Here is a 56381-nt window from a genome sequence, read left to right as displayed (position 1 = left end):
TCGCCGACAGAGGAGCGGTACAGGTTCAGCGACGCGCGCAGCGACAGCGCCGTCGTCGGCTCGAACAGGCTGGGGAACAGCTCGCCCGCGCGGCCCTTGACCTCCAGCTCCAGGCCTTGCGTGGTGGCCTTGCTGAGGTTGACCTGCGTGATGACCCAGCGGTCCGTCGGCGCCCAGGGCACCGTCATCAGGCGCGGCTTGTCGGTGCGGATCAGGTTGGTGATGCGGCGGTGGAACACGCCCACCGACACCAGCCCGCCGGCGGGCAGGTAGCTCTCGTAGGCGATGTCCAGGCCGGTTGCCAGCTCGGGCTTGAGCCCCGGGTTGCCGCTGCGGTCAGGCGTGGTCTCGGTGTTGCCCTTGTCGAGCGGGTCGTTGAGGTTGATGGACGGGCGGTTGATGAGCTGCTGGATGTCCGGCGCCTTGTAGCTGCGCGTGAGGCTGGCGCGCACGAGGTCGCGGCCCTTGGGGTCGGGCTTGAAGTTCAGGTGCAGCAGCGGCGTCGTGACCTTGCTGGTGCTCTGGAAGTCGCTGCTGCCGGCGACGTCGCGGCTGCCTTCGCTCGCCATCTTGATCTGTTCATGGCGTACGCCGAAGTAGGCCGACCACTGCTTGTTGATCTCCCACTCGTCCTGCGCGTAGAAGGCCGTGCGCGTGATGGTGGCGTTGAAGGGCTGGCCCTCGACGCCGGGCAGCAGCAGCGCGCCGTTCTCGGTGGTGGTGCGCTTCTCGTCGCGCACGCGGCGGTCGATCTCGCTGCCCACCGTGATCGTGTGCGCCTCGCCGGCGTACTGGCTGTACTTGCCGCCCAGCGTGGTGGTGCGGTTCTTGTTGTCGCCGGTCGTGATGCGCTCGATAGGCTGCGGTGCGGAGCCGTTGCGGCCGTTGAAGGCGAAGCGGAAGTCGGCACCGCCCGAGCCCGTGCCGGCGCGCAGCTCGATGCGGCGGTCTTCGCTGAAGCGGTTGTTGTATTGCAGGTTGATGCGGTTGGCCGAGAACGTGCCGCGGTTGTTGGTCGTCTCGTCGATGGTGCGCGGCGTGTAGCCCGTGTCGCTGTCGGGCAGCCGCGTGACGGTGTTGGCGCCCTCGTTGCGGAAGCGGTTCTGTACGAAGAAGCCCTGCACGGACAGCGTCTCGTCGTCGCCCAGCTTCCAGTTCAGGCGTGGCGACACGTTGAAGCCGCGGCCGTGGCCCCGGTCCCAGCCTTCGTTGGTGACATGCTGGCGCAGCTCGCCCGGCTTGGCGGGCGTGGCGTTGGTCAGCCGCTCGCCTTCCAGCTCGCTCCTGACGTTCCACTGGTACATCGAGATCGGCAGCACGAAGCCCACGCCGCCGACGATGCGGTCGCCGTAGGTGAAGCCGGCGTTGATGACGGGCTTCTCGCTCGCGTAGGCCAGGCCCAGGCGCAGGTCCTTCTGCACGACGCGCGGCGCGTCCTTCAGGATGATGTTCAGCGTGCCGGCGATGGCCTGCGCACTCTGGTCGGCCGTCGGCGCCTTCGTCACTTCCAAACGCTCGACCTGGGCGGGATTCAGGTTGTCGAGGCTGAAGCCCGGGGGCGCCGGCTCGCCGTTGACGAGGATCTGCGTGTACGCGCCTCCCAGGCCGCGCATGCGCAGCTGGCCGCCAGACACGTTGATGCCGGGCAGGCGCTTGAGCACGTCGGACAGCTGCGTGTCGCCGTACTTGTCCAGCTCGTCGCGGCCGTACAGCTGCTTGGCCACGGGCTCGCGGCGGCGCAGGTCGGTGTCGGTCTGCGTGCGCGTCACGGACACGCGCTCAAGCTGGTTGTTGCTGGGCGTGGGCGAGTTGTTGGAGGCGCGGTCGACCTCCTGCTGGGCCAGAACCAGGGCGGGACTGAGCAGGAGCAGCAGGGCGAGGGCTGGGGTTTTCAAGAAGGACTCCGAGGGTGCAGGGCGGCGCGCACCATAGCCGTGGCGGCGACGGGCCGCAGGTGGTCTGCGACCAGTTGCGGTTTGAGGGGGGCCGGGCGCCAACGCGCGGCGCGGGCCGCATGTTGACAGCAGCCCTTGCCGGTGACGAAGGTCAGCGTTTGAGTTTGGCGAAGGCCGCGGCCATCGCATTGCCCCCGGCCGGCTGGGCGTCGCGCGGGCCGGCGCCGGCGCGTTCGTTGCGGGCCGCGGGGCGGAAGGCGTTGTCCTGCTTGGGGCCACGGGGCGCCTGGGCATCGAGCTTCATCGTCAGCGAGATGCGCTGGCGGGCCAGGTCCACTTCCAGCACCTTGACCTTGACGATGTCGCCGGTCTTCACGACTTCGCGCGCGTCGTTGACGAATTTGTTGCTCAACTGGCTGACGTGGATGAGCCCGTCCTGGTGCACGCCCAGGTCGACGAAGGCGCCGAACTGCGCGACGTTGCTGACCGTGCCTTCGAGCAGCATGCCCGGCTGCAGGTCCTTCACGTCTTCGACGCCGTCGTTGAAGCGGGCGACCTTGAAGTCCGGGCGCGGGTCGCGGCCGGGCTTCTCCAGCTCGGCCAGCACGTCCTTGACCGTGATGAGGCCGAACTTCTCGTCGGCCAGCAGTTCGGGCTTGAGCGTGCGCAGCACCTCGCTGCGGCCGACGATCTCGTCGGCCGAGCGCTTCAGCAGCGCCAGGGCTTTTTCGACCAGCGGGTAGGTCTCGGGGTGCACGCCGCTGAGGTCCAGCGGGTTGTCACCGCCGCGGATGCGCAGGAAGCCGGCGGCCTGCTCAAAGGTCTTGGGGCCCAGGCCCGTCACGTCCAGCAGCTGCTGGCGGTTGCGGAAAGATCCGTTGGCATCGCGCCAGCGCACGATGCTGCTGGCGACCGACGCCGACAGGCCCGACACGCGCGCCAGCAGCGCCTGCGACGCGGTGTTCAGGTCCACGCCGACCTTGTTCACGCAGTCTTCGACGACCGCGTCCAGCGCGCGCGCCATCTCGCTCTGGTTGACGTCGTGCTGGTACTGGCCGACGCCGATGCTCTTGGGGTCGATCTTGACCAGCTCGGCCAGCGGGTCCTGCAGCCGGCGGGCGATGGATACGGCGCCGCGCAGGCTCACGTCCAGGTCGGGCAGTTCCTTGGACGCGAACTCGCTGGCCGAGTAGACCGACGCGCCGGCCTCGCTGACGACGACCCGCTCGATCTTGACGTTGGCGTCCAGCGCCTGCAGCTTCTTGATGAGCTCGCCGGCCAGTTTGTCGGTCTCGCGGCTCGCGGTGCCGTTGCCGATGGCGATCAGGTTGACGCCGTGCGTCGCGCACAGCTTGGCCAGCGTGTGCAGGCTGCCGTCCCAGTCGCGGCGGGGCTCGTGCGGGTAGACGGTGGCGGTGTCCAGCACGCGGCCGGTGTCGGAGACGACGGCCACCTTCACGCCGGTACGGATGCCGGGGTCCAGCCCCATGACGACGCGCTTGCCGGCGGGGGCGGCCAGCAGCAGGTCGCGCAGGTTCTCGGCGAACACCTTGATGGCGGTGGCCTCGGCCGCTTCACGCAGCCGGGCGAACAGGTCGCGCTCCAGGCTCAGGCTGAGCTTGACCTTCCACGTCCAGCCGATGGTCTTGCGGATCAGCGCGTCGCTGGCGCGGTTGGCATGGCGCCAGCCCAGGTGCGATGCGATGCGGCCTTCCGCCAGGCCGGGCTGGCCGGCGACGGGATCTTCGTCCAGCACCAGCTTGGCGTCCAGCAGCTCCTGCGTGCGGCCGCGGAAGACGGCGAGGGCGCGGTGCGACGGCACGGTGCGGATGGGCTCGGCGTAGTCGAAGTAGTCGCGGAACTTGGCGTTGTCGGGCAGCTCGCCGTTCTTGCCGTCCATCAGCTTGGACTGGAACAGGCCTTCCTCCCACAGCCACTCGCGCAGCTTGCCCACCAGCACGGCGTCCTCGGCCCAGCGCTCGCTGAGCAGGTCGCGCACGCCGTCCAGCACGGCGAAGGTGTCGGCAAAGCCGGCCTCGGCGTTCAGGAACTTGGCGGCCTCGGCCTGCGGGTCGAGCGTGGGGTCGGCGAACAGCGCGTCGGCCAGCGGCTCCAGGCCAGCCTCTCGGGCGATCAGGCCCTTGGTGCGGCGCTTGACCTTGTAGGGCAGGTAGAGGTCTTCCAGCTCCTGTTTGGTGGGCGCGGCATGGATGGCGGCTTCCAGCTCGGGCGTCAGCTTGCCCTGCTCGGCGATGCTCTTCAGCACGGCCTCGCGGCGGTCGGCCAGCTCGCGCAGGTAGGCCAGGCGGGCGTCCAGCTCGCGCAGTTGGATGTCGTCCAGCCCGTCGGTGGCTTCCTTGCGGTAGCGGGCGATGAAGGGCACGGTGGCGCCTCCGTCCAGCAGGTCGACGGCGGCCTGCACCTGGGCGGGCCGAACTTTCAGTTCGGCGGCAATCTGGATAACGATGGTGTCCACAAACACAAAGGGCGCCTCTTGCTTGGCGCCCTGGGTAATACGCGAGACCTGCATTCTGCCAAAGCGGCGCTGCGGGCCCGAGCCGCCTCAGGGCGCGGCAGTTCGCTGGCGCCAGCGCTCATGGACGGCCTTGGCCACGCCGTTGGACTGGATGGCCTTCATGCCGTCGTTGAACGCAGCCAGCATGGCCGGCGACTGCGGGTGCAGCCGGGAGAACGCGGTGTATATGCCGAAGGCGTCCAGCTGGCCGACCACCTTGAAATGCCCGGCCAGGTCGGGGTGGCGCTTGAAGAGCAGGCGGGTGTTGGCGTCAGGGGCCAGCGTGTAGCGGGCCCGGCCGCGCAGCATCAGCCGGAAGTTGTTCTCGTCGTGGGCCGTCACGATGCGCGCGATGCGAGGGTTGGTGTCGAACTCGGCACCGTACTCATAGCCGCGCGTCACCGCGACCTGCTGGCCCTCGAGGTCTCGCACCTGCAGCGGCGTGCGCGGTACGGGGGCATCGGCGCGGGCCCAGATCAGGAACCGTTCGTCGAACATCGGCCGCGCCGGCCACAGGTAGTCGTTCTCGATCAGCGCCGTGCGCGTGGTGTTGAAGCATGCCAGCAGCGTGCCGGCGCGCGTGAGCGCCATGCAGCGCACGTAGGGCATGGGCTCGAAGCGGGCCTGTACGCCGGCCGCGGCGAAGGCCGCCGTCACGAGGTCCACCGTGAGGCCCTGGGCGCGCCCGTCCACTTCCGCCGAGTAGGGCGGCCAGTCGTCCTCGGCGCCAATGACCACCTGCTGCGGCTGTGCCATGGCGACGCGCCCGGGCAGGAGCAGGCCGGGGAGCAGCAGGACGCGACGTCGGTGCATGAAGAGGGGCAGGGGGCAGGCTTGGGGAAGCCGGCGCAGTCTAGAGCCGCCGGCCGGGCCGGCAGGGCCGGGCTTGCCGGGGTTTCCGCGGGTTACTGCGGGTTTGCCACAGTGGGGCGGGTTCCTACAGTGACCCGCACAACACACCGGCACCAGACCGACAACCCCCTTCACGGAGACAACGATGAGAGTTCTGAGCTCGACCCGGTTCCTGACGACCCTGCTGGCGGCTGCGGCCCTCGCCGGAGCGGCGTTTGCCGCCAATTACTCGCTGTGGATCAACGGCCGCACCGGCGGCGGCGTGGCCGGCAATTACGCCGACTTCACCTACTGGGGGCCGGCCGGCACGGCCGCCGGTGTCAACAAGAAGGCCGTCAACTGGGACGGCTACAACCATGTGTCGGACACCAACGCCCTGATCCGCAACGCGCTGGATTGCTACTGCACCGGGCCCAACTGGTGCTATGTAGCCGCGCACAGCGCCGGCAACCTGCAGATCGGCTACGCGCTGTCGCTGTACGGCGGCACGGCGCGCTACAAGAAGAACGCGACGCCCGGCACCGACGGCAGCTGCGCCAACAGCGACGGCACGACGCAGACGGGCTGGAACATCAAGTGGGTGAACGTGGCCGCCGGCGCGGCGGGTGGCAGCGAACTGGCCAACGCGGGTGACTGGGCGCTGTCCGAGCCGCTGGTGTCGGACCTGAAGACGGCCACGGCGCGCGCCATGTACGACCACAACAACACCCGCGGCAAGATGTTCTACCTGTGGGCCGGCGCCAAGGGCACCGCCTACTCGTTCATCCTGCCGGGCCAGGACGACGAGGCCGTGGCCTACCACTCGGCCGGTGGCATCTCCGGCAGCGGCGGCGGCAGCTACTGCAACCCCAGCGACTGGCTGTGCAACGACCTGACGCTGGGCACCGCGCCGGCCGAGGGCGGCAAGGCCAAGTGGACCAACCACTCGGTCGTCTTCCGTGACACGGCGGAGGCCTACAACCACTACACCAACGGCAACTGGCAGGGCACGGTGGGCCTGGTGCGGGCCGACATGGTGAACAACGCCAAGTGAAGCCTGCCGCCTGGCTGGTCGGCGCGGCGCTGGCCGTCGTCGTCGCCTGGTGGGCCTGGCCGGGCCAGGCGGCGGCGCCGGCTTCCATCGCCGAGGCCGCCCGGCCGCACCTGGCGCTGCCGGCGGGCGCGTCCGCCGCCGCGTCGCGCCCGGCGGGCTCGCCGTTCACCGACGCCGCGCTGCGCGACCGGCTGGCCCAGCGCGAGCTGTTGCTGCAGCGGCTGGAGCGCGCCCGCGTGTCGCTGGACACCTACCGCCAGCAGACGCGCTACCCACACGAGTCGCGACCGCTGGCCGAGCACCCGGACCAGGTCCACCCCTTCGACCCGGTGCGCGAAAGCCTGCCGCTGCGCTTCCCCGGCACCAAGGCGGCGGTGCCGGGCGTGCGCATCGTGACGACGCAGGACCGCGTGTTCATGAGCGGCGATGAGGCCGTGCGGGTCAGCGTGGCGGCGCAGGACGACGCGGGCCGCGTGCTGCCGCTGCTGGTCACGCGGGCCGTGGCCTTCGACCTGCCCGACCCGCGCCAGGCTGCCGGCCGGCCGCAGCTGGCGCTGGATTTCACCGGCAGCGACGGCATCTACAGTGCGAGCTTCCAGCCGTCGCGCACCGCCTTCGCGGACTTCGCCGGCACGCTGCGGCTGCAGGTCACGCTGAGCCAGGACGGGCGCCAGGGCGTCGTCAACTTCGATGTCGTCTACCAGCCGCTGGTGCCGGCCGAGTGGGGCGGCATCACCGAGCGGGTGGCGGACGGCTCGCTGGACTTCAACGTCGCGCTGACCGTGAAGCAGCCGGGCCGGTACATCGTCACCGGCCGCGTGGACGACGCGCGCGGCCAGCCGTTCGCGCTGTTGTCGTTCAACGAGGAGCTGGGGGCCGGCGAGCAGACGGCGCGGCTGCGGGTGTTCGGCAAGCTGCTGCGCGACGCGGCACCGGCCATGCCGCTGCGGCTGCGCGACCTGCAGGGCTTTCTGCTGCTGCCGGACCGCTTCCCCGACCGCGCGATGCTGGCGCGGCGCGAGGGCGTCGTCTTCACCGGCGCGCGTCATGCGCTCACGGCCTTCTCCGACGCGGAGTGGAGCAGCGAGGAGCGCAGCCGCTACCTGGCCGAGTTCAACCGCGACGTCAGCGAGCTGGAGGCGCAGCTGGCGGGCACGCCGCCACCGCCCGGGCGCTGAGGGGGCTCAGCGGCGCGAGTTGCCGCGGCGGCGTGCCGCCACGCCCAGCAGTCCCAGGCCGGCGGCCAGCAGCAGCGCGGAGCCCGGCTCAGGTACGGCTGACACGGCGTTGAACGCCTGGGCGGGGCCACCGTTGATGCTGATGCTGTCCACGCCCAGCGTGTGCGAGAAATCGGCCGCCGCACCGTTCTGTGCGCCGGTGAACAGGAACACGTTCATGAAATAGAAATAGCGCCCGCAGACGGCTGAGATGGGCGCGGGCTCCGTGCCGTTGCACTGGATTTGCGTGCCGCTGGCGGTGACGCCCAGCGTGGTGTCCACGTCCACGGCGGTGTGCAGCGCGTCGGCCTGCGCGCCGAAGACGTCCAGGTGCGTCTGCGTGCTGGGGCTCAGCACGCTCAGCTGGCGCAGCAGCGTCTCACCCTCGGCGTTCACGTCCAGGCCGGCGTTGGCGAAGAGGGCCGCCTGGCTGGCGTTCGAGAAGTTGGCCTCGGAGCCGTGGGCCAGCACGGCCACGCCGGCTGTCGTCGCGTCGGCGCCCAGCGCCACGTTGCCCGTGGTGGACAGCGAGCCCTTGAGGCCCAGGTTGAAGCGTACGGCGGCGTCCTGGTCCAGCACGGCCCAGTACGACAGCGCCGCGTAGCCGACCGCGGCCATGCCGGTGGCGTCCGGCGTCAGCGGCGCGCGTGCGCTGGCCGCGGCGCCCAGCTGCGTAGCCGAGGCCACGCCCAGCGCACTGGCGCTCTTGCCGCCCACCGTCTGGCCCGACTCGGCCCGGCTCGGCGTGGCTGCCGAGGTGGGGAAGGTCAGGAAGCTGCCGTCCTGCGTCGGCGTGCCGTCGATGAGCGTGCCGGCGCTGACCTGCTTGACCGACACGTACCACTGGTTGAGCAGCAGGCCGTAGAACGAGGCAGGGTCCGGCGTGCCCAGCGGGGTGGGCGGCAGCGTGGTCTGGGCGGCGGCCGGCAGGCTGGCGGCGATCAGGCTCAGGACGAGCAGCGTGGGACGGGGCAGGCGCATGGGCGGGGTGGGCGTGAAAGACGCGCGAGTCTAGAAAGCGCGCCGTCGCGCCAGCGCCGCGGCCGGCCCCTAAGGCTGGGGGCGCCGGCCCACCGAGTTGCAACCGTCTGTGAACGGCGCCGCTCAGCGCGGCCCGGCCAGCCAGCCCACGAGGCCCTGGGCCGCCGCGCGGCCGCTGGCCAGGCTGGCCGTCAGCAGGTAGCCGCCGGTGGGGGCTTCCCAGTCCAGCATCTCGCCGGCGACGAACACGCCGGGCAGCGCGCTCAGCATCAGGCCGTCGTTCAGCGCCTCGAAGCGCACGCCGCCGGCGGTGGAGATGGCCTCGGCCACCGGGCGCGGTGCGTGCAGCGTCAGCGGCAGGGACTTCAGCGCCGCGGCCAGCGTGGCGGCGTCCAGCATCTGCTCGCGCGTCAGCAGCTCGTGCAGCAGGCCCAGCTTCAGCGCGCCGAGGTTGAGCCGGCTCTTCAGGTGCGACGACAGCGAGCGGCTGCCGCGCGGGTGCTTCACTTCGGCCAGCACGCGCTCGGGCGTCAGCTGCGGCAGCAGGTCCAGCGCCAGCGTGGCCGTGCCCGTGCGCGCGATCTGCTCGCGCAGCGCGCTGCTGGCGGCATAGACCAGCGAGCCCTCGATGCCGGTGGCGGTGATGACGAACTCGCCGGGGCGGCTTGCAAAGCCGTCGGTCGCGAGCGCCACGGGCTTGACCGGCTGGCCGGCGAACTCGGTCGCGAAGCGCTCGCTCCAGCCTGGCCCGGCCGCGTGTGCCGCGGTGGGGCCGACGTCGAAGCCGCAGTTGGCCGGCTGCAGCGGTGCGACGTCCACGCCGCGGGCGGCCAGCCAGGGCGCCCAGGCGCCGTCGGAGCCGAGCTGCGGCCAGGAGGCGCCGCCCAGCGCCAGCAGCGTGGCGCGCGGCGTGACGAGGCGTTCGCCGTCCGGCGTGGCAAAGCGCAGCGACCCGTCATCGGCCCAGCCGGTCCAGCGGTGGCGCATCGCGAACTTCACGCCGGCCGCGCGCAGCCGCTGTAGCCAGGCGCGCAGCAGCGGCGCGGCCTTGAGGTCGGTGGGGAATACGCGGCCGGAGGTGCCGACGAAGGTCTGCACGCCCAGGCCGGCGGCCCAGGTGCGCAGCGCGTCGGCGTCGAAGCCGCGCAGCAGCGGCGCGATCTGCGCCGCGCGTGTGCCGAAGCGGCCGACGAACGGCTCGAACGGCTCGGAGTGCGTGAGGTTGAGGCCGCCCTTGCCGGCCAGCAGGAACTTGCGGCCGACGCTGGGTTTGGCGTCAAAGACGGTGACGGTGTGGCCGGCGGCGGCCAGCACCTCGGCGGCCATCAGGCCGGCGGGGCCGCCGCCGATGATGGCGATGGAATCGGGGGAGCTCATGCCCCCGATTGTCCCCGCCTCACTCGGCGCGCAGCTTGGCCCGCAGCGCGGCGCCGATCTCGGGCCGGTCGGCGAAGGGATCGGTGGGGTTGCGCAGCTGCATCACGTCTTCCAGCCGCGTCTGCACGCCGGCCAGCGCCTGCGGGTGGCTGAAGATGTAGAACTTGCCGTGGTCGATGGCGTCGAACACCATCGCCGCCACGTCGGCCGCGGTCAGCTTGCCCGAGGACACGGCCTTGTCGGTCTGCGCCTGGGAGATGAGCTGGCTCTTGGTGGGCTTGGCACTGGCGAACTCGGCCGGCCGGTTGCGGTGGCTCTGGCTGATGCCGGTGGGCACGAAGAAGGGGCACAGCACCGACGCGTGAACCTGGTCGGTCACCAGCGACAGGTCTTGATAGAGCGTCTCGGACAACGACACCACCGCGTGCTTGGACACGTTGTACACGCCCATGTTGGGCGGGTTCAGCATGCCGGCCATGGAGGCGGTGTTGACGATGTGGCCGCGCCAGGCCGGGTCGGCCTTCGCAGCGGCCAGCATCATGGGGGTGAACAGGCGCACGCCGTGCACGACGCCCATCAGGTTCACGCCCAGCACCCATTCCCAGTCGCTGAGGGCGTTCTCCCAGATCAGCCCGCCGGAGCCGACGCCGGCGTTGTTGAAGACGAAGTGCGGTGCGCCGAAGCGCTCTTCGACAGCCTTGGCCAGCGCTTCCATCTGGTCGGCCTTGGCGACGTCGACGACGCGGGCCAGCACCTCGACGTGGCTGAACTCGGCGGCGGCCTTGTCCAGCGCATCGGCCTGCACGTCGACGAGCACGAGGTTCATGCCGCGCGCAGCGGCGAGGCGGGCGGTTTCCAGGCCGAAGCCGGAGCCGGCGCCGGTGATGACTGCAGTCTTCTTGCTCATGGCTTTCTCATTTCGATGTGGGGAATGCCGTCTTCCATGTAGGGTTCGCCGACGGGCGCAAAGCCGAAGCCGGCGTAGAAGCGTTCCAGGTGGGCCTGCGCGTGCAGCGTGATGGCGTGGCCCGGCCACAGCTGCTCGCAGCGGGCGACGGACTCGGCCATCAGCGCGCGGCCCGTGCCGCCGCCGCGCGCGGCCGGCGACGTGACGACGCGGCCGATGAGCGCGTCGGGCGCCTTCACGCCCGGCGGGATCAGCCGCGTGTAGGCCATCAGCGCGCCGTCCTCGTCGGTGCCCAGCAGGTGCAGCGTCTCGCGGTCCAGGCCGTCGATGTCGAGGAAAACGCAGTTCTGCTCGACGACGAAGACCTGGGAGCGCAGCTGCAGCAGGTCGTAGAGCTGTCCGACGGTCAGCTCGTCGAACTGGACGCAGGTCCAGTTCATCAGACCAGCTTGACGAGCTGCTTGCCGAAGTTCTTGCCCTTGAGCAGGCCCATGAAGGCTTCTGGCGCAGCGGCGATGCCGTCGGCCACCGATTCGCGGTACTTCAGCTTGCCGGTGGCGACCAGGCCGCCCAGTTCCTTCAGCGCCTCGGGCCAGACGTCCATGTGCTCGGACACGATGAAGCCCTCGACCTTCATGCGGTTGACGAGGATGAGCTGCGGCGCGGCCATCGGGATGGGCTGGCCGTCGTAGCCGGAAATCATGCCGCACATCGCGATGCGGCTGAACGCGTTGGCACGCAGCAGCACGGCGTCGAGGATCATGCCGCCGACGTTCTCGAAGTAGCCGTCGATGCCGTTGGGGCACTCGGCCTTCAGCGCGGCGGACAGCGACTTCACGTCGCCGTGCTGCTTGTAGTCGATGCAGGCGTCGAAGCCCAGTTCCTCGACGACGTAGCGGCACTTGTCCGCGCCGCCCGCCAGGCCCACGGCGCGGGCGCCGCGCGCCTTGGCCAGCTGGCCCACCACGGAGCCAACCGCGCCGCTGGCGGCGCTGACGACGACGGTCTCGCCGGCCTTGGGGTTGATGATCTTCACGAGGCCGTACCAGGCGGTCACACCGGGCATGCCGACGGCGCCGAGGTAGGCCGACAGCGGGATGTGCGTCGTGTCCACCTTCTGCAGCACGCCGCGCTGGCTGGCGTCGACGGTCTGGAATTCCTGCCAGCCGCCCATGCCGACGACCTTGTCGCCGACGGCGAAGTGGGCGTTCTTCGATTCGACGACTTCGCCGACCGTGCCGCCGATCATGACCTCATCAATCGCTTGCGACGCCGCGTAGCTCTTGCTGTCGTTCATGCGGCCGCGCATGTACGGGTCCAGGCTCAGGAAGTGGTTGCGCACGCGCACCTGGCCATCGGCCAGCGGGGCGAGGGCGGCCTCGACCAGGCGGAAGTTGTCGGGGGTGACCTCACCCTTGGGGCGGGAGGCGAGGACGATCTGGCGGTTGGTGGTGCTCATGCGGGTCTCCAGGGCCGGGGGCGTCCCGGCCAGCGGAGGGCATTGAAGCATGGGGGCCGCCGCGGGTCACGTCCCGCGGGCGACAGAAAAGCACGGTCGTGCTTTTCAGGCCTGCGTCGGCTTGATCGGGAAGTCCGTGCAGCCGAGCTTCTCGGAGATGTCGCGGCTGGCGTCCTGCAGCATCTTGACGACCTCGGGCGCCTTCTCGACGTCGAAGCGGAAGGTCGGGAAGGACACGCTCATGCCGGCGATGGGCTGGCCCAGCCGGTCGAAGATGGGCACGCCCAGGCAGCGGATGTGGTCGTCGAACTCCTCGCGGTCCTCACCGAAGCCCTGGGCCTTGACGGTGGCGAGTTCGGCCAGGAAGGCCGGGCGTTCGGTGATGGTCTTGTCGCGAAAGCGCGTGAACGTGGCGCCGTCCAGGATGCGGTCGCGGCGGGCCGGGTGCTCCCAGGCCATCAGCACCTTGCCGATGGCTGTGCAGTGCAGCGGCGCGCGGCGGCCGATGCGCGAGTACATGCCCAGCATGTGGCGCGAGTCGACCTTGTGGATGTAGATGATTTCGCTGTCGATGAGGCTGCCCAGGTGGACGGTCTCGCCGGTGGCGTCGGCCAGCATCTGCATGTGGTGCTTGGCCAGGTCGACGAGCTCGGGCGAGGGCAGGGCCTTGGCGCCGATCTCGAACATGCGCATGGCCAGACCGTAGCGCTCGCTGTCGGCCTCCTGGCGCACGTAGCCCAGGCTTTTCATGGTCTGCAGGAAGCGGTAGACCGTGGCCTTGGGCATGGCCAGGCGCACGGACAGGTCGGTGATGCCGATGTCGCTGCGTTCGCCCAGGGCGTTCAGGATCGCGAACACCTTGAGTACCGCAGCCACCGATTCCGGCTGTTTCGAATCGCCAATGTCCTCGTCCATGTTTTGATTCTTTCGGGCGCTTGTTCCAGGAGCAGAGGTGCGGATTCTGACTCAGGCCCGGCGCGGGCCCGCGCCGGCGCGGATTTGCTCAGCCAGTTGATCGGGGCTGGCGGGCCGCAGCGCGTCGGCGTCGTAGGCCTCGTCGGGCCGCCAGCCGACGTCGGCGGCCAGCGTCTCCGTCGGGTGGGCGGCCTGCCAGGCCTGCAGCAGGTCTACAGGCTGGCCGTTGATGCGGCTGTCACGCACGACGATGGCCGTGCCCTTGAGCCGGCGGATCAGCTGCCCCGGCGCAACGCCGGCGGGCAGCTCCCAGCGGTTGTGTTCGGCAAACAGGCGCGACTGCATGCCCGCACCCAGCGTGTAGCCGACGTCCGCGGCCTGGTCGGCGCTGTAGAGGTTGCTGACGACATGCACGCGGCCGAAGCGCACGCGCGGCGTGCGTTCCTTGCAGGCGTGGAAGTGGTTGTGGTGCAGCGTCACGCGCAGCCGGCCGGTGTCCTGCGCGGCCAGGCCGTCGCTGTTGCCGATCAGCATGGTCTTGTCGTGGCTCTGGAAGCGGCACCAGGACACGGTGACGAGGTCGCTGCCGTTGGTGATGTCCAGCAGGCCATCGTGGTGCTGCACGCGCTGGCCCAGGCGGATGGGCTCGGCCTTGTCGGGGTGGCTGCCGTCGTCGAACTGGCAGTGGTCCACCCACACCCGGTCGGCGCCGCGCAGCGACAGGCCGTCGTACTCGGAGTTCCACTCGCCATGCACGTTGTCGCGAGGCTCCCAGCCGGGGAAGTGGTCGTAGGCGTCGGAGAAGCGCAGGTCGCGGATGACGATGTTGCTGACCTTGTCCAGCAGCACCATGCCGTGTTGGAAGCCGGCGCCGGGGGCCGCGCCCAGCAGTGTCGTGTTGGACGGCAGCCGCACGATGGACACGGCGGCCTGGCGCTGCTCGGAGCGCTTGCGGGCGTCTTCCAGCGGGCCCTTGGGGTCGTCGCGGCCCCAGGTGGCGGGGTCGAAGGCGCGGTCGAACGCGTCGAAGCTGAACGCCGGGTCGCGGAAGGCTTCGGCGCCGCCGGGGCAGAGGTCGATGAAGGCGTGCAGCCGGATGATCTTGGGCTTGTCGCCCAGGCGCAGCGCGGCATCCAGGCCGGCGCGGTCGTGCACGTCGACGATGTGCTCGGCCGTGGCGCGCGCGCCGCCTGTCGTGGCGCCGACACCGGCCCAGCCGAGCGGCAACTCGGCGGGCGCGCGGGCGGGGCTGCTGGCGCAGCCGGGCAGCGTGGAGAGGCCCGCGAGACCCGCGAGGGCGAGGACGTGTCGGCGAGGGACGGTCATGGTCGGTTGTTGAATTCGCTGAGGCGGTTGGTGGCGGCGTCGAAGGGCCGGCGGGAAGTGCTGGCCTGCCAGGGGCCTACATGGGCGCCGATCTCGCTGTCGCGCACGACGGCCAGGCCGTTGGGGCTGCTGCCGGCCAACCAGGTGCCGGCCTTCACGCCGGCATCCCAGGCGCGGCCCAGCGCCGTGGCGCCGGGCGCGATGCCGGGTTCGCCGACGATGCGGCTGTGCGTGACGAGGAAGCCCTGGTTCACGCCGGGCGCCGTGCTGGGCGCGAGGATGATGCCGCCGTGGCCGGGCGTGCGGCGGTTGGCGCGGGTGAGGATCGTCGAGTGCTCGATGACCAGCGTCGCGTTGCCGAAGATGAAGTCCACGTCGCCGGCGATGAGGCTGTGGCGGATCAGCTGGCGGGACGGTGCGTCGGGCGCGCGCCGCTTCACGTACAGCGTGTCCTGGTGGCCCAGCAGGCGCACGTTCTCCAGCTGCAGGCGGTCGCCGTTCAGCGTCAGCGCCACGGCCTGCGCGCCGCCGCTTTCGCCGACGCCAGCCGGGTAGGCCTCGCCGCGGCGCACGCCGTCCATCGCGTCGTTGGCGATGGTCAGCGAGATGAGCTGCACGTCATGGCTCTGCACCAGCACGCTGGTGCTGCCGCTGGTGCCGATGGTGGTCTTGCCGAGCTCCGGCCAGCAGGGGTGGGCGGCTTCCTGCTCGCCCTTGGGCTTGCCGGAGAAGCGGTTGTCCACGAGCACGACGGCCGCCGGGTCCAGCGCTGCGCCGACGAGGGCGAGGGGCGCCTTGTCCTTGATGCAGACGGGGCCGCGGTAGGTGCCGGGCTGGACGTGGATGACCCAGCGCTTGGCGCCGGACTGCCCCTCGGCGGGCACCTTGTCGATGGCGGCCTGCACGGACTCGCCGGCCTTGACGACGAAGTCCGGCGCGGCGGCCGACAGGTCGGCCAGCGGCGCCGGCTGCCAGTCGCCGAGGTAGGTGGCCGCTGTATGGGCGGCGGCCTGCTCTGCGGTGAGCTGAGGGCGTGTCTGTGCCTGGCTGAGGCCCGCCAGGGCGATCAGGGCCAGGGCGGGCAGCAGCGGCTTCACAGGTCGGCCAGGTAGACGGCAGGCTCGACGCCGCTGGCGCGTTCCTTGTCGCAGCTGAACAGCACCTGCTTGTTGTCCGGCGTGAAGCTCGGGTGCGGGTGCGTGACCTGGCGGTCGTCCTTGTAGACGTCCCAGCCGCTGTCGTGGCGCGCGATGGGGCGCGTCGTGCCGGCGTTCAGGTCGAACAGGTGCAGATATGGGTCGCCCACCAGCATCTCGTTGCTGGCGTCGCCGCTGCTGGCCTTGCCGCAGCCGTCGCCGACGATGAGCGTGCCGTCGTAGTTGCTCATCAGGTGCGAGCACTGGGGCATCGCCGTCAGCAGCTTGTTCTCAAGCGTGATCGGGTCCAGGCTGTAGATCGAGCGGTCCGGTGAGTCGTGCAGGTAGCTGACGTAGATCATCGCGCTGCCGTCCGGTACCCAGAACTCGTGCGTGCAGCTTTCGCCGTCGAGGTGCTCCTTGCCGCAGCGGCGGTTGGTGCCGTCCTCGTTGATGAACCACATGCGAGCGTCGATGAGGTCGTGCGGGCCTTCGTGGCAGTAGGCCACGGTGTTGTCGTCGAACGGGCGGTACTGCGGGTGGCCCAGCCAGCCGCGCTGCTCCAGGATGACGGTGCGCTTGCCCGTGGCGAGGTCGACGCTGAACAGCCGGCACAGCGGCTGCTTGTGGAACATCTCGTTGAACTTCTGCCAGGTGTTCAGCGGGAACCAGTCGCTTGCTGCGATCTCGATGCCGACGATCTTGGTGCAGGCGCTGTTGCTGACCCAGGTGCCGTAGCCCACCCAGTCGTCGGGCACGACGTAGACGACCTGCTCCTGCAGCGTGGCCAGTTCCAGGCGGATGAACTGGCGCTTGTCACGCACGAAGTAGACGAAGCGGTCGTCAGGGCTCATGAACGCGCCGAAGGTGTTCTCGCCCGCGCCATCGGTCAGCTGGATGGCCGTCTGGCTGGGCAAGTCCAGCAGGTGCAGGTTCCAGTTCGGGCTGGGCTGCGGACCGAACTCACCGCCGAACATCAGCTGCTTGCCGTCGTTCGTGAAGCACTTCTGATAGAAGTAGTTGCGATGGCAGGTGACGTCCGGCGGCGTCAGCCGCGTGACGCGGGCGCCGGTGTCGGGGTCCTCGCGGGTGAGGAATTCAAACTTGCGTTCGGTGGATTTCATGACGGCATCCTCAGTGATGCGTTAGGGCCCGCGGGCCGAGCGCCGGGCCGCCCCAAGCCGGCCCGTCAGGCGATGTGCCTGCGGCTCAATGCCGCAAGCATCGCCGTCCCCTCGGGGGCTTCGGCCGGACACGTTGAGCCCAGTGGGCTCGACGTGCCTGCCGAAGCGTAGCGGCCGTTGGCCGCTACGCGGTCCCGACCAGACTCGCTCGCGTTCAGCGACGCGAGGCTGGGCGAGGGGCAGTATTACCTCGCGAGCCAACCGCCGTCGACAGCGATGGTGTAGCCGTTCACGTAGTCGGAAGCGGGCGAGGTCAGGAACACGACCGGGCCGGCCAGGTCGTCCGGCTTGCCCCAGCGGCCGGCGGGGATGCGCTCGAGGATGGCGCTGTTGCGCTGCTCGTCCGCACGCAGCTGCGCGGTGTTGTTGGTGGCCATGTAGCCCGGGGCGATGGCGTTCACGTTGATGCCGTGCGCCGCCCATTCGTTGGCCATCAAGCGTGTGATGCCCATGACGCCGCTCTTGCTGGCGGTGTAGGAGGGCACGCGGATGCCGCCCTGGAAGCTCAGCATCGACGCGATGTTGACGATCTTGCCGCCCTTGCCCTGGGCGATGAACACCTTGGCGACGGCCTGCGACAGGAAGAACACCGACTTCAGGTTCAGGTCCATCACGTCGTCCCAGTCCGCCTCGGAGAACTTGATGGCGTCCTCGCGGCGGATGATGCCGGCGTTGTTGACGAGGATGTGCACCTCACCATTCAGCGCCTTGGCCTGGGCCACCAGGTCGGGGATGCAGCTGATGTCGCCGAGGTTGGCGCGCAGGTCCAGGAACTTGCGGCCCAGCGCCTCGACGGCGGCCTTGGTCTCGTCGGGCTCGGACACGTTGACGCCGACGACATCGGCACCCGCCTGCGCGAGCGCGACAGCCATGCCCTGGCCCAGGCCCGTGTTGCAGCCGGTGACGATGGCCGTCTTGCCGGCCAGATTGAAGTGTTGAAGAACCATGGTCTTTGTCCGAGGTGCGCGGAGCACCGGTTGCGTCGAATGAAGCTGGCGTGACGTCAGGACCGCCGCCGTGAACTTGTGGCGTATTTGCCGACGGTCCGTCAGATTTGCCGCGAGAGATCGTTAGAGTTGAAACGCGGTTCCAAATTTCGGCTGCCCGAAGCTTAGGTGGCGCGCAAGGTGTTGCGGAATCATGGTTTCTATTTAGTGAACCACTGTTCCGATTTTGCACGCTTCCCCCTATCATCGTCTACAAGCCAGCCAAAAACGCACAAGCATGAGCAACAGCTTTCTGCAAGGTGCGGGCCGGCCGGACCGGTTTTTCCCTCGCCGCGGCGGCTGAAGACAGCCGTTGCGCACACCCGGCGCCCGCACTGCAGCGGAGCCGGCCTGCAGAAATCGTCGGGTGCCCTGCGTGCGCCCGGGTAACCGCCCTACCCAGAACCCCCAGAGCTGCCAGCGCCTGAAGCGCCCAGGCGGCCTCGCACCAGGAGACCCTTCATGCCCGCATTCCGTTCCTACCGCCGCCTGGCCCTCAGCCCGGTGGCCCTGGCCGCCACGCTCGTTGCCGCACCCGCCTGGGCCCAGGAGGCCGCCGCACCCGCCAACCAGCTGGAGACGGTGACCGTCACCGGCATCCGCGCCTCGCTGGAGAGCGCGCTGAACGCCAAGCGCCAGGACAAGGGCATCGTCGATGTCATCAAGGCCGAGGACATGGGCAAGTTCCCGGACACCAACCTGGCCGAGTCGCTGCAGCGCATCCCGGGCGTCGTCATCGACCGCGACGCCGGCGAAGGCCGCAACATCACCGTGCGCGGCCTGGGTGGCGACTTCACCCGCACCCGCATCAACGGCATCGAGGCACTGGCCACCACCGGCGGCACCGACAGCTCCGGCGGCGCCAACCGCACCCGCGCGTTCGACTTCAACGTCTTCGCGGCCGACCTGTTCAACTCGCTGACCGTGCGCAAGAGCAGCTCGGCCGACGTGGACGAAGGCTCGCTGGGCGCCACCATCGACCTGCAGACGGCCCGCCCCTTCGACCTGAAGACCTTCGCCGCCGCCGTGTCGGTGAAGAGCACCTACAACGACCTCTCCGGCAAGGCCACGCCCAAGGCGGCCTTCCTGATCTCCAATACCTTCGCCGACAAGAAGATCGGCGTGCTGCTGTCGGGCGCCTACTCGCAGCGCAAGGTGTACGAAGAGGGCTTCAGCACCGTGCGCTGGGACAACGGCCCGTCGTCCAGCACCTCCACCACGGCGGGTGGCGTCACCACGGTGACCACCGGCTGGTGCCCGCCGCAAGGCTATGTGCTGCCGGCCAACACTGCGCTGCCGGTGGGCTCCACCGCCACCACCTGCGGCCCGGCCGCCCAGGGCGTGGCCCGCCTGCCCAACACGCCGGAGAACCTGGCGGCGTTCAACACCGCCTCGCTGGCCACCAACTTCCACCCGCGCCTGCCGCGCTACGGCCGGCTGACGCACGACCAGTCGCGCCTGGGCCTGACGGGCTCCATCCAGGTCCGCCCCAGCGACACCACGCTGATCACGGCCGACATGCTCTACAGCAAGCTGGACGCGACGCGCCAGGAAGACTTCCTGGAAGCCATCTCCTTCAGCCGTAACCTGTCGCAGGGCGGCAAGCAGCAGACCAGCGTGCTGGCCGCCGAGTACAACGCCGCCGGCCAGATGGTCTACGGCAAGTTCAACGGCGTGGACATCCGCTCGGAGTCGCGCTTCGACAAGCTGACCACCGAGTTCACGCAGCCCACGCTGACCGTCGAGCAGGACATCGGTGATACGCTGAAGGCCACGGTGCGCATCGGCACGGCCAAGTCGCGCTTCAACAACCCCATCCAGACCACGACGACGCTGGACGCGCCCAACGTCGACGGCTACGTGTTCGACGCCCGCGGCGACGACCGCGCGCCGCTGCTGGGCTACGGCACGCTGAACCCGGCCGACCCGAACGGCGCGCTGCAGATCCGCGGCGTGCCGGTGGGCTCCACCAGCATCGCCAACTTCACGCCTAGCGAGGTGCGCATCCGCCCGAACGGCGTGACCAACAAGCAGGACGTCGCGACCTTCGACCTGGCCTGGGACCCGATGGACGGCCTGACCGTCCGCGGCGGCGTCAGCTACAAGCGCTTCAGCTTCACGAGCTACGACTTCCGCCGCACGGTGGAGACGATGAACACGCTGCCCACCGGCGTGCTGCCGACCGGCCTGACGACGACGCTGAGCGGCTTCGGCAAGGGTCAGAACCTGCCGGCCGGCTCCGTCACGTCCTGGGTCATCCCCAACCTGGACGCCATTGCCGCGGCCTATGACATCTACTGCAACTGCCTGAAGAGCGGCGCGGCCGGTGGCCCGGGCGACTACCGCCTGACGTCGATCACCAACGGCAATGCCCGCGGCGGCAACCGCGCCATCACCGAGACCGACACCGGTGCCTGGCTGATGGCCGAGTACGAGACCAAGCTGGGCGGCCTGCCCGTGCGCGGCAACGCCGGCGTGCGCCATGTGAAGACGTCCATCGTCGCCAACGGCTACCTGGCCACCGGCGGCGGCAGCCTCGTCACCGCCTCGCGCCAGTACAACGACTGGCTGCCGTCCGCCAACGTGGCCGTCAACCTGGCCAAGGACTTCATCGTGCGCGCCGCGGCGGCCAAGGTCATGTCGCGCCCGCCGCTGCAGAGCCTGAACCCGGGCGGCACGCTGAGCACCACCGGCACGCTGACCTACACCGGCGGCAACCCGCAGCTGGACCCGTTCCGTGCCACCACGCTGGACGCCAGCGCCGAGTGGTACCACTCGAAGAACGCGTTCATCGGCCTTGGCGTGTTCCAGAAGGACATCAAGAGCTATGTGCTGACCAAGGGCTTCGACGCGCCGTACAAGGACAGCGGCCTCCCGCTGTCGCTGCTGCCCAGCAACTTCACGGGTGACGAAGTCTTCCGCTTCAGCGCGCCGGTCAACACCCAGGGCGGCAAGCTGACGGGCTTCGAGATCAACGTGCAGCAGCCCTTCACCTTCCTGCCGGGCTGGGGCAAGAACTTCGGTCTGCTGGCCAACTACACGCAGGTCAAGTCCAAGATGGAGTACGTGCTGTCGACGACGGCTGTCGGCTCCTCCACGGTCACGGAGGACCTGGTCAACCTGTCGCCGCGCTCCTGGAACCTGTCGGTCTACTACGACGACGGCACCTTCAGCGGCCGCGTGTCCAGCTCGTCGCGTTCGGCCTTCCTGACCGCCGTGCCGGCCGGCAACAACCAGGACGTCGCTGGCAAGAACAAGACCTTCAACGTCGACCTGTCGATGGGCTACAAGATCAACAAGCAGCTGGAAGTCACCTTCGAGGCGACCAACCTGACCAACCAGCCCAACGACCAGTTCATCTCGCGCGCCATGGACAACGTGGTGGTGAACAACTACACCGGCCGCGAGTTCATCATCGGCGGTCGCTACAAGTTCTGAGCAGGCCTGCCATGAAGCACCTCTCACTGCTTGCTGCGGCCGGGGTTCTGATGGTGGCGTCGGCGGCCTCCGCCGCCGTGCTGGTGCCGGGCACGCCCGTCACCGGCACGCTCGACGGCGATGCCGCCGGCTTGCTGGGCTTCGATGAGGCCGCCCAGGCCTATGTCGCCAGCCTGGCGGTGCCGTTGATCGACAGCGACATCGAGTTCGTCTCCGCAGACTACAGCCTCGCGCTGGACCTCGGCAGCGATGGCTCGCTGCGGCTGTGGGACAACTCCGGCACCGGTCTGCTCGGTACCCACGTCATCCAGCTGACCTTCGCCGATGCCACGCTGAAGCTGGCCCTGCCCACGTTCAGCGCGGCCACGCCGCTGCTGTCGGGCTCGATGCAGTTCCAGCTGCTCGGCCCGCAGTCCGTCCGCCTCACGCTGACGGACGCCCGCATCGACCCGACCTACGCCTACGTCGATGCCCAACTGGCTCTGGCCCCCGTGCCCGAGCCCGCGCCTGCGGCCCTGCTGGCCCTGGGGCTGCTCAGTCTCGCCGCGCGACGCCGTACCCGCCGGTAAACAACGCCTTCCTCCTCTTCGGGAGACCGTCATGAAGATGTTCGCTGCGGCGCTGAGCGCGCTGCTGGCTCTGCCGTTGCCCGCGTTTTCGCAGACCGACCCGGCCCGTGAAGCTGCCCCCGCCGACGGCTTCGCCGCGCTGGGGGGCGGCACCACGGGCGGCTCGGCCGCCAGCGCCGGCCAGGTCTACACCGTCACCAACCGCGTGCAGCTGCTGACGGCCCTGGCCAACGGCGGCAGCCTGCCCAAGATCGTCAAGGTCGTCGGCAGCATCGACATGAGCGAGGGCGTGCCCTTCGCCAGCCATGCCGACCAGGAGCAGCGCGCGATGGTGCGCCTGCCGTCCAACACGACGCTGATCGGCGCCGGCCCCGGTGCGGGGCTGGTCAACGGCCGCATCGAGATCATCGGCGTGGCCAACGTCATCGTGCGCAACCTGGCCATCATGGCGCCGTGCGACGTGGCACCCGTCTGGGACCCGACCGACGGTGCCACCGGCGCGTGGAACTCGGCCTACGACGCGATCACGCTGCAGGGCGCGGAGCGCGTGTGGATCGACCACAACACCATCACCGACGCGCCCATCACCGACGACCAGCTGCCCATCGAGAACGGCAAGCTCAAGCAGTGTCACGACGGTGCCATCGACATCACGCGCGGCGCCAACTACGTGACGGTCAGCTACAACGTCATCGACCGCCATGACAAGACCATGCTGATCGGCCATTCCGACAGCTACACGGCCGACATCGGGCGACTGAAGATCACGATTGCCAACAACGTGTTCTCCAACGTCACGCAGCGCAGCCCGCGCGTGCGTTTCGGCCAGGTCCACCTGTTCAACAACTACCACGTCGGTGCCAAAGGCGTATCGCCCTACGGGCACAGCTACACCGTGGGCATCGGTACCGGCGCGCGCGTGATCTCGCACGCCAACGTGCACGCCATCACCGGTGCCGCGCCGGGCTGCGCCAGCGTCGTGCAGACGCTCAACCCCGATGCTGCGAGCAGCTTCGCCGACACCGGCTCCACGCTGAACGGCGCCCCGCTGGGCGCCTGCGCCGCGCCCACTGCGGTGGGCTGGGCGGTGCCCTACGCGTTCACGCCGCGCCCGGTCGCCCTCGTGAAGGCCAACAACCTGGCCCGCGCCGGCGCCGGCAAGCTGACGACCAACGTGACCGGCAGCGGCAGCGTGGGCGTCACGCCCGGCAGCGTGGAGCCGGCGCGCAATGCCACCGGCGTGCACACCGACACGTTGCTCGCCGTCGCGTTCGACGCGGCACCGACGCTGACCGGCAACGGCGCCATCACGGTGCGCCGTGCGAGCGACGGCGCGGTGGTGGACCGCATCGACCTGTCCACCGCGCCGTCGGCCACCGACACGCAGACCGTCATCCCGCGCACCAACCTCGAAGTGGACGCGCTGGCGCTGGGCGCCATGCCCGAGAACGCCGCGCGGGCGCGGTTCGTCTGGTACCGCCCGGTCAGCATCAGCGGCAACCAGGCCGTCATCCGCCTGCACAACAACCGGCTCGCGTTCGACACGGCCTACACCGTCACGGTCGACGCCGCCGCGTTCAACGGCAGCATCAACAACTCGGCCTTCGCCGGCCTGACCTGGAGCTTCACGACGCGCAGCGCCCCGGCCAGCAAGACCAGCGTGACGGTTGACGACGACGGCACGGCGGCGGACTTCCGCACCGTGCAGGGCGCGCTGAACTGGGTCATGACGTGGTGCTCCACCGGCAGCCCGTCGGCGAACGGCTGCAACACCGTCGCCACGCCCAAGACCATCACCGTCCGCAACGGCCTCTACGCCGAGCTGCTGATGCTGCGCAACGTCGCCAACCTCAGCCTCGTCGGCGAGAGCCGTGACGGTGTGCAGGTGGGCCGGCTGAACTTCGAGTCGCTGAACAGCGGCAGCGGCGCCAGCGCCGCGTCGGCCGGTACGGCGCCGAGCACGGGTCGCGTGGCGGGCCACCGCGTGCTGGGCGGTGGCCGCGCGGTGCTGCTGGTCGAGAACGCCGACCTGCTCACGCTGCGCAACTTCACGCTCGTCAACCCGCATGCCCGCGCGTCCATCTACGACAACCAGGCCGAGGCGATCTACTTCAACACCAGCACGACGGCGGCAGCTCACCGCCTGGTGGCGCGCGAGATGAACTTCATCTCCGAGCAGGACACGCTGCAGCTCAAGGGCTATGTGTGGGTCTACAACTCGCTGGTGGCCGGCAACGTGGACTTCATCTGGGGCAACGTGATGGCCGCGCTGTTCGAGGACTGCGAGATCCGCAGCGTGCTCGACGCGTCCAGCAGCTCGCCGGGCTACATCCTGCAGGCGCGCGCGACGGCGGGCGACACCGGCTTCGTGTTCCTGAACAGCCAGCTCACGGCCGGCCCGGGCGTCACGTCGGCCTACCTGGCGCGCAGCGGCGGCACGACGAGCACCGCCTACGTCGACAACATCGCGTTCATCAACACGCGCATCGGCCCGCACATCCTGCCCATCGGTTGGTGCAGCGGCACCGGTACCAGCAAGACCGGCACGGGGCAGGGCGCCTGCAGCTCCAACCCGCCGCCGTGGGCCGGCACGGCCAACGGCGGCGCCACCGACGCCGCCGGCTGGCGCGAGTGGGGCAGCAAGGACCTGGACGGCAACCTGCTGAACACCAGCGCCCGCCTGGGCCTGGCGACGGTGACCGTCGGCGGCTCGCCCGCCACCGTGCAGCTCGCCAAGACGCTGGACAGCACCGCCGGCCTGACCACCCGCGCCGACATCTTTGCCCGCTCCACCATCGCCACCGGTTCACCCGGCGGCTGGGTGCCCGCGCCCTAGTTCCCTTTTGACCCCAGCGGGCGAACAAGCCGGGCGCAGACCCGGTTCGCGCCCTTCGGCCCGGAGGCCGATCCAAAACCCGATTCACGGAGACACGATGACCTCGAACCGCATGCCCGCCACCGCCCGCCTCAGCCTCTGCGCTGCTGCCGTGCTCAGCTTTGTCCACGGCGCCCACGCCCAGACGGCCGAAACCCCCGCCGCCCCGGTCAACACCATCGAGCGCATCTCGGTGACGGGCTCGTCCATCAAGCGCCTGGCCGGCGAGACGGCGCTGCCGGTGTCGGTGAACAAATCGGAGGAGCTGGAGGCCCGCGGCCACACCGAGCTGAAGGACCTGCTGCTGGAGCTGCCGCAATCGCAGTCGCTGGGCACCAACTCCGGCGCGGCCGGCCCGGTGCTGAACCTGCGCGGCCTGGGCCCGATGCGCACGCTGACGCTGCTGAACGGCCGCCGCCTGGCCAACGAGCCGCTGCAGGACCAGTACGTGTCGGCCAACGTCATCCCGCGCATCGCGCTGGACCGCGCCGAGACGCTGCGCGACGGCGCGTCGTCCATCTACGGCTCCGACGCCATCGGCGGCGTGCAGAACTTCATCACCAAGGACAGCTTCCAGGGCGCCAAGATCAAGGTCGAGCTGAACGCGCCCTCCCGCTCCAGCGTGGGCCAGACCAACGCCATCGGCTTCATCGCCGGCATCGGCGACCTGGGTGCCGACGGCTGGAACGTCTACGGCGCCTACGACTTCCAGAGCAAGGGCGCGCTGATGCAGGGCGACCGGCCCGAGCTGTTCGACGGCTCGGCGCTGAACCAGCTGGGCCTGCTGGTGGCACCCTCGGCGAAGAACCAGAGCCCCATCGCCAACTACGGCTTCGCGCCGGCATCGGCGTCCGGCGGTGCGAACAACAACAACTACAACTCCAGTTTCGCCACCGGCTGCGTGGCGCCGTACTCGCTGCCGACGCTGGGCGCGGCCAGCCTGAACACGCCGCCCACCTATGCGCCTGGCTGCTACCGCGACCCGAACTTCTTCACGGCGGTGAGCGACGGCAGCGAGATCACCAACATGTTCGGCAAGGCCACGATGAACCTGGGCCAGGGCCATCGGATCAGTGCCGAACTGCTGCACTCCGCCTTCACGGTCAAGAAGTACCGCGGCATGCAGATCAACAGCTCGTCCAACGAGCCGGTCACGTACTACACGATTCCTTCCACCAGCAAGTTCTACCCCGGCAAGGGCATCACGCCGCTTGTCAACGTCATCGGCAGCAACACGGGTCTGGGCACCAACTCGCCCACCATGTTCATCGACCCGGTGAAGACGCCCGGCGTCGTCAGCCCGCTGAACATGAACAACCGGACGGTGTACTTCCAGTGGGGGCCGGGCGAGCTGGGATCGGCCTACCGCAACGACGAGCAGGTGAATGACCGCCTCGTGCTGGCCGCCGAAGGCTCGGTGTGGAACTGGGACTACCGCGTGGGCCTGAACTACGGCCATTCGCAGCGCAACACCGCGACGGGCGGCGGCTACATCCTGTTCAGCAAGGCGCAGGAGGGCTTCACCAACGGCATCCTGAACCCGTTCGGCCCGCAGGACGCCGCCGGCCTGGAGTACCTGAAGAGCATCGAGCTGCGCGACTACGTCTACCGCAAGAACGAGGCCTTCAACAAGTCCGTCGACGCGACGCTGACGCGCGAGCTGATGCAGCTGGGCGGTGGCCCGCTGACGCTGGCCGTCACCGGCGAGCTGCGCCGTGACGAGGCCAAGGTGCATGCCGCGCCGCTGGACTACGTCGCCAAGCTGCCCAATGGCAACTACAACATCAGCAGCGCCGGCGTCGTCGTCAAGGACGACATCGTCGGCGAGAACCCCACCGGCGTGGCCGCCAGGCTGCACCGCGACATCAAGTCGGCCGTCATCGAGCTGGACGCGCCGCTGACCAAGCAGTGGAGCGTCAACGGCGCCGTGCGCTCCGACACCTACAGCGACCTGAAGACGACGACGGTCAACCCCAAGCTGTCGGTGCGCTTCCAGCCCACGACCGAGGTGATGCTGCGCGCGTCGGCCAACACGGGCTTCCGTGCACCGTCGATCATGGACATCCAGAACCCGACGCCCGAGGTGCGCCAGGTGACCATGGACGACCCGGTGCTGTGCCCCAGCCCGACGCCCCTCATTGCCGGTTCCGGCACTGCGGTATCCGGCGCGGACGCGGTCAAGGTCTGCAACGCCACCACCGACTACTGGACCAAGTCGCCCGACAACAGCCACCTGAAGCCCGAGAAGTCCAAGGGCTGGGCCATTGGCGGCGCGTTCGAGCCGGTGCGCGGCCTGCTGGTGACGGTGGACTACTGGAGCGTCAAGCTCAACGACGTGCTGGGCGCGCTGACGCTGGCCGAGGTGCAGCAGCAGCCGGCCAAGTACGGCGCCAACATCCTGCGCAAGGCCGACGGCACCATCGACCACATCCTGACCAGCCAGGCCAACCGCGGCGACATGGACATGCGCGGCCTGGACGTCGCCGCCACCTACCAGCTGCGCACCAACAGCTGGGGCGTCTTCAACTTCAAGCTGGACGGCACCTACTACGACAAGTACGCCTTCTCGGTGGAGAAGGGCGGCGAGATGCTGCAGGACGTGGGCATCCTGACCACCGACGCGCGCTACACCGGCCCCAACGCCGGCCTGGCCACGACGCAGCAGATCATCTACCGCTGGAAGCACACGGCCGCCGTGAACTGGCGCTTCGGCAACTGGTCCACGCAGCTGTCGCAGCGCTACAGCAGCGGCCTGACCGACCTGACCCCGCGCGCCGGATCGAGCTACACCGACGTGAAGCCCTACAAGCAGTACAACGTCAGCGCTGCGTTCTCGGGCATCAAGAACGTGAAGCTGGTGTTCGGCATCAACAACCTCACCAACGTCTACCCGGTGCTGACGGCCAACGGCAACTACAACGGCTACCTGACCAGCGGTGCGGACATCCTGGGCCGCAGCTACCGCTTCTCGGCCGAGTACACGTTCTTCTAAGCCGGCATCTCCGCTGACACGCGCGCAAGGGCTCACCGGTCTTTGCGCGCCTTTTTCTTTCAAGCCCCATGCTCATCAGAACCCTTGCCCTTTCCGCGCTGGTGCTGGCCTCGGCGCTGAGCGCCGCCGAACCGGTGGCCGCGCCGGCCACCGCCGGCATCGCCACGCGCGGCTGGACGCAGACTCAGGGCGGTCGCGGCGGCCGCCTCATTAAGGTCACGACGCTGGCGCCCTCGGGCCCCGGCAGCCTCAAGGAAGCCATCGAGGCGAGCGGCCCGCGCATCGTCGTCTTCGAGGTGGGCGGCGTCATCGACATGGGCGGCCAGCCGCTCAAGATCACGCAGCCCTTCCTGACGCTGGCCGGCCAGACTGCACCCGACCCCGGCATCCACATCCTCAAGGCCGAGACGACCATTGCCACGCACGATGTCGTCATCCAGCACCTGAACTTCCGCCCCGGTGAGTTCGGCCGGCCCAAGAAGGGCGGCGGCGACCAGGACGGCATCTCCGGCATTGGCGGCGCGCACGACGTCATCGTCGACCACTGCAGCTTCTCGTGGGCAACCGACGAGAACCTGTCGGCCAGCGGCCCGCGCTTCGAGGGCAAGACGCCCGAGGACTGGCGCCGCGCCACGTCGCACCGCATGACCTATAGCCACAACCTCATCTACGAGGGGTTGGGCAACTCGGTGCACGAGAAGGGCGAGCACAGCAAGGGCTCGCTGATCCACGACAACACCAGCGGCGTGCTGATCTACGGCAACGTCTACGCGTCCAACCGCCAGCGCAACGCGCTGTTCAAGGGCGGCGCGCAGGGGGCCATGGTCAACAACTACATCTTCAACCCCGGCGACCGTGGCGTGCACTACAACCTGCTCGCCAACGAGTGGGCCGGCCAGCCCTGGCAGGTAGGCCGGCTGACGCTGGTGGGCAACGCGATGCGCCATGGCCCCAGCACGGTGGCGGGCACAGCCTTCTTCACGATGCTGGGTCAGGGCGACCTGGAACTGCACATGACCGACAACCTCGCGCACGACGCCCAGGGCCGCCCCGTGCCGCTGCTGGGCAACAACGCGCAGACGACGGGCAAGCTCATCGTGCTGCCGCAGGCGGACCTGCCGCCCGGCCTGGCCATCCGCCCCGCCGCCGACCTGGCGCGCGCGCTGCCACCGCTGGTGGGCGCCCGCCCTTGGGCGCGCGACCCGCTGGACGCGAAGCTGCTGGCCGACATGGCAGAGGGCAAGGGCCGGCTGATCGACTCGGAAGTGGAGAACGCGCTGGGCTACCCGCGCCACGCACCGACGAAGCGCGCGTTCAAGGCCGAAGAATGGAATCTCGACGACATGTCTCCCAAGGCCGGCTGGCCAAATCTCGCCAAACCATGAAGCTGATCGCCTTTCTCATCGCCTCGTTGCTCGCCGGCTCGGCTGTCGCGCAAACGCCCGCCGCCTCGGCCCCGAAAGCGGGCGAAACCACCGCCAACGTCGCCACCGGCCCGCGCCTCATCCTCGTCGGCGACTCGACGATGGCGCCGCGCAGCGGCTACGGCAATGCGCTGTGTGCGCGTGTGCAGCAGGTTGCCTGCATCAACCTCGCGCGCGGGGGACGTTCCAGCATGAGCTTCCGCGCCGAAGGGCTTTGGGACACCGTGCTGGCGTTGCTGAACGAGGGCAAGGCCCAGGGCAGCGCGCGTCAGAAGACGCTGGTGCTGATCCAGTTCGGCCACAACGACCAGCCCGGCAAGCCCGGCCGCTCGACGGACCTGGCCACCGAGTTCGGCCCCAACATGGCCGGCTATGTGAGGGACGTTAAGGCCGCCGGCGGCGAGGTCATCCTGCTGACGCCGCTGACGCGCCGCACCTTCAAGGAGGGCGAGCTGCCCAACGACCTGCGCCCCTGGGCCGAGGCCATCCTGAAGGTGGGGGCCGAGCAGGGCGTGCCGGTGCTGGACCTGAACGCCATCAGCCACGCCGCCGTCGCCGCGATGGGCCAGGCCGCGGCCGATACGCTGGCCGAGGCACCGCCGCGCTTCGACCGCACGCACGTCGGCCCGAAGGGCGCGGCGCTGTTCTCGGAGCAGGTGCTGGACGGGCTGGTGAAGATCCGTCCCGATCTCGCGGCGGCGAGAACGCTGACGCCCTGAAGGCGCCTCAGCCCAGCGGCGCCCGCACCCGCGCCGACGGGCCGCGTCATTTTCTCGTCGTCGGCCGGTGGATCAGCGTGCGCTGGAACCACGCCTCGTTCATGCGCGCCAGGAAGTTGGCGTTGATCGGGAAGCCGCAGCCGTCGCCCAGCACAGCCTCCGAGCCGCAGTGCGGGCACATGGCCGTCTGCTGGCCGATGGCGGCGGGATCGTCCATGTTGTCCACGGTCAGCCCGGTCCAGCCGACGATGTCGTCGGGCTTGAACATCGCCACGCAGTTGCAGCAGCCGCAGACGCGGCTGGCGCCGATCTGCGCCCAGTTGTTGGTGGTGTAGCGGTAGGCGGCAAGCAGTTCGTTCATGGCGGCGTTGCGGCTCGATGCGGCTCGGTGCGGGGTAGCCGCAGTGTGGCGCCACGCCGGCGGGCGCGCCACGGCCCGGGCTCCGGTCTTACCCGTTCGCCGGCCGGTTCATCCTCAACCTTGCTGGCCCGCCGCCCCCTGCTGCTGCAGCCAGGCCAGCGCGGCGGCGTGCTGGGCCTGGTCGAACCGGTGGCCGCCCGGCGTGGCCCTGGCCGTGAAGCCGCGCCCGGCTGGCCAGGCGCGCGCCAGCCGCTGCCAGGCCGCCTGGGTGGCGTCCCACGGGAACAGCTTGTCGTCCGGCGACCCGAACAGCAGCAGCGGCCGTGGTGCGATCAGCGCAGCGACATCCGGGTGGTCCAACTCGGCGGCCAGGCCCGGGTGGGCCATGCTGAAGGCGGACTGGCCCACCAGCGTGTGCTCGCCGGGCCGCAGCAAGCCCTCGCGCGTGCACATCCAGTGTGCGGCGACGCAGGCCGACACCTCGCCGCACACGGCGGCCAGCTGCCAGGCGCGGAATGCGCCCATCGAGAAGCCCAGCACGGCCACGCGCTTCGCGTCGACGCCCGGCTGCTCGCGCAGCCAGCGGTGCGCGCGCAGGTCGTCGCTGGCGATGACGCCGGCCCAGCTGTGGCCCAACTGCAGCAGGTGGTTGGCCAGTGCCTGCTGGTCGTCGCGCGCGAAGCCGGGCCGGCCGCGTTCGCCCCAGCCCAGCGCGTCGATGGCGAGCACGGCGAAGCCCGCCTGCGCCAGCAGGTCGCCGACGAAGCGGCCGTCGAAATAGCGCTGCGCCCAGGCGTCGGCCGAGGCGCTGGCGGCCAGCGGGCGCACCATCTTTTCCTTGCCGATGTCGAAGCGCGCGCCGTGGTCGTGCAGCAGCAGCACGGCCGGGTGCGGGCCGGGGCCGTCGGGTTGCAGATGGAGGGCCGGCACCCGGTCGCCCAGCGCGCCGCGCAGCGTCAGCGACCGGGCGGTGTAGCCGCCACGCGCCTGCTCGGCGCGCACCTCGGTGGCGAAGCCGCTGCCGTCGTCGCCGGGCAGCAGCATCAGCCGGCGCGCGGCGGCCAGCGCCGAGCCGCGCCAGCCGGCGTCGGGCCGCCAGGGCAGGCGAGGGCGCCAATGGCGCTGCAGCGCGGCCAGCGTGTCGTCCAGCGCGTCGGCGCGGGCCAGCAGCGGTGCGGCGGCCAGCGCGGCGAGGAGGTGGCGGCGGGTGGGTGTCATGGTTGCGAGGGGCTGCCAAGCGGCCAGCGCTGTGCGAGAGTCGGGCGATGCACCGCCGCCAAGCCTGCCTGCTGCCGCTGGTCCTGTCGGGGCCGGCGCGTGGCGATGAGCGGGCGCCGCTGCGCATCGGCTGGAGCGACTACCCGCCGTTCCAGTACAAGGGTGCCGCCGATCAGCCGCAGGGTCTGGACGTGGAACTGCTGGAGCTGCTGGCGCGTGCGGCGGGCGAGCGGCTGAAGTGGCATCACCGCCCCTGGGCGCGGCAGACGGCAGACGTGGCGCAGGGTGAGCTGGACCTGATGCCGGCCGCCACGCTCACGCCGGAGCGTCGCGTGGTGGGCGACTTCACCCAGCCCTACCGCAACGAGCGTGTCGCCTTGATCGGCCTGGCCGGCGGCGGGCCTGCGCCGCGGCGGTTGGCGGAGCTGAAGGCACGCGCGGTGCGCGTGGGCGTGATCCGCGGTGTGGCGTTCCCCGAGGCCGTGCGCCGCGAGCTGGAGGAGCCAGGAATGGCCGGTCTGTTGCTGCCGCTGCATGCCAACGACCTGACGCTGTCGGCGCTGCGTGCGCGGCGCGTGGACTACGTCATCGACGACCCCGTGACACTGTTGCACCGCGCGGGGCAGGAGCCCGGCGAGGCCGTGGAGGTGGTGCTGGAGCTGGCGGTCAGCCCCGTACACGTGTATGTCAGCCGGCGCACGCTGGAGCGGCGGCCCGACCTGATGGCGCGCCTCAATGCGGGGCTGCAGCGGGCGCGCCAGCAGCCCGACTGGGGCCGCGTGCTGTCTCGTTACCCGGGCTATTAGCCGCCCACCCATTTGGGCAACGCCAGCGACAGTGCCGGGATATAGGTGACGGCCAGCAGCGTGACCAGCAACGCGCCGTAGAACGGTGCGATGGAACGCATGACCTGGCCCACCGACACGCCGCCGATCGCGCAGCCGACGAACTGCGTGCTGCCCACGGGCGGCGTGTTCAGGCCCAGCGCGCAGTTCAGCAGCATGACGATGCCGAATTGCGTGGGGTCCATGCCGGCCTTCATGCAGATGGGCAGGAAGATGGGCGTGCAGATCAGGATGGTGGCCGCCATGTCCAGGAAGGTGCCCAGCACGAACAGCAGCACGTTGACCCACAGGAAGATCAGCCACGCGTTGTTGCCGCTCATCTGCTCCAGCCACTCGCCGGTCTTCTGCGGTACCTCGTACAGCGCCATGAAGTAGCCGAAGGCCGACGAGATGCCGATCAGCAGCAGCACGACACCGGTCGTCTTGCAGGCCTTGGCGCAGGCGGCCAGAAAGCCCTTCCAGCTCAGGCTCTTGTAGGCGATGCCCGTGACGATGAGCGCCCAGCACACGGCGGTGGCGGCGGACTCGGTGGCCGTGAACACACCGCTAAGGATGCCGCCCAGGATGATGACGATGACCAGCAGGCCCGGCAGCGCGGCGACGAAGGCCGAGAACACCGCGCCCCAGCCGGGGAAGGCGCCGTTCGTCGGGTAGCCGCGCTTCACCGCCACGCCGTACGCCGCCACGAGGTTGGCGATGGTCAGCAGCAGCGCCGGCAGCAGCGCCGCGAGGATGAGGTTGAACACGCTCACCGCCGCGATGCCGGCGGTGGCGAGCACGTAGATGATGAGGTTGTGCGAGGTGGGCATCAGCGCGCCGACCAGCGCGGCGTGCGTCGTGACGTTGACGGCGTAGTCTGCGTCGTAGCCCTCGCGCTTCATCAGCGGGATCATCACCGAGCCCATCGCCGACACGTCGGCCAGCGGCGAGCCGGCCACACCGCCGAACAGCGTGCAGCCCAGCACGTTGCTCATGCCCAGGCCGCCCCGCACATGGCCCACCAGCCGGTTGGCGAACGTGACGATGCGCTCGGCAATGCCGCCGTGCAGCATCAGCTCGCCCGCGAAGATGAAGAACGGGATCGCCAGGAAGGAGAACACCTGCATGCCGCCCACCATCTTCTGGAAGACGATGGCCATGGGCAGGTCGGCGGCGAATGCCGTGGCGATGGAGGCGAGGCCGATGGCGAACGCCACCGGCACGCCCAGCAGCAGCAGCAGCACGAAGCTGCCGCACATGATCCAGAGTTCCATGCCTTCCACGTTCAGACTCCGGCTTCTTCAATGGTGTGACCGCGCAGCAGCGCGATCAGGTGTTCGATGCAGAACAGCACGATGAGCGCGCCGGCGATGACCAGCGGCAGAAAGTCCAGCCCCTCGGGCACGCCCAGCATGGGCTTGGGCTCGTCCCACTTCAGCGTCAGCCATTCCCAGCCGGCCATCGCCATCAGCACGGCAAATGCGATGACACAGACGTGGATGAGCGCCTCGGCCACGCGCTGCGCGCCGCGCGGCAGCAGCGCGACGATGGACTCCATGCCCAGGTGGCCCGCGTCGCGCACGCCCACGGCCACGGCCAGCGCCGTGATGTAGAGCACCAACAGCAGCGCCACCGGCTCGGTCCACGTCGGCGAGTCGTTCATCACGTAGCGGCCGATGACCTGCCATTGCACGCAGGCCACCAGCAGCACCAGGCCAAGCACGGCTGCACGCAGCGACCAGCGCGACAGCGCCGCGCAGAACGTCGTGTAGGCCATCACTTGATGTCCTGGATCGCCTTGACGAGCTTCTGCAGGTCGGGCGTGTTGACGAACTTCGCGATCACCGGCTGCACGGCCTGGCGGAAGCCCTCGCGGTCGGGCGTGACGATCTCGGCGCCGGCGGCCTTCACGGTGGCGAGCGCCTTGGCTTCCTGCGCGTCCCACTTCTCGCGCTGCACCAGGACCGACGCCTTGGCGGCCGCGCGCAGCTGCGCCTGCTGCTCGGGCTTGAGCTTGTCCCAGATCTTCTTGCTGATGAACAGCGCGTCCGGGGTCATCGAGTGCTCGGTGCGGCTGTAGAACTTGGCCGCCTCGAAGTGGCGGAAGCCCTCGTAGCTGGGGATGTTGTTCTCGGCCGCGTCGATGAGGTTGGTCTTCAGGCCCGTGTAGACCTCGCCGATGGGCATGGGCGACGGGTTGGCACCCATGGCCGTCATCGCGGCCACCCACAGGTCGGTCTGCTGCACGCGGATCTTCACGCCCTTCATGTCGGCCAGCGTCTTGATGGGCTTGCGCGCGTAGACGGAACGGGCACCTGAGTCGTACAGCGCCAGGCCCACCATCCCCTGGTGCTCGCAGGCCTTCAGGATCTCCTCGCCGGGAGCGCCGTCGTAAGCCTTGCGCATGTGCGCCGTGTCGCGGAACAGGAAGGGCAGGGCCGGCACCAGCGTCTTGGGGCACATGGCCGACAGCGGGCCGAGGTTCACGCGCGTCATCGCCAGCGCGCCGAGCTTGACCTGGTCGATGGTCTCCTTCTCGCTGCCCAGGGCGCCCTTGTTGAAGACCTTCACGGTCAGCGTGCCGCCGCTGCTCTTGGCCAGCACCTGGCCCAGGTGCTTGACGGCGGCGACGGTGGGGTAGTCGTCGCTGTTGTGCACGTCGGCGGACTTCAGCTCCAGCGCGCAGGCGCCGGTGCTCAGCAGCGCGGCGGCCAGCAGGGTGAGGGTGTTCTTCATGTCGTTGTCTCCTTAATCGATCGCGCGATAGCGCAGGTTCGAGAAGCGTGCCTCGCCGCTGCCGGCGGCGTAGATCGCCGGGCGCAGGCTGGCGAAGCCGCCGGCCGTGTTGTGGTGGTAGCCGCTGACGTCCATCTGCACCGGGAATTTCGTCCACGGCTGTGTGCTGTCGGCGCGGCTGAACAGCGTCAGCACATGGCGCGCGCAGCGCAGCTTGAGCTGCATGCGCCGCGCGATGCCGGCTGGCTTGGGCACGGCGCGGATGTCCTGCCCGTAACGGTGCAGCTGGAAGCTCCGCGCGTTGGCGCCCATGCCGGCGTAGAGCCGTGGGCTGTAGAACATCAGCAGGCCCACCTGCACGCCGTCGTCGAAATCCACGTCCAGCTCGACCTCGAAGGCCGGGTCACCCTGGATGAAGCCCAGCGGCGCGCTGTCGCCCGGGCCCTTGCCGGGCGTGGCGCGCAGGTGCAGCCGGCCGTCGGCCACGCGCACCCGGCTCATCTGGCCGCTGCCGCTCAGGAACTGCCAGTGGGCCTTCAGCGCCGTGCCGGCGAAGTCGTCAGACAGCGCCCGGCCGTGCGGCACCGCGCGGCCGACGGCGGGCATCGGTAGCGGCTGGCCGTCGTCCACGTCGACGTGGAACCAGCCGTCTGCGCTGAAGCGCGCGGGCGCCAGCAGCATCTGCCGGCCCAGCGTGTGGAAGCTGTTCTCGTAGCCGTGGTACAGCATCCACCAGTCGCCTTTCGGGCCTTGCACCAGGCTGCCGTGGCCGCGCGACCACCAGCGCTCGCGCGGCGAGGTGGTGCGCATCAGCGGGTTGTGCGGCGCCTGCTCCCACGGGCCGTCCAGCGTGCGGCTGCGCGCGGCGATGACCATGTGGCCGGTCGGCGGCCCGGCGGTGCCGCCCACGGCCAGCAGCATGTGCCACCAGCCGCCGTGGCGCAGCATCTTGGGGCCCTCGGGCGAGAAGCTCTCGACGTCCCAGTCCTCGGGATAGCGCCAGGGGTCGTAGATGTGTTCGATGGCGCCGACCGTCTTCAGCCCGTCGGCGCTCAGCCGCACGCGGTCGCCGCCGCTGAGGTAGAGCCAGCGCTGGCCGTCCTCGCCGGTCACGTGTGTCGGGTCGATGTGCCTGGACAGGCCCAGCGGCTGAGGCCGGGACCAGGGCCCCTCGATGCGGTCGGCCCACATGACGAGGATGTCGTTGGGCTGCGCCTTGACGGGCAGGTAGAGGTAGTAGCGGCCGCCGTGCTTGCACAGGTCGGGCGCCCAGACGCTGCCGACGGCCTCCCGCAGCGCGTTGGCCACCGGCTGCCAGTTGACGAGGTCGCGCGAATGCCAGATCAGCAGCCCCGGCACGGCCTCGAAGCTGGAGTGCGTCAGGTAGTAGTCGTCACCGTCCTTCAGCACCGTGGGGTCAGGGCGGTCGCCGGCCAGCACGGGGTTCAGGTAGCGGCCGTCGCCCTGGTCGGCCTGGCGCTGGCCCTCGATGCCTTTCGGCCACGGCTTGCACGGCGGCAGGTAGGGCTGGCCGGGCGCGTCGCTGCAGTCGGCCGCGGCCCAGGCGGGCGGCGCGGCCAGCAGCGCCAGCAGCTCACGGCGCAGCAGGGTCATTTCGAGACCTGCGTGAACAGCGATTGCCAGCCCGCTTTCGGCGCCATGTCGGCCAGGTTCCAGTCGGCCTCGACGAACGCGCGCTGCGTGGGCTTGCGCGTGGGCAGGCCGCCGGGGTTGTTCTGCGTCTCGTCGTCGATCAGCGTGCCACGGTCTTCGGCGATGTCGCTGAGCTGCTTGAAGTCCAGCGGGTCGCGCGCCCACGGCCGCGAGCCCACGACCAGCGGCAGCAGCCGCTCCAGCTCGCGCGGCGCCAGCCAGCGCAGGCCCGGCGGCAGGTAGGCCTCGCGGGCCGGGATGATCTGCGCAGGGCCGGACGTGTAGCGGCCCGTCATCGGCAGCGGCTGGCCCTGGCGGTCCTGCGCGAGGTTGTCCTGCTCGAACAGCTGCACATCGCCCACGCCGCCCAGCGTGAACAGCGGCAGGTTGCGCTCGGTGTTGGGCCCGGCGCGGTAGACGTTGCCGGCCAGCGTGATCCTGCCGGTCTGGTAGGGGCGGCCCACCCACTCATGCGCGATCAGGTTGTAGTGGATCGCGCGCCAGCCGGGGTTGTAGATGAGGTTGTTGACCATCGCGCCCCACACGCCGCCCTTGAACAGCGCGTTGCGTTCGCGGTTGGACGCGTAGACGTTGCCCAGCAGGAGGATCTGCGTCGCGTTGTCGTGGATCAGCGAGCCCTTGCTGTGCTCGCCCTTCACGTGCACCGCCTCGTTCAGCCCCTCGTAGATGAGGTTGTGGCTGTAGGTGATGGCGTGCGACGTGTGGGCGCGCCAGTCGTCGGGCGTGGCGCCCTCGAAGCGGCGGCCGCCGACCGACAGGTTCTCGTCGGTGGCCCACGAGAAGCTGCAGTGGTCCACGATGATGCGCGCCGCGCCGTCGCCGGTGGAGAAGCCGTCGTGGTCGTTGCCGCTGCGCTTGGCCCGGCCGTAGGCACCGGGGCGGATGCTGAGATGCTGCAGGATCACGTCCTGCGCGAACACCTCCAGCTCGCCCTTGACCAGCGTGATGCCGGGGTCGGGCGCGGTCTGGCCGGCGATGGTGACCTGGCCTTCGCGCAGCTTCAGGCTCTTGCCGCCGAGGTCGATGACGCCGCCCACCTCGAACACGACGATGCGCGGGCCGCGCGCCTCCAGCGCCGCCGCCAGGCTGCCGGGGCCGTCGGCCGCCAGCGTCGTCACGCGGATGATCCTGCCGCCCTGGCCGCCGGTGGTCTTGGCCCAGCCGGCGTGCACATAGGTGGCGGGGTGCAGCGGTGCTGTGTCCTGGGCCTGGGCGTGGCTGAGGCCGCTGACGGCCGCGAAGGCCAGTGTCCAGAGGTGGCGCATCGCGGTCAGCCTTGCATCAGGTCTTGCATCGCGTCGCGCGGGATCAGCGCGCCGGGGTGCTGGATGACGCGCGCCGCCAGCCGGTTGCCGAAGGCCGCGGCCTCCGCGGGTACCACGCCGCGCAGCCGGCGGCTCAGGTAGCCGGCGGCGAAGGAGTCGCCCGCGGCGGTGGTGTCGACGACGCGGGCCACCGTCTCGGTGGGCACCTCCTGCCACTGGCCGTCGCCGCCGACGATGGCGGGCAGCCCGCCGCGCTTGATGGCGATCTCCGGCACCGGCAGCGCCTGCGCCGCGCTGACGGCGCTGGCCAGGTCGGGCAGGCCGTGCAGCGCCTGGTGGTCGTCGGCGGTGATGAGGGCCACGGAGGCCGTCGCAAACGCGCGTCCGTACCAGTAGCGCGCGTCGGCCACCGATTCCCACAGCCGCGGCCGGTAGTTGTTGTCGAAGGCCACCACCTTGCCGGCGGCGCGCATGCGCGCCATCAGCGCCAGCGCCCGCTCGCGGCCGGCCTGCGGCAGGATGGCCAGGCTGATGCCCGACAGGTACAGCGCGTCCAGCGCGTCGGCCTGGTCCTCCAGTGCCGTCGCCGCGGTGTCGAAGAACGCCCGTGCCGCCGCCTGGCCGCGCCAGTAGTGGAAGCGCCGCTCGCCGTTGTCGTCCAGCTCGATCAGGTACAGCCCCGGCACGCGCCCGGGCAGCCGCTGCACCAGGCCCGTCAGCACGCCTTCGTCCTGCCAGCGTTCCAGCATGCCGGCGCTGAGGCTGTCGTCGCCCAGCGCCGTCGCGTAGTGCACCCGCAGCCCCGCGCCGCCGCAGCGGGCCAGGTAGACGGCCGTGTTCAGCGTGTCGCCGCCGAAGGTCTGGCGCAGGTTGCCGAAGGCCTGGCCTTGCAGTTCCAGCATGCATTCGCCCAGGGCGGCAATGGACACGGGCCGCGCCGTGGTCGAAGGGGAGGGGTTCACGGTCTGAAAATGAAACAACGGTTCAATAAGATAGCTTACCCGGTTCATTCTCCGCCCCCTGGTTTACCCCGGCCGCTCAATCGCACGACCGAAACGCCATGGGCCCGCGCGCTCACGGGCTGTTGCCGAGCCGGCTCGACCGAGCCGGCGCCAGCGGGGATGATGGTGGCGACGCCTTGTTGAGGAGAGCCCATGTCCCTGCTGGACCCGCTGGACCCGCACGCGCTGGAAGTGCGCATTTCCGAGCTGCTGGTGGCCACGTCCGACAGCTACGACCCGGCGCTGGACCGGCGCATCACCGACGTGCTGCTGATGCTGCGCAGGCAGCTGCGCATGGACGTGGTGTTCGTGTCCGAGTTCGTTGACGGCGAGCGCGTGTTCCGCTTCATGGAGGGCGGCGGCGCGCTGGGCCTGCAGGCGGGCGACTCCGGGCCGCTGGAGGAAAGCTACTGCCAGCGCGTCGTCGAGGGCCGCATGCCGGAGCTGGTGACCGACGCGCGGCCGCTGGTGGCAAGCGGCGACCTGCCGGACACCGGCATCACCGTCGGCGCCCATCTGAGCACGCCGGTGGTGCTGCCGGACGGCCGCGTCTACGGCACCGTGTGCTGCTTCAGCGCCGCGGCGCAGCCCGACCTGCAGGCCGGCGCGCTGGCCTGCCTGCGCCAGTGCGCGCGGCTGGTGGCGCGCAAGGTGGACGTCGAGCAGCGGCTGGCGTTCCCGTCGATTGAGGCCGCCCAGCCCGACTGGTCGGCCACCGAACCGCTGCCACTGGGCGGCAGGCCTTGAGGAGGGCGCCATGAACGACGGTTTTGGCCACGAGGTGCCACCCCGGCACGCGCAGCAGACGCACCGCCAGGTCGCCCGCTATCTCGTCATCATCGGCTCGGCCGACGGCGCGGTGGCGCGGCTGTTCCTGGCCGACCGCACGCCGGCCGGCGAATTCGATGCCGGCACCGAGGAAATCACGCACATGACCGGCGGCGCGCAGGCCAGTGCCGGCGCCGCGGGCCCCGAGTGGGACCGCGCGCTGGCCGGCCACACGGCCGCGGAGCGCGCCGCGGCGACGGTCTACGCATTGGATATCTAGGGAGGGTCTGCAGAACCCCTGTGGGCCGCACCGTGAAATACCCCACGGAAACGCCGGTGCAGGCGGAGCGCGCTGCCGTGCCGCCTCGATAAACCCGGGAACAACCCCTAGGATTCCGCGCTTTTCGACCGGTGGCGGTTCGCCATCCGGAGGTATCGCCGGCGCGCAGCTCGCCTTGCGCCCGGCCGCAAGCGCTCAACTCCACAGGGGGCTCCATGCCAACCAGCCACCGCCCGGAGCCCGGGGGCGGGCCCGGTGCCAGCGGGCGGCACGCCGTCGCCTTCCGCGAGATCTGGCAGGCCCGGCTGCTGGGCATGGACCAGGCCCGGCGTGCGCTCGCGCGCTGGCGCGCGGTGCAGGCCGACGACACCACCGGCCTGCTGGCGCTGCGGCTGGACCTGATCGGCGTGCGCCTGGCGCCGCAGGGGGAGGAGGCCAGCCGGCGCTACCGCGCGCTGGCCGAGCAGCTGCGTGCGGGGGGCGACCGCGACGGCGCCGTCATCGCCACCAGCCTGGCGCTGGGGACGGCGGCCTATGGCGGCGACGTCCGCCAGGCGGTGGCGGCCTTCGAGCAACTGGTGCCCGACATCGACCGGGTGGCCGACCCGCTGGAGCGCAGCCTCGCGCTGGGGCCGGCGCTGTACCTGTACCAGACGCTGGGCAACCCCGCGGCCTACCTGCGCCATGCCGACCAGATGCTGGTGCTGGCCCGGGCGATGGGCCACAAGGGCATGTGCGAGGCCGCGCTGGCCAACCTGGGCATCGCGATGTACCTGGCCGGCGACGAACTGGCCGCGCTGCAGGTGCTCAAGGGGGTGCTGGACAGCAGCGGTGGCGTGGGCGGCTGGCTACGGTTCAGCGCGGTGGCCTGCCTGGCCGGCATCCACCATGCGCTGGGCGATGTCGACAAGGTGCTGCCGCTGCTGGCGGCCTGGGCCTTCCCGGACGACCTGACGCTGCTGGACCAGGAAGCGGTCAACCAGTTCCACGCCATCGGCGCGGAGGTCTACGCCCGGCTCGGGCAGCTGGACGACGCTCGCCGCTGCCTGGCGCTGCTGGCGCAGGTGCCCGAGCCGCAGCGCAGCTACGAGGTGCGTTGCCAGCTGGCGCTGTCGCAGGCGCTGTACCTGCAGGCGCTGGGCCAGCCCGCGCAGGCCCGGCAGGCGCTGGACGAGGCGGTGCGGCTGGCCGAGTTCTTCTCCGGCAGCCACCGCGTGCTGGGCGCGCACTACTGGCGCTCGTTCGCCCAGCTGGCACGCGACCTGGGCGACTGGCCCGCGGCCTACGGCCACCTGGACCGCTACCGGCAGCTGGAGCAGCAGAAGAAATACCTCGCTTCCGAGGCGCGCCGCATGGTGCAGCAGGACCGGGCCGAGCCGGACCTGGGCCTGCTGGACGAGTTCCGCCGCGACCCGCTGACCGGCCTGGCCAACCGCGAGCAGATGCGCGTGCTGGGCGACGAATGGCTGGCCCGCCAGCTGGCCGAGCCGGTGGTGCTGATGCTGAACCTGCGCCGCTTCAACGCGATCAACGAGGCGCTGGGCCATGAGGTGGGCGACGAGGTGCTGGTGGCCGTGGCGGATCGCCTGCGGGCCGCGACGGCCGTGTTCGGGCTGGCGCTGGTGGCCCGCGTGTATGCCGACCAGTTCGCGCTGACCGTGCCCCGCGATGACGGTGACGACGGCGATGCCGCCATCCGCCGGCTCGCCGCCACGCTGTTCTCGACGCCGTTGAGCGTGCGCGGCCACCTGGTGGACATCAGCGCGGGCTGGGGCGTGGCGATGGCGCCCGGCCACGGCCAGACCATGCAGCAGCTGATGTCCAACGCCGAGATCGCGCTGCACGAGGACCGCCAGAGCTGCGCCGGCTGGACGCTGTTCTCGCCGCAGCTGCGCAAGGCCAGCCCGCGGCAGCTGTCGCTGGTGTCCGAGCTGCGGCGCGCGGCGCAGGACGACGAGTTCGAGCTGCTTCTGCAGCCCAAGTTCTCGCTGGCGGATGACCGCGTCACCGGGGCCGAGGCGTTGATCCGCTGGAACCACCCGGCGCGCGGCACCGTGCCGCCGGTGGAGTTCATCCCGTTCGCCGAGGACATCGGCGCCATCCGCGACATCACGCACTGGGTGCTGCGCCGCGCGATGCAGATCACGCGCGAGCTGGCGCAGGCCGGCCTGTCATGCCAGATCGCGGTCAACGTGTCGGCGCACGACATCGGCACGCCGTGCCTGCGCGAGACGCTGCAGCGGCTGCTGGCCGAGACGGGTGCCCAAGCCACCGACCTGCGCCTGGAGCTGACCGAGAGCGTCGCGATGAACGACCCGGTGCAGGTGGCCGAGCGCATGCGCGACATCAGCGCGCTGGGTTTCCAGTGGTCCATCGACGACTTCGGCACCGGCCAGTCCTCGCTGTCCTACCTGCACCGGCTGCCGCTGCACGAGCTGAAGATCGACCGCAGCTTCGTGCGCAACGCCGCCGCGTCCAAGGCCACCATCACCCTGCTGAAGGCGGCCATCGACCTGGGCGCCAACCTGGGCCTGCGCACGGTGGCCGAGGGCGCCGAGACGCAGGAGGACTGGGACCTGCTGCGCCGGCTCGGCTGCGATGCCGCCCAGGGCTGGCTGCGCGCCCGGCCCATGCCGGTGGACGCCTTCGTCGCCTGGCTGGCGCAGCGCGGCTAGGGCTCGCTCAGCCGGGGCAGGCGGGCAGCCAGGCCGCCAGCTGCGGCAGCCAGTCGTCCACCGCCTGGGCCAGCGCGCGCACGGCGCCGGCCGCATCGGGCGCGGCCGGGCGCTCCAGCGTCCAGGCCTGCTGGCGCGCGGCGCCGCTGGCGGGCCACAGCGTGGCCTGCAGCCGCAGCACGGCGCGGCTGTCGGTGGCGCTGGTGAACTGCTGCTCGAAGGCATCCAGGTGCACCGCCAGCAGCCCGGGCGGGCGGCCGGGGCAGCCGGGCAGCCCGGCCAGCTGCTGGCGCAGCCGCTGCGTCAGCAGCGCCGGCGGCGGCGCGGCCCACAGGCTGTCGCGGTAGCGCTCCAGGCGCTGCGCCTGCTGGAAGTTCAGGCGGTAGGCGATGCCGTCGCCGCTCAGCCACGGCGGCGCCGTCACGTCGGCGATGCGCCAGGCCAGCGCACCGCCGGCCGTTGCCGTGGCGGGCGCGGGGCCGAGGTCGTAGACGGCGCGGGCCGGTGCGGTGGGCGTCAGCGAGCAGGCGCCCAGCAGCAGCGCGGCGAGCAGGGGGAGGGCAGTGGCTCTCATTTGGCGGCACCCGTCTTCAGCCGGTCGGCAAAGCCCGCCTCGCCCGGCCCGGGCGGCTGCGCGCCGCGGCCGAACAGCAGGCTCTGCGGCTGGTCGCCCAGCTCGTGCGCGGCGCGCTCGATGCTGCGGCTGGCGGCCGATACGTCGGCCAGCACGGGGCGGGTGCGCTGCGGCGTGTCGCCCACCAGCGCGAGTTCCAAGTTGCGGCTGGTGGCCTGTACCTGCTGGGCCGCGGCGTCCAGTCGGTCCAGCACGGCGGCGCGGGCGCGCAGGTCCTGCGCCAGCGCGCGGCCGTCGGCGGCCAGCGTCTGGATCTCGCGCAGCGCCGCGGTCGCCTGCTGCGCGGTGCCGTCAGCGTTCTTCAGCAGGCCGGGCAGCTCGCGTGCGGCGGGTTGCAGCGCGGCCATCAGGCGGCTGGTGTCGGCGGCGGTCTGGTCCAGCCGCGCGAGCGTGCGGCCCAGTTGCGCGCGGTTGTCATCGCTGAGCAGCTTGTTGAGCCGCTCGGCCGTCTCGGCAAAGCCGGCCAGCAGCAGCGGGCCGCTCTCGGCCAGGCGGTCCAGCAGCGTGGGCTTGAGCGCCAGCCGCGTCCCGGGCTGGGCACGTTGCAGCGGTGCCTTGGCATCGGCCTCTTCCAGGCTGACGAAGGACAGGCCGGTCACGCCTTGCAGGCCCAGCTGCGCATGCGTCGTGGCGGCCACCGGCGCAGCGGCGTCGACGACGATGCCTACGAGGATCTGCCGCGGGTCCTCGGGGTCGAAACCGATGCTGTCCACCCAGCCCACCTCCACGCCGCGCAGCTTGACGGGCGCCTTCAGGTTCAGGCCCGGCACGCCGCTGCGCGCGACGACGGTGTAGCGCACGCGGGCCGTGCGGTCACCCTGGAACCAGGCGACGCTGGCGGCCAGGGCCAGGCCGAGCAGCAAGAGGAACAGGCCGGCGGCGAGGGCGTGGGCTTTGTTTTCCATGGGTGCAGTCTGCCTCGGTTATTGCGGGCCGAGCGCCGGGCCGCCCCCAAGCCGGCCCGCTTGGGCGATGTGCACGCGGCTCGATGCCGCGTGCATCTCCGTCCCCTCGGGGGACCGACCAGGGACGCGCGCGTCCAGCGCCGCGGGGCTGGGCGAGGGGCTCACAGCGCGTCCTCGCGCAGGACGGCCGGGACGCCGCCTTCTTCGCTGGTGTCGTCCAGGCTGAGCCGGAAGCGCTTCACGTCTTCCTCGGCGCAGCGCTCCAGGTGGCCGAGGAAGAAGTTGCGCACGAACGGGTGCGGCAGGCGCGCCACCTCGGTCAGCGGCCCGCAGGCCAGGATGCGCTGCTCGGCCAGCACGGCCACGCGGTCGACGACGGCGAACAGCGTGTCGACGTCGTGCGTGACCATGACGACCGTCAGCCCCAGCTCCTGGCGCAGCTTGCGCAGCAGCTTGACGAACTGCTTGGCGCTGTCGGGGTCCAGCCCGGCGGTGGGCTCGTCGAGGAACAGCAGCTGCGGGTCGAGGATGAGCGCGCGCGCCAGCGACACGCGCTTGACCATGCCGCCCGACAGCTCGGACGGGCGCTTCAGCGCGTCGTCGGGCTTCAGGCCCACCTGGGCGAGCTTGAGCAGCACCAGCGGCTTGATCATGTCCGGCGGCACGCTGTTGAGCTCGCGCAGCGGCAGCGCGACGTTATCGAACACGCTGAGCGCCGAGAACAGCGCGCCGTTCTGGAACAGCACGCCCCAGCGGTAGCGCACGCGCTCCAGGTCGCGCGCGGCGCAGCGGCCCAGCGGGTGGCCGAAGATCTTCACGCTGCCGGCCTGCGGCACTTCCAGGCCCAGCAGCAGGCGCAGCAGCGTCGTCTTGCCGGAGCCGGAGCCGCCGATCAGCGCCATGACCTCGCCGCGATGCACGGTCAGGTTGAGATGGCGGTGGATGACATGGCCGTCGAAGGCCGTCGTCACGTTGTCGACTTCGATGATGGCTTCGGACTTGTCCATCAGACACCCACGTCCGAGAAGAGGACGGCAAAGATCGCGTCCACGACGATGACCAGCGTGATCGCCGTGACGACCGACTGCGTGACGCTCTGCCCCAGGCTCTCGGTGTTGGGCTTCACGCGCAGGCCGAAGTGGCAGGCCAGCAGCGCGATGAGGCCGCCGAACAGCACCGACTTGATCCAGCCCAGCCACAGGTTCACCGGCTCGACGACGCTGGGCAGCGTGTGCAGGAACTGCGCCGGGTCCAGTTTGAGCTGCGCGCCGGCCGCGGCCATGCCGCCCACGAGCATCAGCGCGCTGGTCCACAGCGCCACCAGCGGCAGCGAGATGGCCAGCGCCACGACCTTGGGCGCCACCAGCCGCACCGTGTGCGAGATGCCCATCACCGACAGCGCATCCAGCTCCTGCGTGACGCGCATGACGCCGATCTGCGCCGTCATCGCCGAGCCCGAGCGGCCCGCCACGATGATGGCCGCCAGCAGCGGGCCCAGCTCGCGCAGCACGGCCAGACCCAGGATGTTGATGACGAAGATGTCGGCGCCGTAGGTCTTGAGCTGGCGCGAGATCAGGTAGGACAGCGTCAGGCCGACGAGGAAGCCGACCAGCGCCGTGATCGGCAGCGCCTGCGCGCCGGTGCGGTAGACGTTGGCCGAGATCTCGCGCCAGCCGATCAGCGACGGGCGCCTCAGCATCAGCAGGGCGTCCAGCAGCAGCCGGCCGGTCAGCGTGACGATGTCCACGCCGTGGCGGGCGAAGGCCAGCAGGCTCAGGCTGGCGCGCTCCAGCCCCGGGCCCAGGCCGGGCTTGCGCCGGGGCAGCGCGGCCGGCTGCATGAACTGCGCGAACAGCGTCACGTGTTCGGGCAGCCACAGCAGCCGGGCGGGTGGCTTCTGGCCCCAGCCCTGCCACAGCGTCAGCGCGCCGGCGGTGTCCAGCTGGCTCAGCTCGCGCAGGTCCCACAGCGCGCCGGCGTCGTCGGCCACGGCCTGCGCGATGCGCTGGCGCAAGGCCTCGTAGCGGCCGCGCAGCGCCAGCAGCGTCCAGTCGCCGCTGACCCGCCATTCGCGCGGGCCGCCGGCCTGCAGCCGGGGCTCGGCATCCGGCAGCCCCGCCGGCCCGGCGTCGGCCGGGTCGGGCAGGGTGAGGAGGCCGGCATCGCTCATGGCGACACGATACCGCGCTGGCTACGATGCCCGTTGAACCTTTGGAGGGTGGCGGGGTACTCACGCGGCATGTCAATCTGGTCCAGCATCCGAAAAAAGCGCGAGGCCGCTCCGGCGCCGGAGCGCGGCGCGGGCACGGAAGCCGTCGAGCTGGCGCTGCTGGCCGGGGTGAAGCGTGGCCGCCGGGCCGACTTCGACGCGCTGTACCGCCTCTACCACCCGCGGCTGTGGCGCTTCCTCACGCACCTGATGCGCCAGCCCGACGCCATCGAGGAGGCGCTGAACGACACGATGCTGGTGCTCTGGCAGCGCGCCGACAGCTTCGACGGCCGCAGCAAGCTGTCGACCTGGATCTTCGGCATCGCCTATCGCAAGGGGCTGAAGGCGCTGAGCCGGCAGGACCTGCCGGTCGACGACGAGGCGCTGCCCGAGGCGGCGGACACCGGGCCGGGGCCCGAGCAGCAGTTCGGCCTTGTGCAGCTGCGCGGGCGGCTGCGCGAGGCGATGGCCGAGCTGTCGCCGGAGCACCGGGCCGTCGTGGAGCTGTGCTACTTCCACGACATGGCCTACGGTGAGATCGCCGAGGTGGTGGGCTGCCCCGCCGAGACCGTGAAGACGCGGATGTTCTACGCGCGGCGCCGGCTGCGCACCCTGCTCGACGACCTGGCCGGGCATGGAGGAGAGTTGTCATGAGTGTGGTCATCCCGATGGAACACGACGAGCACGCGGCCGTGCAGGCCTTGCTGCCCTGGTTTGCACGCGGCCAGCTGGACGAGGCCGACACGGCCCGGGTGCGGCAGCACCTGCCGCATTGCACGCTGTGCCGCAACGAACTGGCTGCCGAGCGGCCCATGCAGACGCTGCTGGCCGGCGCGGGCGCGCCCGAGGACGTGGGTGACGTGGAGGCCGGCCTCGCGAAGCTGCACGCCCGCCTGCTGCCGGTGGCGCGCCAGCACGCCGCGCCGCGCTGGGTGCCCTGGGCGCTGGGCGCGCAGGGGGCGGCCTGCGCGCTGCTGCTGGGCCTGTGGCTGCAGGCGCGGCAGGATGCGCCGGCCTACGAAGGCCTGTCGGCCGCCGGCGCGGTGCCGGTGGCGGCGGACGCGCTGGTCATGTTCAAGCCCGGCACCGGCGAGCAGGCGTTGCGTGAGCTGCTGCAGGCGCAGGGCGCCAGCGTCGTCGCCGGCCCGACCGAGACGGGCGCCTGGCTGCTGCGCGTGGACGCCCGCGGGCTGGCGGCGCTGCGCACGGCGCCTATCGTGCAGCTGGCCGAGCCGCTGCAGCCGGGGCCGGCACGATGAAGCGGGCGAGCCTGTGGCTGCACTTGCTGGTGCTGCTGGCCTGCTGCCTTTTTGGCCGGCCGGCAGTCGCGCAGGCCGAGGAAGCGCAGCGCCAGGTTCTGGTGATGCTGCAGCTGCCGAAGGCGCATTACCGGCCCGACGGTAGCTACGCCGGCCATTACGGCGCCGGCGTGGGCCGGCAGTCGCGCCAGCAGGTGGCGCAGAGCCTGGCGGAGAAACACGGACTGGAGATGCGCAGCGAGTGGCCCATGCCGCTGGCCGGCGTGGAGTGCTTCGTCATGCGGCTGCCCGAGGGCGACCGGCGCTCGTCGGCCGAGGTGGCGCGCGCCGTGTCGGAAGACGGCCGCGTGGCCTGGGCGCAGCCCGTGGGGCTGTACCAGGCGCAGGGCGGCAGCGCGCAGGAGCCGCTGTACGCCGCGCAGCCGGCCGCCAGGCAGTGGCAGCTGGCCGAGCTGCACCAGCTGGCCACCGGCCGCGGCGTGCGCGTGGCGGTGGTGGACAGCGGCGTGGAGACGCAGCACCCCGACCTGGCGGGCCAGGTGGTGCACAGCCAGAACTTCGTCGACGACCGCCCGCCGCCGGCCGAAGGGCATGGCACGGCGGTGGCCGGCATCATCGCGGCGCGGGCCGACAACGGCGCCGGCATTGCCGGCATCGCGCCCCAGGCGCGGCTGCTGGCGCTGCGCGCCTGCTGGCAAGCCAGCCCGGCACAGACGCTGTGCACCGGCCTGGGCCTGGCCAAGGCGCTGTACGCGGCCATCCAGCAGGGCGCGCACATCATCAACCTGAGCCTGGGCGGGCCGGACGACCGGCTGCTGGCGCTGCTGCTGGACCAGGCGCAGGCGCGCGGCGCCACCGTCGTGGCGGCGCTGCCGGGGCGGGACGGCCCCTTCCCGGCCAACCACCCCGGCGTGCTGGTGGTGGGCAGTGCGCCGCCGCTGCCCAGCGGCGCGATGCTGGCGCCGGGCAGCGGCATCCCCAGCACGGCGCCGGGCGGTGGCTGGACGGTGGTGACGGGCTCGTCCTTCGCCGCCGCGCATGCCGCCGGCCTGCTGGCGCTGGCGCGCGAGCTGGACGCCAAGGCCACGCTGGTGACGGCGGCGCAGGGGCGCATCGACGGCTGTGCGACGTTGGCGCGCTGGGCGGGCCCCCGTCATGCGGCCTGCAGATCGCTCGTGCACACTGCGGAGTAATGCCCGCCGCGCGACCGCTGCTTCTGATGCTCCTGCTGACCGGCGCCGCGCGCGCCGATGTCGGCGCGACGCTGTCCGTGCAGACGGACGCCCGCGAGCGCGGCGTGTCGTACACCGGCAACCGGCCCGGCGTGCAGCTGGGCCTGGGCTGGGATGGCGCTGCGGGCTGGTACGGCGGCGTGTCGCTGGCGCGCGTGCGCTTCGACGCTGACCGGCGCGGTGCCTGGCTGCGGGCCTACGGGGGACGCGTGCTCGAACTGAAGCCGGGCCTGGATGCCGAGGCCGGCCTGGTGCTGCACCGCTACGAGGGCCTGTCGCGCTACGACTTCGCCGAGGGCTATGTGGGCCTGCTGGGTGAGGGCTGGAGCGCGCGCCTGCATCACGCCCCCGACTATTACGGTAGCGGCCAGCGCACGGTCTATGCCGAGGCCAATGCGCGCTGGCCGGCGAGCGCGCCGCTGGCCGTGCTGGGGCATGCGGGCCTGCTGCGAGCGCATGGCGCGTCGCGCTGGGCCAACCAGCCGTACAACCCGCAGGGCCAGGCGCGCGTGGACCTGCGCGCGGGCGCCTCGTGGCAGCTGGGCCCGGGCGTGGAGATGCAGCTGGCCTGGGTGGCGGCCGGCCGCGGCGGGCCGGTCATGTGGGCAGGCGCCATGCGGCGCAGCACGGCGCAGCTGACGCTCAGCGCGGCGCTCTGAGCCCGGCAGTACACATGTAACGGGCGGCAAGAAACCGCTCAAGACGGTGATGAAGGTGGACCGGCGCCGCCCGCCTGGGCAGCATCGCGCCCTCGCAGGCTTGAAGGCGCTTTCATATCGAAGGCCACCTGCCGCCAGAACCAGAACAAGGGAATCCATGCTGCCGCGACCCGCCTTGCGCACCTTCTCAATCCGCAGCCTGCCGTGGGCCGTGAGCCTGCTGCTCGCCGCCTGCGGCGGCGGTGGCGCCGGCGAGTCATCTCAACCGACGGCGCAGGGCAGCGACGCCGGCGCCACCGCCCGCGCGCTGGCCGCAACCGCCAGCGACACCGAGGCGGCGCTGACGCCGGTGGCCGTGACGGCCAGCGCGTCGGAGCGCGACGACCTGTCCGCCGCCAAGGCCATCGACCATGACGACGGCTCGCGCTGGAGCAGCGGCTTCAGCGACGACCAGTGGCTGATGCTGGACTACGGCAAGACGGTGGCCATCAGCCGCGTCCACATCGACTGGGAGCGCGCGCACGCGACCCAGTACGAACTGCAGGTCAGCGCCGACGGCGTGGCCTGGACGACGCTGAAGGCAGTGGCCAACAGCGCCGGCGGCAGCGAGGACTGGACGGGCCTCAGCGGTCAGGGGCGCTACCTGCGCCTGAAGGGCATCAAGCGCTCGTCGCAGTACGGTTACTCCGTCTTCGAGATCCAGGCGTTCTCCGGCGTCGCGCCGGCGCCCGCACCGGCACCCGCGCCGGCGCCGGCGCCTGCACCATCGCCGGTCGACACCAGCCAGCCCGGCGTCACCATCAAGCCCGTGGCCGCCACGTCGTCGGCCGTCGAGAACGCCGGCAACGCGGCCGCGATGGCCATCGACGGCAAGCCGGGCACGCGCTGGGCCAGCACGTTCGAGGACGGCGCGTGGATCCAGTTCGACTTCGGCGCCAGGACGGCCGTGGGTTACCTGAAGCTGGTCTGGGAGAACGCCTACGGCAAGGCCTACTCACTGCGCACGTCGGACGACGGCAAGACCTGGACCGAGGTCCGCAACGTGAGCAACGGCCGCGGCGGCACGGAGGAGTTCTTCAACCTCGGCGTCAATGCGCGCTACCTGCGCCTGCAGGGCGTGGCCCGTGCCACGCAATACGGCTACTCGCTGTTCGAGGCCGAGTTCAAGAGCCCCGGCAGCGACAACACGTTGGCCGACGTCGCCACGTCGGCCGTCAAGTTCCCCGCCAGCGGTGCCGGCCTCGTGCCGCTGCCGACGAGCGCCGAGCCGTTGGAGTCGCTGCAGTTCACGCTGCCCGATGGCACGCTGGTCACGCGCTTCGGCGTGCGCGGCCTGGCCCGCCACGGCCGCGAGCGCGGCGAGGACTGGAACGAGATCGGCTACGGCCCCAACGAGACGGTGGACGCCGCCGGCAACCCCGTCGACAAGGGGCCGGGCAACTTCCTGACCTTCGTGCCGCAGTACTTCAAGAACCGCACCTGGGGCTTCGAGATCATCGACAACAGCCGCGTGGCCGGCGTGACCAAGCCGACGCTGAAGGTCAACCAGTACTTCACGCAGCCGCAGCTGCCCGGTGGCGTGGCGTGGTTCCGCGCGTTCGACCGCGTGGGGGTGACGGGCTACGGCTGGATGAACCCCGGCGAGCTGGCCGACAAGAGCCTGGCGATCTGCCCGCCCGTGGCCTACCCGCCCAACGGCAAGCTGGCCAGCGCCAACCTGCTGAACAACGGCTGCAGCCTGACCGTGAACGGCTACCCCGGCCACGGTGACATCGGCGCTGACGGCATGCCCAACGGCAAGAGCGTGCCGGGCCGTGCGCTGGTCGTCGGCGACGTCATCGAGGTGTCGCCGTCGTTCTTCTCGACGACGCAGGCCATGCAGGCCATCGGCGACAACGGTGGCATCCGCTACTACGCCGGCGAGTGGACCTATGTCGTCGGCACCGGCCTGCGCCCGTCCTACGGCGTGCAGCCGCGGCTGATGAACGCGCCGCTGCCGGTGGCCACGCTGTCGGGCGGCGACGGCTCGGTGTCGTACAACTACTCCGACAACGGCCTCTTCATGTTCCAGCAGCCGCACAACCACGCCGGCATGCAGAACATGCAGCGCTTCGTCGAAGGGCGCCGCCTGGTGCACACCAGCTTCACGACCGGCGACCACAACGAGCCCGGCAATGACCGCTACACGCCGGCCGTGGGTCTGCAGGGCCAGCGCTTCAACCAGTCGGCCTGCATCGCCTGCCACGTCAACAACGGCCGCAGCCCGGCGCCGACCGCCGTCAACCAGAAGCTGGACGCGATGTCCGTGCGCACCGCGATGCTCGACGCCGCCGGCCAGCAACTGCCGCACTCGCGCTACGGCACCTCCATCCAGATGAACGCGTTCTCGGCCAGCGGTACGCCGCAGGACTGGGGCACCAGCGTGCGCGTGGGCGGGTTCGAGACGAAGACGGTGACGCTGGCCGACGGCACGGCGGTGGAACTGCGCAAGCCCACGCTGGCGTTCGACGGCCCGGTGCCGGCGGTGTTCTCGCTGCGCGCGGCGCAACCCATGATCGGCACCGGCCTGCTAGAAGCCGTGCCCGAGGCCGACATCCTGGCCCGCGCGCGCAGCGTGGCCGACGAGGACGGCGTGAAGGGCGTGCCCAACTACGTCTTCGACCCCGAGACCGGCGCCGTGCGGCTGGGCCGCTTCGGCTGGAAGGCGTCCAAGGTCTCGCTGCGCCACCAGACGGCCGCGGCGCTGCTGCAGGACATGGCGGTCACGTCGCCCGTCTACCCCAGCCGTGCGTGCAACAACGGCCCGGTGGCCTGCGCCGCGGGCAAGGCCGAGCGAGGCATTTCCGAGGCCGACCTGCAGTCCGTGTCGCGTTACCTCGCGCTCGTCGCCGTGCCGGCGCAGCGCAGCCTGCCCAGCGGCTTCCCCAAGGGCGTCGCGCCGCTGGACGAGCACCGCGTGGACCCGCTGCAGGTCAGCGCCGGCGCCAAGCTGTTCCAGACCATGCGCTGCACCGCCTGCCACGCCACCGACATGAAGACCGGCCCGGGCCACCTGTTCGCCGAACTGCGCAACCAGGCCATCAAGCCGTACTCCGACCTGCTGCTGCACGACATGGGCGCGGGCCTGGCCGACGGCTACGTGGAGGGCCAGGCCAAGGGCGCGCTGTGGCGCACGGCGCCGCTGTGGGGCATCGGCTACACGGAGAAGGTCATGGGCAATGCCGCCAAGGTCGGCTACCTGCACGACGGCCGCGCCCGCAACCTGACCGAGGCCATCCTGTGGCACGGCGGCGAGGGCGGGAAGTCGCGCCAGCGCTTCGAGGCACTGGGCAAGGCCGACCGGGACGCGGTGCTGGCCTTCCTGCGGTCGCTGTGACCGCAGACTGAACGTCAGGCCTCAGCCAGCTCGCTGAGTGCCTGCGCCAGTTCATGGGCCGACGGGCGCTGCGCCACCTGCGGTTGCAGGCAGGCCTGTGCGAGCGCCGTGGCCGCTGCCGGCGCGGTGCCGCCATCGCAGCAGCCGAGCAGCTCTTCCAGCAGGCAGCCCAGCGCGCGCACGTCCAGCGCCCGCAGCCGCGCGGCCTGCGCCGCGGGCACGCTGGCGAGGAAGGATGCGGCGCCGAAGTCGCCCAGCCGCACCTGGCCCTGGCCGTCGTGCAGCAGGTTGTGCGCGTACAGGTCGCCGTGCGTGAGGCCGCGCTCGTGCAGATGCGCCAGCGCCTCGGCGACGCCGGCGGCCATTGCCAGCGCGACGGCGGGCGACAGGCGCAGCGCGGGGTCGTAGACATCGCGCGTGCACGACGCCAGGCTGGGCGGCCCGGCCAGCGTGCGGAACTCGGGGCCCACCAGTGGCATCAGCAGGCCATCAGCGCCGGCTGGGTGCCCGCTCAGCCGCCCGATGGCCGGGATCAGTTGCGGGTGCGCCCCCGCCTGCAGGCAGGCCGCGAGTTCGGTAGACGGCAGGCCGTCGCTCGTCACCTCGCCCTTGAAGACCTTCACCGCCACGGCGCCCCGGTCGGCGTGTGCCGCGCGGTAGATGTGGCCCGAGGCGCCTTCGCCCAGCAGCGCCTGCACGTCGAGGCTGGCCCACGGCACGAGCGGTGCCGGCGCGTGGGCCAGCGTCTGCGCTTCCTGCGCGGCGCTGTACGGGTTGCCGCCATGGGCCAGCCAGGTCAGCCGGGGCAGCGCCAGCAGCCAGTCGGGCAGGGCGCCCAGCTGGTTGGCGGAGATGCGCAGCAACTCCAGGTTGCTGCACGCCGCCAAGCTCGCCGGCAGTGCGTGCAGCCGGTTGCCGGCCAGCGCCACCTTCTGCAGCCGCGGCCGCCGGCCCAGCTCGTCGGGCAGCGTCTCGATGCGGTTGTCCGTCAGGATCAGCCAGCGCAACTGCGGCGGCAGCGCGGCGGCCGGCACGTCGACGATGCGGTTGGCCTTGAAGCCCACCATCTCCAGCGCCTCGCAGCGCCCCAGCACCTCGGGCAGCCGCGTGAAGCGGTTGTCGGAGCAGAAGATGACCTTGAGCCGGTGCAGCCGCGGCAGGTCGGCGGGCAGGTCGTCCAGCTCGTTGCCGGACAGGTCCAGCACTTCCAGCGTGTCGGCGAGGGTGTAGACCTCGGCCGGTAGCTCGCGCAGCTTGGCGCGAAGGGTCAGGCGCTGCGCGCCGTGCAAGTTGCCTGCGCGAAGTTGCTCCAGCGTGTTCAAGCGTGCCTACTTTGTCTCAGGGGTGGCGAAGCGGCAGGGTCAGACCTTGCGCACGAACTCCGACTTCAGCCCCATCGCGCCGATGCCGTCGATCTTGCAGTCGATGTCGTGGTCGCCGTCGGTCAGGCGGATGTTCTTGACCTTGGTGCCTACCTTCACGACCAGCGACGAGCCCTTGATCTTCAGATCCTTGATGACGGTCACCGTGTCGCCGTCCTGCAGCACATTGCCGACGGCATCCTTGACGACGCGGGCCTCCTCTGCAGTCGCCTCGGCCGGCTGCGCCGACCATTCGTGGCCGCACTCGGGGCAGATGAGCTGGGCGCCGTCCTCGTAGGTGTAGGCGGACTGGCACTTGGGGCAGGCGGGCAGGGTGCTCATGGGGTTCGGTAGGGGTTCAGTGTTTCGAATGGAAGCGCGTCACGTGCCGGACGCCTGCGGGTTGGCCGCGCTGACAGGCCGACCGGGTTCTGCTGCGAGGCTCTGGAGCGCTCATCGGGTGCACCCGGGAGGGGGCTGCGTCGCCATGCAGGTGGCATCCCCCGGCATGCCGACAGGCCGGCGCTCCGCGTGGCAACGGGTCAGCCGGCTTCGGGCGCCTTGGCGCCACCCGGACCGAAGTCGACACCATGGGCCGCCAGGTAGTCGCGGATCAGGCGGCGGACCACCTGCGATGGCGTGACGTCCTGCTGCGCGCAAAGCGTCTCGAAGGCCTTCTTCTTGTCCGGGTCGATGAGGACGGTCAGTCGTGCGGTTTTCTGCTCCATGGTGTGCCTTTTATGTTAACGGCATGATAATCGCGAGCAAATCAAATGCCAATAAATCTGGCCGCTTGCCGGGATAGCTCCGGCCGCGGCGCGGCATCGCAGGCTTGGCGCGCCGGTGGTTGTCCATGCCGCCCGGCGCAGCCAGCCCCATCCCTGACAACTTCGCTGACCATGCCCGATACCGCCAATGCCGAGGACCACGTCAAGCCCTTCGTCTACGAGACGCTGACGACGAAGGCGCTTCACTTCTCGATCAGTGAGATCCAGAGCCGGATGCAGTCGCGCAGGCCGCTGGCGCTGGACCTGGACTACACCCGCACGATGATGGGGTTCCTGCTCTTCAACGACCGGCCGGACACCATCGGCATGATCGGTCTCGGCGGTGGTTCGCTGGCCAAGTTCTGCCGCGCCTACCTGCCGAAGGCGCGCATCGACGTCGTCGAGATCAACCCGCACGTCATCGCGCTGCGAGACGTGTTCCACGTGCCGCCGGATGACGGCCTCTTCGCGGTGCGCCGGGGCGACGGCGCGGACTTCGTGCGCTCGCCGCCGCACCGCCTGGACGTGTTGATGGTCGACGGCTACGACCCCGACGGCATCCCGCCCGCCTTGTGCTCGCAAGCCTTCTACGACGACTGCCGCGACTCACTGCAGCCGGAGGGCCTGCTGGTCGTGAACCTGCACATGGGGCACTGCGACTACGCCCTGCACGTCGAGCGCATCCGCCGCGCGTTCGACGGCCGCGCGCTCGTCCTGTGTGACCGGGATTGCGGCAACAGCATCGTCTTCGCCTGTGACGGTCGCCGGCTGCAGCGCGCCCAGACGTCGCAGCTTCGCCGCCCCCGCCACTTCGATGCCACCGCCTGGGAAGAGTTGGCGCCCAGCCTTGCCGAGGTCATGGTGGAACTGCGGAAGGCGGTGTTTGACGGGATGGGGCGCGGTTGACGCTTCCGCACGGCAGGCATCCGCCCAACATCTTGACGCAGGCAGGTGACGAAGGCCCATGAACAACCCGCGACGAAGCGCCCAGCAAGCACTAAGGGCTTGCCGGTGCTCGCTCGGAGGTTTGTTCAGGCGCGGGAGCGCGCAGGGATGACGCTGGAGCAGGTGGCCGTGGCCGCCGAGATCGAAGACGCCGCCAACGTGCGGATGAGCCAGTACCAGCGGGCGTGCACACCCCGAGGTTCAGCATTGCGCAGAACCTAGCCAAAGCGCTGGGCGTGCCTGTCGAGTACTTCTACTCACCAGACGACCAGACGGCCGAGCTATTGCTGCATTGGCACAAGCTCTCGAAGGCGAAGCGAGGCGACATGCTGAAGTCGCTCGGCGCACTGCTATATGAATCGCCCCGGCTTCCGCGGAGGCCCGTTGGTTTAAGTCAGACGGTCGCGGCCTGACCAGCGCGTTGTCGATGGT

Annotated in this window: 46 protein-coding genes (1 of these 46 running past the window's edge); 18 read left to right on the top strand and 28 right to left on the bottom strand. The window is 70.6% G+C overall.

What is annotated here, in order from left to right; all coding sequences use genetic code 11:
• The 3 genes from AC1Q7O_RS25410 to AC1Q7O_RS25400 all read right to left on the bottom strand — a co-directional run.
• Positions 1-1895 carry the 5' portion of a TonB-dependent receptor plug domain-containing protein gene (locus AC1Q7O_RS25410; protein ID WP_492661823.1) on the bottom strand. It extends 352 nt beyond the left edge of the window, so only the first 1895 of its 2247 coding nucleotides appear in the window; the start codon lies at positions 1893-1895; its stop codon lies beyond the left edge, outside the window.
• 151 nt (positions 1896-2046) lie between these two features.
• Entirely contained in the window at positions 2047-4371 is a 2325-nt protein-coding gene (locus AC1Q7O_RS25405) for a Tex family protein (protein ID WP_492661822.1), read from the bottom strand.
• Between the two features lie 87 nt (positions 4372-4458).
• Positions 4459-5223, bottom strand: a complete 765-nt coding sequence (locus AC1Q7O_RS25400) for a substrate-binding periplasmic protein (RefSeq protein WP_492661821.1) — start codon at positions 5221-5223, stop codon at positions 4459-4461.
• Between the two features lie 184 nt (positions 5224-5407).
• Here AC1Q7O_RS25400 and AC1Q7O_RS25395 point away from each other — a divergent pair, with 184 nt between their 5' ends.
• Together AC1Q7O_RS25395 and AC1Q7O_RS25390 are read left to right on the top strand one after the other, a co-directional pair.
• Positions 5408-6295 (top strand): hypothetical protein, encoded by an 888-nt coding sequence (locus tag AC1Q7O_RS25395; protein WP_492661820.1) that lies wholly within the window; start codon positions 5408-5410, stop codon positions 6293-6295.
• Entirely contained in the window at positions 6292-7473 is a 1182-nt protein-coding gene (locus AC1Q7O_RS25390; RefSeq protein ID WP_492661819.1) for a hypothetical protein, read from the top strand. The genes AC1Q7O_RS25395 and AC1Q7O_RS25390 overlap by 4 nt, the downstream gene beginning before the upstream one ends.
• Before the next feature lie 6 nt (positions 7474-7479).
• Here the strand turns inward: AC1Q7O_RS25390 and AC1Q7O_RS25385 are convergent, their stop codons facing one another.
• The 10 genes from AC1Q7O_RS25385 to kduD form a co-directional block, all read right to left on the bottom strand.
• Positions 7480-8493 (bottom strand): PEP-CTERM sorting domain-containing protein, encoded by a 1014-nt coding sequence (locus tag AC1Q7O_RS25385; RefSeq protein ID WP_492661818.1) that lies wholly within the window; start codon positions 8491-8493, stop codon positions 7480-7482.
• Between the two features lie 123 nt (positions 8494-8616).
• Complete coding sequence (locus AC1Q7O_RS25380) at positions 8617-9870, bottom strand: TIGR03862 family flavoprotein (RefSeq protein WP_492661817.1); 1254 nt, start codon at positions 9868-9870, stop codon at positions 8617-8619.
• Positions 9871-9889: 19 nt separating this feature from the next.
• Positions 9890-10777: an SDR family oxidoreductase gene (locus tag AC1Q7O_RS25375; protein WP_492661816.1), complete on the bottom strand. Its 888-nt coding sequence runs from the start codon at positions 10775-10777 to the stop codon at positions 9890-9892.
• A complete protein-coding gene (locus AC1Q7O_RS25370; RefSeq protein ID WP_492661815.1) occupies positions 10774-11217 on the bottom strand; it encodes a GNAT family N-acetyltransferase in 444 nt (147 codons plus the stop codon). The genes AC1Q7O_RS25375 and AC1Q7O_RS25370 overlap by 4 nt, the downstream gene beginning before the upstream one ends.
• Positions 11217-12236, bottom strand: coding sequence for an NADP-dependent oxidoreductase (locus AC1Q7O_RS25365; protein ID WP_492661814.1), 1020 nt, complete (start codon positions 12234-12236; stop codon positions 11217-11219). The genes AC1Q7O_RS25370 and AC1Q7O_RS25365 overlap by 1 nt, the downstream gene beginning before the upstream one ends.
• Positions 12237-12341: 105 nt before the next feature.
• On the bottom strand, positions 12342-13151 hold the full coding sequence (gene kdgR, locus AC1Q7O_RS25360) for a DNA-binding transcriptional regulator KdgR (RefSeq protein ID WP_492661813.1): 810 nt from the start codon (positions 13149-13151) through the stop codon (positions 12342-12344).
• Between the two features lie 51 nt (positions 13152-13202).
• Positions 13203-14477 carry a pectate lyase family protein gene (locus AC1Q7O_RS25355; RefSeq protein ID WP_492661812.1) on the bottom strand — a complete coding sequence of 425 codons (1275 nt, stop codon included), beginning with the start codon at positions 14475-14477 and terminating at the stop codon, positions 13203-13205.
• Positions 14474-15574 (bottom strand): pectinesterase family protein, encoded by a 1101-nt coding sequence (locus tag AC1Q7O_RS25350; protein ID WP_492661811.1) that lies wholly within the window; start codon positions 15572-15574, stop codon positions 14474-14476. The genes AC1Q7O_RS25355 and AC1Q7O_RS25350 overlap by 4 nt, the downstream gene beginning before the upstream one ends.
• Positions 15571-16737 (bottom strand): oligogalacturonate lyase family protein, encoded by a 1167-nt coding sequence (locus tag AC1Q7O_RS25345; RefSeq protein WP_492661810.1) that lies wholly within the window; start codon positions 16735-16737, stop codon positions 15571-15573. The genes AC1Q7O_RS25350 and AC1Q7O_RS25345 overlap by 4 nt, the downstream gene beginning before the upstream one ends.
• Positions 16738-16982: 245 nt before the next feature.
• Positions 16983-17744 carry a 2-dehydro-3-deoxy-D-gluconate 5-dehydrogenase KduD gene (kduD, locus tag AC1Q7O_RS25340; RefSeq protein WP_492661809.1) on the bottom strand — a complete coding sequence of 254 codons (762 nt, stop codon included), beginning with the start codon at positions 17742-17744 and terminating at the stop codon, positions 16983-16985.
• Positions 17745-18245: 501 nt separating this feature from the next.
• On the opposite strand from kduD, the gene AC1Q7O_RS25335 reads away from it, so the two are divergent.
• The 6 genes from AC1Q7O_RS25335 (at position 18246) to AC1Q7O_RS25310 (ending at position 29800) form a co-directional block, all read left to right on the top strand.
• Entirely contained in the window at positions 18246-21221 is a 2976-nt protein-coding gene (locus AC1Q7O_RS25335) for a TonB-dependent receptor (protein ID WP_492661808.1), read from the top strand.
• A gap of 11 nt (positions 21222-21232) precedes the next feature.
• Complete coding sequence (locus AC1Q7O_RS25330) at positions 21233-21790, top strand: PEP-CTERM sorting domain-containing protein (RefSeq protein WP_492661807.1); 558 nt, start codon at positions 21233-21235, stop codon at positions 21788-21790.
• A 31-nt stretch (positions 21791-21821) separates the two neighbouring features.
• The gene (locus tag AC1Q7O_RS25325; RefSeq protein ID WP_492661806.1) at positions 21822-24626 is read left to right on the top strand and encodes a pectinesterase family protein; all 2805 of its coding nucleotides are present in this window, start codon (positions 21822-21824) and stop codon (positions 24624-24626) included.
• Positions 24627-24723: 97 nt separating this feature from the next.
• Complete coding sequence (locus tag AC1Q7O_RS25320; protein ID WP_492661805.1) at positions 24724-27657, top strand: TonB-dependent receptor domain-containing protein; 2934 nt, start codon at positions 24724-24726, stop codon at positions 27655-27657.
• A 68-nt stretch (positions 27658-27725) separates the two neighbouring features.
• Complete coding sequence (locus AC1Q7O_RS25315) at positions 27726-29042, top strand: pectate lyase family protein (RefSeq protein ID WP_492661804.1); 1317 nt, start codon at positions 27726-27728, stop codon at positions 29040-29042.
• Positions 29039-29800, top strand: coding sequence for a rhamnogalacturonan acetylesterase (locus tag AC1Q7O_RS25310; protein WP_492661803.1), 762 nt, complete (start codon positions 29039-29041; stop codon positions 29798-29800). Before AC1Q7O_RS25315 ends, AC1Q7O_RS25310 begins: the two co-directional genes overlap by 4 nt.
• A 46-nt stretch (positions 29801-29846) precedes the next feature.
• On the opposite strand, the gene AC1Q7O_RS25305 is transcribed toward AC1Q7O_RS25310, so the two are convergent.
• A complete protein-coding gene (locus AC1Q7O_RS25305) occupies positions 29847-30161 on the bottom strand; it encodes a hypothetical protein (RefSeq protein ID WP_492661802.1) in 315 nt (104 codons plus the stop codon).
• Between the two features lie 114 nt (positions 30162-30275).
• Complete coding sequence (locus AC1Q7O_RS25300) at positions 30276-31379, bottom strand: dienelactone hydrolase family protein (protein WP_492661801.1); 1104 nt, start codon at positions 31377-31379, stop codon at positions 30276-30278.
• Positions 31380-31426: 47 nt separating this feature from the next.
• On the opposite strand from AC1Q7O_RS25300, the gene AC1Q7O_RS25295 reads away from it, so the two are divergent.
• Positions 31427-32185, top strand: a complete 759-nt coding sequence (locus AC1Q7O_RS25295; protein ID WP_492661800.1) for a substrate-binding periplasmic protein — start codon at positions 31427-31429, stop codon at positions 32183-32185.
• Here the strand turns inward: AC1Q7O_RS25295 and AC1Q7O_RS25290 are convergent.
• The 6 genes from AC1Q7O_RS25290 to AC1Q7O_RS25265 are packed head-to-tail and all read right to left on the bottom strand — an operon-like array spanning position 32182 to position 38840.
• The gene (locus tag AC1Q7O_RS25290) at positions 32182-33477 is read right to left on the bottom strand and encodes a TRAP transporter large permease (RefSeq protein WP_492661799.1); all 1296 of its coding nucleotides are present in this window, start codon (positions 33475-33477) and stop codon (positions 32182-32184) included. The genes AC1Q7O_RS25295 and AC1Q7O_RS25290 overlap by 4 nt on opposite strands.
• Positions 33478-33488: 11 nt before the next feature.
• Complete coding sequence (locus tag AC1Q7O_RS25285; RefSeq protein ID WP_492661798.1) at positions 33489-33980, bottom strand: TRAP transporter small permease; 492 nt, start codon at positions 33978-33980, stop codon at positions 33489-33491.
• The gene (locus AC1Q7O_RS25280) at positions 33980-34939 is read right to left on the bottom strand and encodes a TRAP transporter substrate-binding protein (protein ID WP_492661797.1); all 960 of its coding nucleotides are present in this window, start codon (positions 34937-34939) and stop codon (positions 33980-33982) included. Before AC1Q7O_RS25280 ends, AC1Q7O_RS25285 begins: the two co-directional genes overlap by 1 nt.
• A gap of 12 nt (positions 34940-34951) precedes the next feature.
• On the bottom strand, positions 34952-36553 hold the full coding sequence (locus AC1Q7O_RS25275) for a family 43 glycosylhydrolase (RefSeq protein ID WP_492661796.1): 1602 nt from the start codon (positions 36551-36553) through the stop codon (positions 34952-34954).
• Positions 36550-37878 carry a pectate lyase family protein gene (locus AC1Q7O_RS25270; protein WP_492661795.1) on the bottom strand — a complete coding sequence of 443 codons (1329 nt, stop codon included), beginning with the start codon at positions 37876-37878 and terminating at the stop codon, positions 36550-36552. Before AC1Q7O_RS25270 ends, AC1Q7O_RS25275 begins: the two co-directional genes overlap by 4 nt.
• A 5-nt stretch (positions 37879-37883) precedes the next feature.
• Entirely contained in the window at positions 37884-38840 is a 957-nt protein-coding gene (locus AC1Q7O_RS25265; RefSeq protein ID WP_492661794.1) for a sugar kinase, read from the bottom strand.
• 192 nt (positions 38841-39032) lie between these two features.
• Between AC1Q7O_RS25265 and AC1Q7O_RS25260 the strand changes: the two genes are divergently transcribed.
• The 3 genes from AC1Q7O_RS25260 (at position 39033) to AC1Q7O_RS25250 (ending at position 42602) form a co-directional block, all read left to right on the top strand.
• Positions 39033-39626, top strand: a complete 594-nt coding sequence (locus AC1Q7O_RS25260) for a GAF domain-containing protein (protein ID WP_492661793.1) — start codon at positions 39033-39035, stop codon at positions 39624-39626.
• Between the two features lie 10 nt (positions 39627-39636).
• Entirely contained in the window at positions 39637-39927 is a 291-nt protein-coding gene (locus tag AC1Q7O_RS25255; protein WP_492661792.1) for a hypothetical protein, read from the top strand.
• 215 nt (positions 39928-40142) lie between these two features.
• Complete coding sequence (locus tag AC1Q7O_RS25250; RefSeq protein WP_492661791.1) at positions 40143-42602, top strand: putative bifunctional diguanylate cyclase/phosphodiesterase; 2460 nt, start codon at positions 40143-40145, stop codon at positions 42600-42602.
• 7 nt (positions 42603-42609) lie between these two features.
• Here AC1Q7O_RS25250 and AC1Q7O_RS25245 read toward each other — a convergent pair whose 3' ends face one another.
• The 4 genes from AC1Q7O_RS25245 to AC1Q7O_RS25230 all read right to left on the bottom strand — a co-directional run bounded on the left by AC1Q7O_RS25245 (position 42610) and on the right by AC1Q7O_RS25230 (position 46311).
• Positions 42610-43176 (bottom strand): ABC-type transport auxiliary lipoprotein family protein, encoded by a 567-nt coding sequence (locus AC1Q7O_RS25245; RefSeq protein ID WP_492661790.1) that lies wholly within the window; start codon positions 43174-43176, stop codon positions 42610-42612.
• On the bottom strand, positions 43173-44141 hold the full coding sequence (locus AC1Q7O_RS25240) for an MlaD family protein (RefSeq protein WP_492661789.1): 969 nt from the start codon (positions 44139-44141) through the stop codon (positions 43173-43175). The genes AC1Q7O_RS25245 and AC1Q7O_RS25240 overlap by 4 nt, the downstream gene beginning before the upstream one ends.
• A 161-nt stretch (positions 44142-44302) precedes the next feature.
• Positions 44303-45148: an ABC transporter ATP-binding protein gene (locus AC1Q7O_RS25235; protein ID WP_492661788.1), complete on the bottom strand. Its 846-nt coding sequence runs from the start codon at positions 45146-45148 to the stop codon at positions 44303-44305.
• Positions 45148-46311, bottom strand: a complete 1164-nt coding sequence (locus AC1Q7O_RS25230; protein WP_492661787.1) for an MlaE family ABC transporter permease — start codon at positions 46309-46311, stop codon at positions 45148-45150. Before AC1Q7O_RS25230 ends, AC1Q7O_RS25235 begins: the two co-directional genes overlap by 1 nt.
• Positions 46312-46380: 69 nt before the next feature.
• Here AC1Q7O_RS25230 and AC1Q7O_RS25225 point away from each other — a divergent pair, with 69 nt between their 5' ends.
• The 5 genes from AC1Q7O_RS25225 to AC1Q7O_RS25205 all read left to right on the top strand — a co-directional run bounded on the left by AC1Q7O_RS25225 (position 46381) and on the right by AC1Q7O_RS25205 (position 52876).
• Positions 46381-47004 carry an RNA polymerase sigma factor gene (locus AC1Q7O_RS25225; RefSeq protein ID WP_492661786.1) on the top strand — a complete coding sequence of 208 codons (624 nt, stop codon included), beginning with the start codon at positions 46381-46383 and terminating at the stop codon, positions 47002-47004.
• On the top strand, positions 47001-47609 hold the full coding sequence (locus AC1Q7O_RS25220) for a zf-HC2 domain-containing protein (RefSeq protein WP_492661785.1): 609 nt from the start codon (positions 47001-47003) through the stop codon (positions 47607-47609). The genes AC1Q7O_RS25225 and AC1Q7O_RS25220 overlap by 4 nt, the downstream gene beginning before the upstream one ends.
• Positions 47606-48802, top strand: coding sequence for a S8 family peptidase (locus AC1Q7O_RS25215; protein WP_492661784.1), 1197 nt, complete (start codon positions 47606-47608; stop codon positions 48800-48802). Before AC1Q7O_RS25220 ends, AC1Q7O_RS25215 begins: the two co-directional genes overlap by 4 nt.
• 26 nt (positions 48803-48828) lie before the next feature.
• Entirely contained in the window at positions 48829-49500 is a 672-nt protein-coding gene (locus AC1Q7O_RS25210) for a TorF family putative porin (RefSeq protein WP_492661783.1), read from the top strand.
• A 157-nt stretch (positions 49501-49657) separates the two neighbouring features.
• A complete protein-coding gene (locus AC1Q7O_RS25205) occupies positions 49658-52876 on the top strand; it encodes a di-heme oxidoredictase family protein (RefSeq protein ID WP_492661782.1) in 3219 nt (1072 codons plus the stop codon).
• Between the two features lie 14 nt (positions 52877-52890).
• Here AC1Q7O_RS25205 and AC1Q7O_RS25200 read toward each other — a convergent pair whose 3' ends face one another.
• From AC1Q7O_RS25200 to AC1Q7O_RS25190, 3 genes are all read right to left on the bottom strand, one after another.
• Complete coding sequence (locus AC1Q7O_RS25200) at positions 52891-54198, bottom strand: leucine-rich repeat-containing protein kinase family protein (RefSeq protein ID WP_492661781.1); 1308 nt, start codon at positions 54196-54198, stop codon at positions 52891-52893.
• Positions 54199-54237: 39 nt separating this feature from the next.
• Entirely contained in the window at positions 54238-54579 is a 342-nt protein-coding gene (locus AC1Q7O_RS25195; protein WP_492661780.1) for a zinc ribbon domain-containing protein YjdM, read from the bottom strand.
• Between the two features lie 200 nt (positions 54580-54779).
• Positions 54780-54965, bottom strand: a complete 186-nt coding sequence (locus AC1Q7O_RS25190) for a ribbon-helix-helix protein, CopG family (RefSeq protein ID WP_394511054.1) — start codon at positions 54963-54965, stop codon at positions 54780-54782.
• 171 nt (positions 54966-55136) lie between these two features.
• On the opposite strand from AC1Q7O_RS25190, the gene AC1Q7O_RS25185 reads away from it, so the two are divergent.
• Entirely contained in the window at positions 55137-55910 is a 774-nt protein-coding gene (locus AC1Q7O_RS25185) for a spermine/spermidine synthase domain-containing protein (protein ID WP_492661779.1), read from the top strand.
• Positions 55911-56381 lie beyond the last annotated feature (471 nt).

It is taken from the genome of Roseateles sp. GW823-FHT07B05, assembly GCF_058794515.1.
The sequence above is the reverse complement of the archived record's forward strand: the minus strand, read 5'-3'. Positions and strand labels throughout refer to the sequence as shown.

Excerpts from the sequence above, each read along its gene's own strand:
- AC1Q7O_RS25245 (WP_492661790.1), bottom strand. The coding sequence starts at position 43,176 with ATGAGAGCCACTGCCCTCCCCCTGCTCGCCGCGCTGCTGCTGGGCGCC.
- AC1Q7O_RS25260 (WP_492661793.1), top strand. The coding sequence starts at position 39,033 with ATGTCCCTGCTGGACCCGCTGGACCCGCACGCGCTGGAAGTGCGCATT.
- AC1Q7O_RS25235 (WP_492661788.1), bottom strand. The coding sequence starts at position 45,148 with ATGGACAAGTCCGAAGCCATCATCGAAGTCGACAACGTGACGACGGCC.
- AC1Q7O_RS25380 (WP_492661817.1), bottom strand. The coding sequence starts at position 9,870 with ATGAGCTCCCCCGATTCCATCGCCATCATCGGCGGCGGCCCCGCCGGC.
- AC1Q7O_RS25205 (WP_492661782.1), top strand. The coding sequence starts at position 49,658 with ATGCTGCCGCGACCCGCCTTGCGCACCTTCTCAATCCGCAGCCTGCCG.
- AC1Q7O_RS25210 (WP_492661783.1), top strand. The coding sequence starts at position 48,829 with ATGCTCCTGCTGACCGGCGCCGCGCGCGCCGATGTCGGCGCGACGCTG.
- AC1Q7O_RS25230 (WP_492661787.1), bottom strand. The coding sequence starts at position 46,311 with ATGAGCGATGCCGGCCTCCTCACCCTGCCCGACCCGGCCGACGCCGGG.
- AC1Q7O_RS25365 (WP_492661814.1), bottom strand. The coding sequence starts at position 12,236 with ATGAGCACCACCAACCGCCAGATCGTCCTCGCCTCCCGCCCCAAGGGT.
- AC1Q7O_RS25280 (WP_492661797.1), bottom strand. The coding sequence starts at position 34,939 with ATGAAGAACACCCTCACCCTGCTGGCCGCCGCGCTGCTGAGCACCGGC.
- AC1Q7O_RS25355 (WP_492661812.1), bottom strand. The coding sequence starts at position 14,477 with ATGACCGTCCCTCGCCGACACGTCCTCGCCCTCGCGGGTCTCGCGGGC.
- kdgR (WP_492661813.1), bottom strand. The coding sequence starts at position 13,151 with ATGGACGAGGACATTGGCGATTCGAAACAGCCGGAATCGGTGGCTGCG.
- AC1Q7O_RS25330 (WP_492661807.1), top strand. The coding sequence starts at position 21,233 with ATGAAGCACCTCTCACTGCTTGCTGCGGCCGGGGTTCTGATGGTGGCG.
- AC1Q7O_RS25185 (WP_492661779.1), top strand. The coding sequence starts at position 55,137 with ATGCCCGATACCGCCAATGCCGAGGACCACGTCAAGCCCTTCGTCTAC.
- AC1Q7O_RS25335 (WP_492661808.1), top strand. The coding sequence starts at position 18,246 with ATGCCCGCATTCCGTTCCTACCGCCGCCTGGCCCTCAGCCCGGTGGCC.
- AC1Q7O_RS25325 (WP_492661806.1), top strand. The coding sequence starts at position 21,822 with ATGAAGATGTTCGCTGCGGCGCTGAGCGCGCTGCTGGCTCTGCCGTTG.
- kduD (WP_492661809.1), bottom strand. The coding sequence starts at position 17,744 with ATGGTTCTTCAACACTTCAATCTGGCCGGCAAGACGGCCATCGTCACC.
- AC1Q7O_RS25385 (WP_492661818.1), bottom strand. The coding sequence starts at position 8,493 with ATGCGCCTGCCCCGTCCCACGCTGCTCGTCCTGAGCCTGATCGCCGCC.
- AC1Q7O_RS25300 (WP_492661801.1), bottom strand. The coding sequence starts at position 31,379 with ATGACACCCACCCGCCGCCACCTCCTCGCCGCGCTGGCCGCCGCACCG.
- AC1Q7O_RS25215 (WP_492661784.1), top strand. The coding sequence starts at position 47,606 with ATGAAGCGGGCGAGCCTGTGGCTGCACTTGCTGGTGCTGCTGGCCTGC.
- AC1Q7O_RS25240 (WP_492661789.1), bottom strand. The coding sequence starts at position 44,141 with ATGGAAAACAAAGCCCACGCCCTCGCCGCCGGCCTGTTCCTCTTGCTG.
- AC1Q7O_RS25225 (WP_492661786.1), top strand. The coding sequence starts at position 46,381 with ATGTCAATCTGGTCCAGCATCCGAAAAAAGCGCGAGGCCGCTCCGGCG.
- AC1Q7O_RS25275 (WP_492661796.1), bottom strand. The coding sequence starts at position 36,553 with ATGACCCTGCTGCGCCGTGAGCTGCTGGCGCTGCTGGCCGCGCCGCCC.
- AC1Q7O_RS25315 (WP_492661804.1), top strand. The coding sequence starts at position 27,726 with ATGCTCATCAGAACCCTTGCCCTTTCCGCGCTGGTGCTGGCCTCGGCG.
- AC1Q7O_RS25400 (WP_492661821.1), bottom strand. The coding sequence starts at position 5,223 with ATGCACCGACGTCGCGTCCTGCTGCTCCCCGGCCTGCTCCTGCCCGGG.
- AC1Q7O_RS25320 (WP_492661805.1), top strand. The coding sequence starts at position 24,724 with ATGACCTCGAACCGCATGCCCGCCACCGCCCGCCTCAGCCTCTGCGCT.
- AC1Q7O_RS25195 (WP_492661780.1), bottom strand. The coding sequence starts at position 54,579 with ATGAGCACCCTGCCCGCCTGCCCCAAGTGCCAGTCCGCCTACACCTAC.
- AC1Q7O_RS25295 (WP_492661800.1), top strand. The coding sequence starts at position 31,427 with ATGCACCGCCGCCAAGCCTGCCTGCTGCCGCTGGTCCTGTCGGGGCCG.
- AC1Q7O_RS25290 (WP_492661799.1), bottom strand. The coding sequence starts at position 33,477 with ATGGAACTCTGGATCATGTGCGGCAGCTTCGTGCTGCTGCTGCTGCTG.
- AC1Q7O_RS25310 (WP_492661803.1), top strand. The coding sequence starts at position 29,039 with ATGAAGCTGATCGCCTTTCTCATCGCCTCGTTGCTCGCCGGCTCGGCT.
- AC1Q7O_RS25250 (WP_492661791.1), top strand. The coding sequence starts at position 40,143 with ATGCCAACCAGCCACCGCCCGGAGCCCGGGGGCGGGCCCGGTGCCAGC.
- AC1Q7O_RS25305 (WP_492661802.1), bottom strand. The coding sequence starts at position 30,161 with ATGAACGAACTGCTTGCCGCCTACCGCTACACCACCAACAACTGGGCG.
- AC1Q7O_RS25255 (WP_492661792.1), top strand. The coding sequence starts at position 39,637 with ATGAACGACGGTTTTGGCCACGAGGTGCCACCCCGGCACGCGCAGCAG.
- AC1Q7O_RS25270 (WP_492661795.1), bottom strand. The coding sequence starts at position 37,878 with ATGCGCCACCTCTGGACACTGGCCTTCGCGGCCGTCAGCGGCCTCAGC.
- AC1Q7O_RS25370 (WP_492661815.1), bottom strand. The coding sequence starts at position 11,217 with ATGAACTGGACCTGCGTCCAGTTCGACGAGCTGACCGTCGGACAGCTC.
- AC1Q7O_RS25375 (WP_492661816.1), bottom strand. The coding sequence starts at position 10,777 with ATGAGCAAGAAGACTGCAGTCATCACCGGCGCCGGCTCCGGCTTCGGC.
- AC1Q7O_RS25285 (WP_492661798.1), bottom strand. The coding sequence starts at position 33,980 with ATGGCCTACACGACGTTCTGCGCGGCGCTGTCGCGCTGGTCGCTGCGT.
- AC1Q7O_RS25190 (WP_394511054.1), bottom strand. The coding sequence starts at position 54,965 with ATGGAGCAGAAAACCGCACGACTGACCGTCCTCATCGACCCGGACAAG.
- AC1Q7O_RS25395 (WP_492661820.1), top strand. The coding sequence starts at position 5,408 with ATGAGAGTTCTGAGCTCGACCCGGTTCCTGACGACCCTGCTGGCGGCT.
- AC1Q7O_RS25345 (WP_492661810.1), bottom strand. The coding sequence starts at position 16,737 with ATGAAATCCACCGAACGCAAGTTTGAATTCCTCACCCGCGAGGACCCC.
- AC1Q7O_RS25220 (WP_492661785.1), top strand. The coding sequence starts at position 47,001 with ATGAGTGTGGTCATCCCGATGGAACACGACGAGCACGCGGCCGTGCAG.